Consider the following 55594-nt stretch of genomic DNA (forward strand, 5'->3'; position numbering starts at 1 on the left):
GCACGGCCGCCGCCTTCGAGGCGATGAATGGAGCCCGGAGATTGACCTCCATGGTCTCGTCGAAATCTGCGAGCGACAGCGTGTCGATGGGGGCGGCCCGCCAGATGCCGGCGCTGTTGACCAGGATGTCGAGCCGGCCGAAGGCGGTCACTGCGTCATCGACGGCCTTGTCTATGGCCACCGCATCGCGGTTGTCGGCCTTGATCGCGATGGCGCGGCCGCCCTTGGCCTCGATTTCGGCGACAACCGAGCGGGCCTGCTCCTCGCCATGCACATAAGTTAGCGCGACACTGGCGCCGTCGGCCGCGAGCCGTCGCGCAATCGCCGCACCGATGCCGCGACTGCCGCCGGTGACGAGCGCGGCCTTGCCGCCCAGTTGGTTGGATGACATCGATTTCTCCTTTTGTAACGATCGATACATAAATACCTGTCAGCCTTGCCCGTCGGCGTCAACTTAATTATGTATCGATCAACACAGAAAAGAGCATCATGCCGGAACGAGGCCGCCCCCGCACTTTCGATCGAACCGCAGCCCTGCGCCGCGCGATGGAGGTGTTCTGGGCCCGTGGTTACGAAGGCGCGTCGATGAGCGAGCTGACCGCCGCCATGGGCATCAACTCGCCCAGCCTCTACGCTGCCTTCGGCAGCAAGGAGGCGCTGTTCCTGGAGGCGACGGATTTTTACTCGCACACCGAGGGTGCCGACATCTGGCTGGCGCTGGAGGAAGCTCCGACTGCGCGGCAGGCGATCGAACAATTCCTGAGCCTGACGGCGAGGGCCTATGCGCAGAGCGATCGTCCGCAGGGCTGCCTGATCACGCTGGGCGCACTGCATCAGGATTCGAGCCGCGGCGCCATCTGCGACGACCTGCGCCGTCGTCGCGCCGAAAACCACACCGCACTGCAGAAGCGTCTGGAGCGCGGCGTTGCCGAAGGCGAATTGCCGGCGGATTTCGATGCGAGCGCCGCCGCGACCTTCTTCGCCACGGTCCAGCACGGCATGTCGATCCAGGCGCGCGACGGCGCCTCGCATAATGCCCTGCTGGCGACGGTAGCCGGGGCCATGGCGGCCTGGAGGACGCTGGCCGGCGGCAGCGCGGCGTGACAAACGCCGGCTGGTGTGCTCGAAATCCGCCAGCAAGGCGGGAGGGATGAGAGCGTGAAAAAGGGTTATCGCGAGCTGCTGGACGAGGCGAACGCCGTGATCGAGGTGGTTTCGCCGGAGGAGGCGGCCGGGCTGATCGACGATGAAGACACCATCTTCGTCGATCTGCGCGATCCACGCGAAGTGGAACGCGACGGCAAGATTCCCGGCGCCAAGCATGTCACGCGCGGCATGCTGGAGTTCTGGATCGACCCCGAAAGCCCTTACCACAAGCCCTTCTTCGCCTCGGGCAAGAACTTCGTGTTCTTCTGCGCCGGCGGCTGGCGCTCGGCGCTGGCCACAAAGACGGCGCAGGACATGGGGCTTTCGCCGGTCAAGCACATCCTTGGCGGCTACACCGCCTGGAAGGCCGCCGGACTGCCGGTCGAACCCGGCGAGAAGAAGAAATAATCTCGACCGCCGCTCAGTGCAGCAGCAATGGCTCGCGATTCGCCACGAAGCCAACCGCGCGTTCGACCACGCCCTTGTCGGCGAGAATGCGGCGGTGGCCGAGCCCGTCGGCCCAGTAGAGCCGCACATGGCCGCCGGCGCCGGCATAGCGCCTTGCATGATCGGCCGAGACTTCGCGGTCGTCCTGCGCATGGATGACCAGGGTCGGCACCGGCGCCTGGGCGAGCTGACGGTCGCCGGTGAATTCGTGCAGGGGGCGGCCGGAAAGATGCTCGACCCGGTCCGCCATGGCGGCTTGCGAGCGCGGGCCGACATTGAGCATGCGGCTGAAGTCGGCAAAGATCGCCGGCAGGGAACTTGGCGCCGCGATCAGCACCAGGCGTCCGGCCGCCAGTGGCGGGATGTTCTTGACCGAACCGGCGATGGCGTTGGCGGCGACGGCGCCGCCGAAGGAATGGCCGACCGCTGCCACGAAGGGGCCGAACCACTCGCCGGCAACCCGCACCGCATCCACCGCATTGACCATGTTCAAGCGCCGGCCCTGCGACTGGCCGTGGCCGGGCAGGTCAAGCGAAACGACCCGGTGGCCGGCGGCGCGATAGCCTTCGATCAAGGCGCGCATATATTCGGTGCGCGAGCGCCAGCCATGGACGACGAGCACCGTGCCGGCGGCCGCCCTGCCCGGCTCCGGGCGGAACTCGTGCACCATGACGCAGCCGGTCGCGGTCTTCAGCCGGTGATGACGCGCCTCGGTCATGAACCCGGCCGCACGGTCGACAGCACGGCGCTCGCCATCGCTGAGCGCCTTGACATTCGGGGTGCGGCAGAACAATTCGAACGCCGCGCGTCCGCTAAGCCGCGGCGCGACACGCTCTGCCGCACCGAACACGCCCCGGATGACCTTCAGCCCGAATGATGCCATAGTGAAAATCCATCCATACGTTCAAGCATGAACATAATAGTTCAAAGATGAACAATAAACAAGAGCTGCCTTGGGATAACCCGCGTTTCCGCAACTGGGTCGCGGTGGCGCGCGCCTGCCATGTGCTGGAGCGCACGCTGGCGGTGAAGCTTGCGCCGCTCGATTTGAAACCGGCGCAGCTCGACGTGCTGATGAACCTCTATCGCCACCCCGGCATGTCGCAGCACGATCTTGCCCGCAAGCTGCTCGTCGGCCGTTCCAACATCACCATGCTTTTGCCGCAGCTGGAAGCGCGTGGCCTGCTGCGCCGCGAAGGCGACGAGAAGGACAAGCGCATCCTGCGGCTCGCGCTCACCGAGGCCGGCGAGGCGCTGTTGATGCAGGCGCTGAAAGTGCACATGGCGCTGATAGAGAAGGCGATGAGCCAGTCTACGCCGGAACAATGCGACATGATCGGCGAGCAGATGCGCAAGATCTATGATGTGCTGAAAGAGGCGTGAGGGCTTTTCAGCCCAAACCTACCACATCGTCTTCTTCGCCCGCTCCGGCCATTCCTTGTCGTAGGTTTCGCCGTCGATGTTCCTGCGGCTGGTGATCTCCAGGATCTGTCCGGGCGTCGGCAGCGACTTCGGGTCGACATGCCTTGCTGCGTTCCAGAGCTCGGAGCGGACGATGGCCCGGGCGCATTGGAAATAGACCGAATCGATGTCGATGACGGTCACCGATCGAGCCGCCTTGCCTTCCACCGTGAATGACGCGCACAGCGCTGTATCCGTTGTAACATGAGCGCGGCCATTGATGCGCAGCGTCGTGCCCGAACCAGGTACCAGGAACAGCAGCCCAACACGTGGGTCGCGGATAATGTTTTTAAGCGAATCGGCGCGGTTGTTGCCGCGACGGTCCGGCATCATCAGGGTTTTCGGATCGTGGATGCGCACGAAGCCGGCGAGATCGCCGCGCGGCGAACAGTCCAGTCCCTCCGGGCCACTGGTGGCCAGCGCGACGAACGGCGAGGCTTCGATGAAGGCGGCATATTCGGGAATGACGTGGTCGAGTTCCTTGACCAGCGAGGCCTCGCCTGGAACGCCATAAAGCGCCTCGAGCTGCTCGACCGTGGTGATGACGGACATGTTTTCGCCTCCAAACCTTTGCCGGCGCTACGCCATCTCGATGACGTTTTGACGACAGCGAGGGGAATCAATTTTAGCGGTCCCGGCTCAGGCCCTTTTCCGCAAGCTCCGCGAGATAGGCTTCCCAGCGCGCATCCTTCTCGTGGCCGAGCGTATGCAGGTAATTCCAGGTGAAGATGCCGGTGTCGTGGAAATCGTCGAAGGTGATGCGCACGGCGTAGTTGCCGACCGGCTCTATCTTGAGGATTGCCACATTGCGCTTGCCGGGGACCGTCACCCGCTGATCCGGCGAATGGCCCTGCACCTCGGCCGATGGCGAGGCGACGCGCAGCAGTTCCGCCGGTAATTCGAATGGATGGTGGTCGGGAAAGGTGACGGACAGAAGTTTGCGGTCCTTGGAGACCCTGAGCTCTTTCGGTGCGGTCATGCTGTTCGATCCCGTCTCATCCGCCCTTCCCTACGCCGCTTCGCCAAACGGGAAAAGGCCTGATGAGACCGACCGACATGCGATGTCGGCGCAGAGATGTTACCAAAGATCGAGAGGCGCTATCTTGAATGGCAGGCCGGATCGTATCACATAGCGGTATATAACGAAGCCGTTCACGGCCACAGGAAGCGCTTGAAGCATGGACATGATTGATCCTTTCGGCCGCACGATCAGCTATCTCCGCGTGTCGGTCACCGACCGCTGCGATTTCCGCTGCACCTATTGCATGGCCGAGGACATGGCCTTCCTGCCGAAGAAGGACCTGCTGTCGCTGGAAGAGCTCGACCGGCTGTGCACGGTTTTCATCGAAAAGGGCGTCAGGCGATTGCGCCTGACCGGCGGTGAGCCGCTGGTGCGCAAGAACATCATGCATCTGGTGCGCCAGCTCTCGCGGCATCTCGCCAGCGGCGCGCTGGAAGAGCTGACGCTGACCACCAACGGCTCGCAGCTGTCGCGCTTTGCCGCCGAACTCGCCGATTGCGGCGTCAAGCGCATCAACGTGTCGCTCGATACGCTCGATGCCGACAAGTTCCACAAGATCACCCGCTGGGGCCATCTCGACAAGGTCATGCAAGGCATCGATGCCGCGCAGGCCGCGGGGCTGAAGGTCAAGCTCAACGCGGTGGCATTGAAGGATTTCAACGACGCCGAGCTGCCCGAGATGATGCGCTGGGCGCATGGCCGCGGCATGGACTTGACGGTCATCGAAACCATGCCGATGGGCGAGATCGATGCCGACCGCACCGACCAGTATCTGCCGCTGTCGCTGCTGCGCGCGTCGCTGGAACGCCAGTTCACGCTGACCGACATTCCCTTCAAGACCGGCGGCCCGGCCCGCTATGTCCAGGTCGCCGAGACTGGCGGACGGCTCGGCTTCATCACGCCGATGACGCATAATTTCTGCGAAAGCTGCAACCGCGTCCGGCTGACCTGCACCGGCACCCTCTATATGTGCCTGGGCCAGGAAGATGCCGCCGACCTGCGCGCGCCCTTGCGCGCCTCCGAAGGCAACGAGCTGGTCGCCGATGCAATAGACGAAGCCATCGGCCGCAAGCCCAAGGGCCACGACTTCATCATCGACCGCCGCACCAGCCGCCCATCGGTGTCACGCCATATGAGCGTCACCGGCGGCTGATCTTTTCGTGAAATTCATGCAAGATTGCTTCGGATCATGACTCGAGGCGAGCATGCGGCTGCACTCTTCATTCCTGGCGATTGCGACAATGGCAGCAAGCAGTGCGGTCGCCGCGCCGTTCACTTATGTGAACGAGCGCTTCGGCACCGTCTGCACCTTTCCCGACGAGATCTTCACCGATCGCCAGCCGGAGCCCGATAATGGCGACGGACAGCAATGGCTGAGCGCCGATGGCGCCAGCCTGATCTGCTCCGGCATCCTCAACATAGACAACGATACGCCGAAGGGCTTTGTGGCGGCCGAGAAGGCCAGCGATGAAGCCGGCTACAAGGTGACCTATGGCAAGGCCGGCAGCGATTGGGCGGTGCTGTCGGGCGTTAAGGATGGAAAGATGTTTTACGAGCGACGTCTGTTTGGGAGAGACGGTATCATCCGCACGGTCTGGGTCGACTACCCTCCGGCCCTGAAGTCGAAATACGACCCGCTGGTCGGCGCCATTGCCGGCAGTCTCAAGGGGTCGTGAAAGTTTCGGACCACACCCCAGAAAAAGTCTTGTTCGCGAACCACAGCCGGATTTACGGCCAGTCTGTTCCAACCTACCCTTTCCCTGGAAGCGGATCTTCGCTCACAGGGGGAATACTCCATGCGCAAACTCGTTCTTTCTCTAGCCTTGCTTGGTCTCGCGGCCGTGCCCGCTGCGGCCCAGTCGATCGGCGGCACTTATACGGTCGCCGGCACCAACTTCGACGGCTCTGCCTATGGCGGCGAGGCAACCATCACGCTGACCAGCGGGACGACGTGCGCGATCCATTGGGAAACCGGCGGCTCATCTTCCGACGGCATCTGCATGCGCAACGATGATGCCTTCTCGGCCGGCTATGTCATGGGCAAGGATATCGGCCTCGTCGTCTACAAGATGACGGACGACGGCTCGCTGCATGGTCTGTGGACCATCGCCGGCAAGGAAGGCAATGGCACCGAGGTGCTGACGCCGAAGAAGTAAGTTCTGCCGCCATTGCAGGTGATCTTCTGAGCCACAAACAAGGCTGTGGCCCAGCCCTTTGCTGTTGCTGTTTCACGCCCGGCTGTTACAGGCTTGCTGCCTAAAGCGCGTCGCGTTTGAACGGATTCAGGCGACGCGCTTTAGGTCTTTGTTTCTTATGCGTGTCGTTTCCCCAAAACCGAGGTCACTTTTGGGCGACATGCATTAGCAGAACCGGTAGCCGTCTTGCCCCTGTCACCAAATATTCGCGGCGCGTTGTTCATGATGGTGGCGATGGCCGGCTTCTGCCTCAACGATGCCATCACCAAATACTCGTCACAATCGATGAACATGGCGCAGGTCATGTTGATCCGTGGGGCTTTCGCTTCGCTTTTCGTCGGCTTGCTCGCCTGGCAGCGCGGCGCGCTCGCCCGCCCGGGTTCGATGCTGCAGCCTCTGGTGGCCCTGCGCGTGATCAGCGAGGCCGGTGCCACGGTGAGTTTTCTCGTCGCCCTCGCCCATTTGCCGATCGCCAATGTTTCGGCGGTGCTGCAGGCGCTGCCACTGGCGGTGACGATGGGGGCCGCACTCGTCTTTGGCGAGGCTGTCGGCTGGCGGCGCTGGCTGGCCATCGCCATCGGATTTGCCGGCGTGCTGATTATCGTGCGGCCTGGCTTCGAAGGGTTCAGCATGTACTCGCTGGCAGCGCTGGCCAGTGTCGCCTGTTGTGCGGTGCGCGATCTCGCCACCAAGCGAATTCCCAAGGCCATTCCGACATTGCTGGTGTCGACGGCAACCGCGCTTGCCATGACCATCGTCGGTGCGGCGCTGTTGCCGGCAATGGGCGGCTGGACGCCGATGACGAGGGACAGCACAGCCCTGCTGGCCTTGGCCGCGGTGCTGGTGGTGATCGGCTACCAGTTCATCATCATGGCGATGCGGGCGGGCGACATCTCCTTCATCGCGCCGTTCCGCTATACGGCCCTGATCTGGTCGATCCTGCTTGGCCTGTTCATCTTTGCCGATATCCCCGATCCGCCGATGATCGTCGGCGCCACCATCATCATCGGCTCCGGCCTTTATGCGCTCTATCGCGAGCGTGTGGTCGGCCGGCGAAAGATCGTCGCCGAAAGCACGGGGCCGACCATGGTGCCTGACGGAATCTAGCCAGATCATTGAAGGTTCTTGTGATTTCCGACGGCTGGCGTACAGGCTTCGTGGCATGAAGCGAGACATTGCGGGGATCATCCTGGCCGGTGGCCAGTCGAGACGGATGGGCGGCGGCGACAAGAGCCTGTTGCCGCTTGGCGATGGCTGCCTGCTTGACCAGGTCGTGTCGCGCTTCACCCCGCAAATAGAATCGCTGGCGCTCAGCGCCAATGGCGCCTCTGCGCGATTCCTGCGCTTTGGACTGCCGGTGCTTGCCGACAGCGTGCCCGGCTTTGCCGGGCCGCTCGCCGGAATCCTGACCGGCCTCGAATGGGCCGCGGCCAATACGTCTTGCAAAGCGATCGTCAGTGCTGCCGGCGACACGCCTTTCCTGCCGTTGAACCTTGTCGAGCGCCTGGCAGCGGCCGCCGATCGAAGTCCCAGTTCGATTGCCGTAGCCTGCTCGGCCGGCAAGCGGCACCCGACCTTCGCGCTCTGGCCGCTCGGCTGCCGCGATGCCTTGCGGCACTTTCTGGTCGACGAGGATATCAGGCGGGTTTCGGCTTTCATCGACCGGCACGGTTTTGTCGAGGTGGAATTCCCGGTTCTGCAATCGGCGGGGATCGACCCTTTCTTCAACATCAACGAACCGGACGATCTTGTGTCTGCCGAGCGTCTGTTGCAGAGCATCAAGCCATGAACAGACGCGTCTTCGGCATCACCGGCTGGAAGAATTCCGGCAAGACGACTTTGACCGAAAGGCTGGTCACCGAACTTGTCCGGCGCGGCTGGAAGGTGTCGACGGTGAAACACGCCCATCATGATTTCGACATCGACAAACCGGGTGCCGACAGTTTTCGCCACCGGCAGGCCGGCGCCACCGAAGTCGCGATCGTCTCCGGCGTTCGCTGGGCACTGATGCACGAGTTGCGCGGCGAGGATGAGCCGACATTGGAGACTGTCCTGTCGCGGCTTGCCCCTTGCGACCTGGTGCTGGTCGAGGGCTACAAGCGCGAAGCCCACGACAAGATCGAAACCCGCCGGCTGGATGCGAAGGACCGCACGCCGCTTTCGGCGGAGGATCCCAACATCGTCGCTGTCGCAGCCGATTTTGCGATTGAAGGCGAGCAGCTGCCGGTATTCGATCTCGACGATGCAAAATCGATAGCCGACTTCATCGAGCGCACCACCGGGCTCGTTGCTTGAGCGCTGACGCAACGGCAGAATAGCCTTGCCCATTTTTACGGTTTTGCAGTTGCTTTTTTCTTGGAAAGAGTGGGAGTATCGCGCCAGCGGGCGGTCAAAAGCACCGCCCCACAGAGCCGTTCGGAACGACGGCCGGGACCATAAAGAGAGGACCATCATGCGTATTTCACTGCGTATCGCGCTTGCCGCATCGGCCGCGCTGCTGACGCTCGGCGTCGCCCAGGCCCAGGAAAAGACCCTAAGGATCGGCACCGAAGGCGCCTACCCGCCCTTCAACAACCTTACCGCCGATGGCCAACTCGTAGGCTTCGACATCGACATCGCCAAGGCGCTTTGTGATGAGATGAAGGTAAAGTGCACCTTCGTCGCGCAGGATTGGGACGGCATCATTCCCGCCCTTCAGGCCGGCAAGTTCGACGCCATCGTCGCCTCGATGTCGATCACGCCGGAGCGGATGGAAAAGGTCGATTTTTCGCACAAATACTACAACACGCCGTCGGCGCTCGCCGTGCCGAAGGACAGTACGCTGAAAGGCGTGACCAAGGAAGATCTCGCCGGCAAGACCATCGGCGTCGCCACCACCACGACGCATTTCAACTATGCCTCGAAGACCTACACTGACAGCACCGTGAAGGGCTATCCGAGCAGCCCCGAGGAGCAGGCAGATCTTGCCAATGGCCGTCTCGACGCCATCGAGGACGATATCGTCGTGCTGCAGCAGTTTCTGGATTCGCCTGATGGCGCCTGCTGCAAGATCCTCGGCCAGCCGTCGCCGCAGCCGGTCGAGATCTTCGGGCCTGGCGCCGGCATTGCCGTGCGCAAGGGCGAAACCGACCTGGTCAACAAGCTCAACTCGGCCATCGACGCCATTCGCGCCAATGGAAAATACAAGGAAATCAACGACAAGTACTTCAAGTTCGACGTCTATGGCGCCGAGTCCTGATAAAGGTCAAGACGGCGGGGAATTTCCCCGCCGTCTTTCTATTCGTCTCAGGAATGCCGTGGAGATAAGACCGGCCAATGCCAGCCCAGAGCATATGGACACTTCTCAGTTGGGGACCCGAAGGCTGGCTTGACGATATTGCCTATGGCGCACTGATCACCATTGCGCTTGCGCTTGCCACGCTGCCCATCGGATTGACGATCGGCTTTTTCATTGCCCTCGCCAAGCAGTCCGAAGAACCCTCGCTGCGCCTTGCCGCCAACATCTACACCACGGTCTTTCGCGGCCTGCCGGAGTTGGTGACGCTTTTCCTGTTCTTCTTCGGCATGCCGATCCTGCTGCAGCATCTCGTCAGGTATTTCCGGCCGGACACCACCATCGACGTCAACAGCTTCGTCGCCGGCATGATCGTGCTTGCGCTGATCTTCTCGTCCTATGCCAGCGAGGTTTTTCTTTCCGCCTTCCGCGCCATTCCCAAAGGCCAGTATGAAGGCGGCTATGCCATTGGTCTTTCGAACTGGCTGACCATGCGCAAGGTGATCGTGCCGCAGCTGCTGCGCATCGCGTTCCCCGGCCTGGAGAACTGCTGGCTCAGCCTGCTCAAGGACACATCGCTGGTGTCGGTCGTCGGCCTGGCCGAGACGCTGCGTAACGCTAGCATTGCCGCCCGCGTCACCAAGCATGCTTTCCTGTTCTTCGGTGTCGCCTCGCTGGTCTTTCTTGGCCTGGCCGTCCTGTCGTCCTTCGCCACCAGCGCTATTCTGCGCTCGCTTGGCCGGCAGGAGGCGCAGCGTTGAGCGCCACGGCCGCAATGGTCGAACGTCCGCCGCCACGGGCTCGCGGCTGGCCGCGCAGGCGTATCGCCGGTTACGCGCTGGTCTGCCTGTGGATTTTGTTCGGCATTGGCATCGTCAGCTATCTGGTTCTTGCCTGGAACCCTGAGTTCTTCGCCAAATATGCGCCCGCCTATTTGAGCGGGCTTGGGGTTACGCTCGCGCTGGTTTCCATATCGATGGTGCTCGGCGCGATTCTGTCGGTGCCCGTCGCTTATGGGCGCATGTCCAAGAACCGGATCCTGTCCGGCCTCGCCTATTGCTACGTCTATTTTTTCCGCGGCACGCCGCTGCTGGTCCAGACCTATCTCGTCTATTACGGATTGGGCTCGTTCAGGGTCGAGCTCCAGTCGATCGGCCTCTGGGACTTTTTCAAGGACGCGTTCAATTGCGGCGTCTTTGCGTTTGCGCTCAACACCGCCGCCTACCAGGCCGAAATCCTGCGCGGCGCCATCGAGAGCGTGCCAAGAGGGCAATGGGAAGGGGCGGCATCGCTTGGCCTGCACAAACTGCAAACCTTGCGCAAGATCATCCTGCCGCAAGCCTTGATCGTCGCCTTGCGGCCCTATGGCAACGAACTGATCCTGATGGTCAAGGCTTCCGCCATCGTCGCCATCATCACGGTCTATGATCTGATGGGCAATGCCAAGCTCGCCTTCGCCAACTCGTTCGACATCCAGGCCTATATCTGGGTCGCGCTCGTCTATCTGGTGATGGTCGAGATATTGCGTCATGGCGTCGAATGGATCGAGCGCCGGATCACCGTTCACCTGAAACGCTGACTATTTTCAAATTCAGCTGCACCAGTCGATCCTGCCCTGCGCATCTTGACGAATTGCGCGCAGAGCCTAGACGTCTCGCAGCAAATTCCGTTTCTGAAGGGCAAGCTCATGGCATCTGTTGCATTTCTCGGTCTTGGCGTGATGGGCTATCCGATGGCCGGGCACTTGAAGAACAAGGGCGGCCATGACGTCACCGTCTACAACCGCACCAAGGCCAAGGCCGAGCAATGGGTTGGCCAGCATGGCGGTAGCCTTGCGGCGACGCCAGCACAGGCCGCCGAAGGCAAGGATTTTGTCTTCTCCTGTGTCGGCAATGACGACGATTTGCGTTCGGTGACGACCGGTCCGGAAGGCGCCTTCAAATCGATGAAGAAGGGTTCGGTCTTCATCGACAACACCACGGCCTCGGCCGAGGTCGCTCGCGAGTTGGCGGCGGCGGCGCAAGTCGGTGGTTTTTCGTTTCTCGACGCGCCTGTCTCGGGCGGCCAGGCCGGCGCCGAGAACGGCGTGCTGACCGTCATGGTCGGCGGCGAGCAGGACGCTTTCGACAGAGCGAAGCCTGTCATCGACGCTTTTGCCCGCATGGTCGGCTTGATGGGGTCGGCCGGTGCCGGCCAGCTCACCAAGATGATCAACCAGATCACCATAGCCGGCCTCGTCCAGGGCCTGGCCGAAGGCATCCATTTCGGCAAGAAGGCCGGGCTCGACATCGAGAAGGTGATAGAGGTGATTTCCAAGGGTGCCGCCGGCTCCTGGCAGATGGAGAACCGCCACAAGACGATGAACGCCGGCAAATATGATTTCGGCTTCGCCGTCGACTGGATGCGCAAGGATCTCGGCATCTGCCTGGCCGAGGCCGACCGCAATGGCGCCAGACTGCCGGTCACCGCACTCGTCGACCAGTTCTACAAGGATGTGCAGGCGATGGGCGGCAAGCGCTGGGACACGTCCTCGCTGCTCGCCCGTCTCGAAAAATAGGTTCCGCGGTGCCAGAGCTCTCGCCTCAATCCAGTGCTGCAGAAATCGTCGCCCATCTGCGCGCTATCGGATCGGAGGAGAACCGCCTCGGCATGTTGCGCTACGGCATCAAGATCGACCGTGCACTTGGTATCACGCACGGCATGCAGCGGCAGATCGCCAGGAAGATCAAACGCAACCACGAGCGCGCCTTCGAGCTATGGGACACCGGCATCATGGAGGCGCAGTTCATCGCCTCCGTCACGGCTGACTCGAAACGGTTTTCTGCTGAAGATGCAAGACGATGGGCGGCTAGTTTCGACTCCTGGGACATCGTCGACGGCGTCTCGGATCTCTTTGTCGATACGGACGCCTGGAAAGAACTGATCGCCGAGTTTGCGGCCGATGAGCGGGAGTTCGTTCGGCGCACGGCCTTCGCCATGATGGCCTGGTCCGTCGTCCACCGGAAGAAGGAGCCAGGGGCGACCTTCCTCTCCTTCCTGCCGATCATCGAAACGCATGCGAACGACAGCCGCAATTTCGTGAAGAAGGCCGTGAACTGGGCGCTTCGGTCGATCGGCAAACGATCGATGGACATGCACGGCGCTGCCCTGGCTGTCGCCGAACGGCTGGCGCAGTCGACCGACAGGACGGCGCGCTGGATCGGCAAGGACGCGGTAAGGGAGCTGTCCAATGCCAAGACGCTGGCGCGGATCGCCGCAAGGAAAGGCTGACGGCGCGGAAACCCGCTTTCCGGCATGTCTGGATCTCGCCGACATGTGATGCGGCTGCCGACATGTGATGGCGGGAGCGTTGACGTCGCTGACAGCGGCGTCTTTACTTGAGCTTCAAAGGGACGCGGGCCAATGAGCAATCCTCTGAAATCAACCATAATGCTCGCAGCGGCATTGTTTGTGTCCGCGGCCACAGATGCCTCGGCCGAGACCGCGCACATATTCTGGAAGGATCTGCGTCCGGCTACGCAATCCGCCGCCGAAAACGTCGGGCTGCCGATGATCGCGGCAAAATTGCCCGACCACGGCGAGACGCTGTCCCTCAACCTGCAGGACAAAAGCATTCAGCTAGCCGGCTATGCATTGCCGGTCGATCGCGATGGCGATCTTGTCTATCAGTTCCTGCTGGTGCCCTGGACGGGTGCGTGCAGCCACATGCCGACGCCCCCGCCCAACCAGATTGTCTTGGTCACGCCGGCTCGTCCCTACAAGATGTCCGAGGCGTATCAGCCTGTCGCGGTCACCGGCGCGCTGAAGCCGGACATGGAGAAGAGCCAGCTGTTCATCCTCGACGGCGTCAGCGTCATCCAGTCTGGCTACAGCGTCCGCAAGGCAGATGTGGTCGCTGTCGGCAGCGTGCCGGACACCGTCACCCTGCCGGTCAATTCTCCCTGGAGTTTCCTCAACAAAAAGAAGAACTAAGCAGGACAACCTGCTGCAGCTCAGGCGGCGTTGGCACCCGATTCCTTGTCCAGCACCATGTAGTCGAGCGGGATTTCGGTCGTGTACTTGATCTGCTCCATGGCGAAGGAAGACGACACGTCACGGATTTCGATCTTGGCGATCAGACGCTTGTAGAAGGCGTCGTAGGCGGCGATGTCGGGCACCACGACACGCAGGAGATAGTCGACGTCGCCGCTCATGCGGTAGAACTCGACCACCTCGGGAAACTCCTGGATGACTTCCGAGAAACGCCGCAGCCATTCATGGCTGTGCGAATTGGTGCGGATCGACACGAAGACGGTGACGCGCACATTGACCTTTTCATGGTCGAGAATGGCAACGCGCCGCTTGATGACGCCCTCCTCCTCGAGCTTCTGGATGCGCCGCCAGCAAGGTGTTGTCGACAGCCCGACTTTCTTGGCGACGTCGGCGACCGCGAGTGTCGCGTCCTCCTGCAAAAGGCGGAGGATTTTTCTATCGAGGCGATCCATATCGTGCTCCCAAAGGAATAGAATGCCTATACTCTGCCTTATCCAGGCCTTTCACAAGAAAGGAATTCTGCTGATCGGGCAAAAAGCGAGTGATTTCTTGCTGAAAGGTCAGCCGAGGCGATAGCGGATTTCCGAACGCAGAAAAGGCAGCAAATCCATTTCAAACCATGGATTCTTCTTCAGCCAGCCGGTGTTGCGCCACGAGGGATGCGGCAGCGGCAACACTTTCGGACCGACGGAATTCTCCCAGATGGAGCGCCAATCCATGACCGTTTCCGTCAGGGAGGGCCGGCGCGCCGCACCCATATGCCAGGACTGCGCATAGATGCCGATTGTCAGCACCAGATCGATCCGTGGCATCGAGGCCATCAAGGGCGCGCGCCAGGCCGCCGCGCATTCGCGCCTCGGCGGCAGGTCTCCCCCCTTGGCATCCTGGCCGGGAAAGCAGAAACCCATCGGCACGATGGCGAATTTTTCGATGTCGTAGAATTCGTCGCTCGTCACGCCAAGCCAACTGCGCAAGCGATCGCCGGAGGCGTCGGTGAACGGCATGCCCGACAGATGCACCTTGGTCCCCGGCGCCTGGCTGGCGATCAGGATACGGGCGCTGGACGATGGGCGCAGCACAGGTCGTGGCTCATGCGGCAACGGCTTACCGGCCGGATTTTCCACGCAGATGCGACAGGCGCGGACCTTGGCGACGAGGTTTTCGAGTTCGGCAGTCATTCTCAGGCTGATGCGCTCGGCCGGCTGGAGACGGCCTGATGCCAGCGCAACACATTCGCGCAATCATACGGCACCTTGATGCGTGCCGGCTTCATGAAGTCCACAGCGATCAGGCCGGTGATGTCGGCGATCGAATAGCTGTCACCGGCGATGAACTCCCGGCTGCCCAGTTCTCCATCCAGCAGCCTGAGGAACGCCACGGCCTTCGGCTTGTTGGCCTCGCCCCATTCGGAGACCTGCGGGATTTCCCATTCCTTCATGGCCGGATGGGTGTGCCGGAAGGCCTGCGTGACGCAGCTGAGCAAATTGAATTCCATCCGCCTCTGCCACATCTCGACCTGCGCCTTGCCGAGTGCGCCACGCCCGAACAGGGCCGGTTCGGGATGCAGTTCCTCGAAATAACGGCAGATGGCGACGGATTCCGTGATGACGGTGCCGTCGTCGAGTTCCAGCACCGGCAGGCGCTGCAAGGGATTGCGCGAGCTGACCGCCTGTTGCCTGTGTTCCAGCGCCCCCATGTCGATGGGCACCTGTGGAACTTCGATGCCTTTCTCGGCCAGGAAAACGCGGACCCGCCTTGGGTTGGGCGCTCGGCCACCGTCGAAGAGTTTCATTCCATCCTCCTGTTCGTTCTCGGTTCGGCTTTCAGGACGCGCATCACCAGAAGCGAAAAATCTCGCGGACGGCATCGCCGATCGAGGCCAATGTGCCGTGCTTCTTCTCGACGACTTCGCCGTGACGGCTGTCTCGCCAATTCTGCGGCTGGTCGAACGTTCCCGCCCAGATGCCGGCCTTTCCCGCCCGGGCGACGGCCTCCTCGCTCTCGAAGTCGCCATACGCAACCGCCCAGCCCGCCTCGACCTGCGCGCGGTTGAGATCCTTGCCGCCGGCGGTGCAGTCGCCGAGCAACCGGCCATAACGATCACGTTGCCAGCCGGTACAAGAGACGGGCTTGCCGGCGATCAGGCGAACGAGCGACTGGCGCGCAAGCGTGCCGCAGGAATAGTCAGTACCGTTCTTGCGGCAGGTCTGCGTATATTCCGGAGCATCGATGCCGCGCATGCGGATACGCTCGGTGCCAAGCGTGATCGAATCGCCGTCGTTGATGATTGCCACGCCTTGCGTCTTGCGTGTCTCCACCCGGTCGAGGCGGGCCGCCAGCAGGATCAGCAGTCCGAGGATGATGACGGCAAGCCCGTAATCCACCAGCCGGCGCCACAGGCTTCTGGGGCGCGCAACGTATCTCCGGCGCGGTCTTGGCGACCATGAGCGGCTCATATGGCAAACGGTTGGTTAATCATTCGAACGTAGCTTAACACTTGGAAACCGCTGCTCGCATAAATTGAAGTTTTGATGCCCTTGCAACGCTCGAACACAGCGGACAAGTTCATTGTGGACCGCAGGAAACCTCATCGCAACAGCGATGTGGCGCGCGCGGTGCGCAAGACGCGTGACCGTCTTTCGCAGCAGGCCGGCAATCCCGATTTCGATCGTGAACTGCTGAAGCTCCATGCCCGCGCGATGACCAGCGGCGCCATCGCCATCCCGCTTCTTGTCCTGGCGATCGCGGCGGCCGGCCGGCTGGCCGGAATCGGCAACGAGATCGGGCTCTGGGCGCTGTTCACCCTGACCTGCTACACTATCGTTGCCTTCATGGCGCGGCGCATCGAGCGCACGGAAGCTTCCGAGCTCAACCCTTCGCAAGCAGGACGGGAATTCCTGATCGGCCATTTCCTGTGCGGTCTCGGCTGGGCATGGTTCGTGTGGCTTGGCTGCAGCGTCTGCGAGGTCGATCCGTTCCACATCGTCAAGGCCGTGGTGCTGTTGTTCGCCATGGCGGCGACCGCGGTGATGACCTCGTCTCTGCGTGGGGCGCTGTTGGCGACCTTTGCCGTTCCCGTGGCGCTCTACGCTTATGCCGGCGCCAAGCTATGGATGCCGGTCGAGGCGATCATGGCCGCGCTGCTGGTCGTTTCTCTGCCGTTCTTCGCCTATGTGGCCCGTCATCTCAACCACTCGTCCCTGATGATGTTGTCGTTCCGCTCCGAAAAGGATGCGCTGATCGCTGAACTGGAGACGGCGAAATCGATGTCGGACGAGGCGCGGCGGCGGGCCGAAGACGCCAATCTGGCGAAATCGCGGTTCCTCGCTTCGATGAGCCACGAATTGCGCACGCCGCTCAACGCCATTCTCGGTTTTTCCGAGGTGATGTCGAACGAGGTGCTGGGGCCGATGAGCAATCCCACCTATCGCGACTATGCCCATGACGTGCACGAATCTGGCCAGCATCTGCTCGACCTGATCAACGAGATCCTCGACCTTTCGCGCATCGAGGCCGGCCGCTACCAGCTCAATGAAGAACCGGTGATGCTGCTTGGTATCGTCGAGGACTGCTGTCACATGATGGAGTTGAGGGCGCGCAACAAGGATATCCGGGTCGTCCAGGATTTCGAGCACGAGCTACCGCGCCTTTTCGCTGATGAGCGTGCGGTGCGACAGATCACGCTCAACCTTCTGTCGAATGCGATAAAATTCACCGCTACCGGCGGTGAAATCCGTGTCCGCGTTGGTTGGACGGCGGGCGGCGGACAATACATTTCAATCAAGGACAACGGACCGGGCATACCGGAAGACGAGATCCCGATCGTGCTTTCCGCCTTCGGCCAAGGCTCCATTGCCATCAAGAGCGCCGAGCAAGGCACCGGGCTTGGCCTGCCGATCGTGCAAGGGCTGCTCGCCATGCATGGCGGCGAGTTCGAACTTCATTCCAAGCTGCGCGAAGGGACCGAGGCGATCGCGATCTTCCCGCTCAGCCGGGTGATGGAGGAACTGCCGGCACTGCCGACCGCGGCGGTGGCGGCTCGACGACGGTAATCCGGCAAGACTCTAGCCACGTACCGCAGCTGCCATGCCCGAACTGGTCAGCGCGGCGGCCTTGACCAGCCCCGCAGCAAGGGCGGCCCCTGCCCCTTCGCCATGGCTGATATCCAAATCAAGCAACGGGCGCAGCCCTAGCCGTTGGGCGGCGCGTGCATGCGCGGGTTCCGGCGACAGGCTGGCCAGAAGGCAATGCTCGAGCGCTGTGGGATTGACGCCATGCAGTACCGCTGCGGCTGCCGTCGCCGCCAATCCGTCGAGCAGCACCGGGATCTTCTGCATCCGCGCGGCAAGGATGGCGCCGGCGATCGCCGCGAATTCACGGCCACCGACCCGGCGCAGCGCCTCGAGCGGGTCGCCGAGATGGCCGCCATGAAAAGCCAGCGCCGCATCGACCACGTCGGCTTTGCGTGCCTGCATCGCCGCATCGGCGCCCGACCCCGGGCCGACCCAATCGGCGCCCCCGCCCCCGAACAGTGCCGCGAACAGGGCGGCGGCGACGGTCGAGTTGCCGACGCCGAGATCGCCGAGACACAAAAGGTCGGTGCCGCCGGCGATCGCTTCCATGCCGAAGGCCATGGTGGCGGCACAGCCACGCTCGTCCAGCGCGGCCTCTTCGGTGATGTCGGCGGTCGGGATATGCAGGGCAAGATCGAAAACCTTCAGCCCGAGATCGTAGGCAATGCAGATCTGGTTGACCGCGGCACCTCCCGCGGCGCAAAGTTCGACCGCGTTGGCGGTCGCCGCCACCGGCCGTGGCGATATGGCGTGGCGCGTGACGCCGTGATTGCCGGCAAAGACCGCCATCAGCGGTCTTGTCACCGCGGGCGGAGCCCGCCCGCTGCAGCCGGCGAGCCAAGCGGCGATGTCCTCGATGCGGCCAAGCGAATTGCCTGGTTTGTCGGCCTTGGCAAACAGCGTGCGCACGCGGGTCTCGGCTGCCGTGTCGGCCGCCGGCAGGTTGGCCAACAGGTTGCGAAAATCGTCGAAAGGCAGTGCGCTGGTCATCTTGTTATCGATCATTCCCTGGAGTTGGTGAGCGGCATAGCCGCCTTGCGGGGTTGGCACAACCTCCGGGATGATGGGCCTGCATTTGCCGCAAAGCCGGCCCCGAAGGGCGCAATCGCGAGGGCTTGCATTGGCTTTGCCATTGCACCATGTGGAGGTGGAACAAGGGATTCCGGATGGAAGCCCAAGAGAAAGTCATGACGGCCATCGAATCCCCGTGCATCCTGGTCTGTTCGATCGACATGAAAACCGGCTTCTGTTTCGGTTGCGGTCGCACGCGCGAGGAAATCGGCGCCTGGATCGGGATGACGACGGAAACGCGCCGCAGCGTCATGGCGCAATTGCCGGCCCGGCTGGAGACGGTCGAACGCCGGCCGCGCCGGGAAACTCGCCGCACCCGTATGGCGCGCGAACGCGGCGCGCTATCGTGAGGTGCGGATGAGCCGGTTGTTCTGGATTTTGATGGCCGCGATCGGGGTGGGAGCAGTCCTGCTCATGCTCAATGATTCCGCCGGCAGCACGCTCGGCGTCGAGAACAACGATTTCAGCCGGCTGATCTGGCTCGGTGCCTTTGGCGCCCTTATCGGCGCCGGCCTGCTTCGCTCGGGCCGCCCCCTGGGCGCCATGGCCCGCAATCTCGGCGCCTGGGCGGCGATCGCACTCGCGCTGATCGCCGGCTACCAGTATCGCTATGAGTTGCAGGATGTCGCCAGCCGGGTGACCGCGGGCCTTGTTCCCGGCAGCCCGCTTGCGCTTGGCGTCGAGGACGGCCACGCCACGGTGACGCTCGACAAGGCGGACAACGGCCATTTCGAAGCGCGCATCCTGATCAATGGCAACCCGGTCCGGGCCGTGGTGGATACCGGCGCGACCAGCACCGTGCTGACGTCGCAGGATGCGCAGGCCGCCGGATTCAATCCAGCGGCGCTCAACTACACCATACCGGTTTCGACCGCCAACGGCATGGCGCGCGCCGCGGCCGTGAAAACCGATCAGATTGCGATCGGCGGCATCATGCGCAGGGATATGTCGGTGATGATCGCCGCACCCGGAATGCTCAGCCAGAGCCTGCTCGGCATGAACTTCATCGGTTCATTGTCGGGTTTTGACGTGCGCGGCGACCGCATGATCCTCAGGGATTGATCCCCGAAGCTCAAGCCGCTTCGGCTGCTGCGCCACCGAACTCGACGGCCGCGTAAGCCGTCTTCAGCACGTCCGGGCCGGCCCCGGGTTTTGTCGCGTCCGTGGACAGGATCTGCCGGTAGCGGCGCGCACCGGGCAGGCCATGGAACAGTCCGACCATATGGCGGGTGACATGGCCAAGCCGCCCACCCTGCTCGATATGGCGTGCCGCATAGTCCGCCATCGCATCGATCAGCGCGGCGAAATCGAACGGCTCGGACTGGACGCCGTAGAAAGCGGCATCGACGCCGGCCAGAATGCCGGGCGTGTGGTAGGCGGCGCGGCCAAGCATCGCGCCATCGACATGACCGAGATGCTTCTGCGCCTCTTCAATCGACTGAATTCCACCATTGATGCCAATGAATTCGTTATGTTTTCTGACCTTCAGCCGATAGACCCTGTTGTAGTCGAGCGGCGGGATGTCACGGTTTTCCTTGGGGCTCAGCCCTTCCAGCCACGCCTTGCGTGCATGCACCCACAATGCGTCGGCGCCGGCATCGAAAACCCCATCCGTCAGCGCATCCAGGGCCGGCTCCGGATCCTGCTCGTCGACGCCGATGCGGCATTTAACGGTCACGGGGATCTTCACCGCCGCTTTCATCGCCGCGACGCAGCCGGCGACGAGGTCCGGCACTTTCATCAGGCAGGCACCGAACGTGCCCGACTGGACGCGGTCTGACGGACAGCCGACATTGAGGTTGATCTCGTCATAGCCAAAGGCCTCGCCAATGCGGGCAGCCTCGGCGAGCTTTTCACGATCCGAGCCGCCGAGCTGCAGCGCGACCGGATGTTCCACCGCATCGAAGCCGAGCAGCCGCTCGCGCGCGCCATGGATGACCGCGTCGGCCACCACCATCTCGGTATAAAGCAGCGCATGGCTTGTCAGCTGGCGGTGGAAGAACCGGCAATGCCGGTCCGTCCAGTCCATCATCGGGGCCACAGATAGCCTATGATATTGATTTTGCAGCATTTTTTGTTTAACATCAAATCGTTAGAACGTGCCAAGTGCACACAATTTACGCCAGAATACGACCCTTTTTCGCCACGTTTCGATCTCTCAGTGCACACGGAGCGCACACGAAAAAATGGCCACCTACACAAAGCTCTCGTCCGGGTCCTGGCGTGTCCAAGTCCGTCGCAAAGGTCGCTACGTCAGCGAAACCTTCCTGCGCCGAGACGACGCACGCCGCTGGGCGACGAAACCGAGCGCCAAGTCGATCGCGGTGAGACACCGGCAAAGTCTCGAACAGCGCGCCTGAAAACCTTCGGCGAACTCATCGACCTTCATATCGACGACATGTGCGATATAGGCAAGTCCCCTCGCCGCTCCAAGGCCGCAGCCCTCGCTATGCTCCAAAGACATCTCGGCAAGTGCAACATCGCGGCTCTCGATCGCGAACGGCTCATTCGTTTCGGCCGTGACCGGGCTGCCCAAGGTGCTGGACCGATGACGCTAGGCATCGACATCGGTTTCGTAAAACTCATTCTGGCTCATGCCGTTGCGGTGCACGGGCTGCCCGTCAAGGTCGAACCGGTTGATCTCGCGCGGATCGCCCTGAAGAGGCTTGGCCTCGTTGGCAAAGGCAACCAGCGGGATAGGCGGCCGACAAATTGCAGAGCGCTGAAGGCGAGCATGCACGAGATCTATGGGCCGCGAAGGGTCGGCAGGCGTTCGATGCTGAACGGCGTGAAGAGTGGATGGGACGGCGAACTTAGCCACGGTTGGCGCGAGCAACGGCCAGCACGAAGCCCGAACAGCAGACTTCCGCCGGTGCGCCAGCGCCGCAGTCAAGCTTGCGCAATAAGTTTTCGCGCTCTTCGTCACTACCGGCGACAATCTTCTCTCGGAAGGGCGCAAGACTTGAGTTGGCGAAGCTCGTCAAAGCAGGCGCTGCCCTAGGAGCAAACTTCAAATGCCAGATCGTGTTCCCCTCGAAACCTCCCGCGCCCCACAGATGCGATCATGCACACTGCGCGTTGATAGAAGCTCTATAGCCAAGGTGCGAGCCAGCGGCACTGCTCTGCACAGCAGGAACGGGCGTAAAGCGAGGGAAGCTCCTCGCCTTGGATGAGGTCGGCGAGCTGACAGTCGCCAGTGTCGTCCGAATTGATGTAGGCATCGGCGGCGACGTAGTCGACGGCAGGCATTTAGCACACGCTCGGATCGCAGCCGCGCAGCAAACGTCCAGGCCGCCCGCCTCGCTCGGTTTTCTTCCTAAAAACGGGAGGCACAGGCGGAGCGGCCCTTCATACCAGCGGCTTACTCGATGACGCGGGCGCCACCGACATCTGCGGCTGACGGATCCAGCCCGTAAGCCTTGAGCGCTTCCGCGATCGCGCCATCCTTGCGGTAAGCTTCTAGGGACGTGTCAACGGCCTTCGCAAGATCCTCGTTGCTCTTGTCCAGCAGGAAGGCGGTCTGCGACGGGTTCATGGTCGCATCGATGCGCGGATCTTGTTTCAGCGCATTTACCTTATAATTCTGTCCTTCGTTCTGAATGACAGCGGAGCCGAAGCCGTCGAGCGCCGCCTCAATACGACCGGCATGAAGGTCCTGCGCGAGGTTCAGCGACGACGGATAGGTCTTGGAGCCTTCGTAAAGCTTCTCCATGTCCTGGACCCATAAATATCCTTCAACGGTGCCGACCTTCTTGCCCAGCAGACCATCGACAGTATCAATGCCGTTGGTCGAGGTGACGGACAGTTGGTCGAGATAGACCGGCGTAGACAGAGCGACGACCTTCGCGCGGGCGGCGGTACGATAGAAGCCGCCAAGCGCGATGTCCGCGCGCCGCGACTGAACTGCGGAAACCGCGCCTGGATATGTGAAGATCTCATAAGCGATCTCCAGGCAGTTCTCCTTGGCAAAACGCTTCACGAGATCGCCGTCGATACCCGCGATGCCGCTGTCTTTTTCGAGCGAATACGGAGCGGTGTTGGTAAGCGCGACTGTGAGTTTGCCCGCTGACACGGTTTCGAAAACGTGCTGCGGCTTGCAATCCTGTGCGGACGCGACGCTGGCACCCAAGGCCGTAGCAATGGCCGCGGCCGAGATAATCTTACTCCAATTTTTCACTGTGCTCTCCTCTGACATTGATGGTTTTTGATTGCAGGTCAGCCGAGATGGCTGCCCAGCCTACGTTCGGTGTACGAGACCAGCCACCCGAACGGGACGGTGATGGCGAGATAGAACAGGCCCGCCAAGATCAGGACATCGAGGTAGAGGTAGGTGGCCGCACCCACGCGATAGGCGCGCGCCAGAAGTTCGGGGATGGCGATCGTGTATGTAAGGGCCGTCGCCTGGAAGATGAGAATGGCAAAGCCCATCAGTGCGGGTATTGCGAACAGGATTCCTTGGGGGATCACTACGAAGCGCAGGATGTCCCGGCGGGTCATGCCGAGCGCCCAGCCCGCCTCGATCTCACAATGCGGAACCGCGTTCAGACCGGCGCGAAGGATCTCGCTGGTGTAGGCGCCTGTCGTTAGCGCCAACGCAATCACGCCAGAGGTGAAGGCACTTACGGTCATCCCGGAAGCAGGCAATCCATAGTAGACCATCTGCAGGACGACGAGTGCAGGCGCACCACGCCCGATCTCGACCAATACCACCGCGAAATAGCGGACGAGCCTGTTTCCAGAGGAAGAGGCAAGCGCAAGAACGAGGCCGATAGGCAATCCGAACAGCAGCGCCAGGCCCGCCAACTGAAGACTGACAATAGCTCCTTGGAAAAGCTGGGGCGACCAGTCCAGCCAGTTAGCCAGCATCTCGCTCATTTCGCTTGCCCCCTTGAGCGCAGCCGCCCGTCCACGGCGCGTGCCAACACGACAACGGGTATGGACAGCACGATGTAGAGAAGCGCGGCGAAAATGAACGGCGCGAAGCTGCCGCCGCCGCCTTGAGCCTGCTGCGATGCGTACATCATCACGTCGCGGACACCGATCGTGGAGGCCACGGTCGTGTCTTTGAGCAGGCTAACAAGGAAGGTCGCCATGGGTGGAACCGAGACGCGCAGGACCTGCGGCGCCAGGATATAGCGCAGCGTATCCAGGCGCGACATACCGAGCGCCGTGGACGCCTCCCGCTGGCCCTTCGAGAGGGCCAGGAAGCCACCCCTATAGATTTCAGCGAGATAGGCCGTTGATACCAACCCCATGCCCAGGATGGCAGCCTGATATGAACTGAGAACGATCACTCCGCTGCCCAATCCGAAGAAAATAATGAACAGCCAGACGATCGGCGGGATTCCTCGGACAACGTCGATGTATAGGCGCGCCGGCGCGCTTAGCAGAAGCAACCGGGAACGTCGCATCAGCACCAGCGGCATGGCTGCGATGGCCCCGACTCCGAAAGCGCCGAAGGTCACCAGCAGCGTGGCCGGAACGCCTCTGAGCAGTGAAACCAGCAGGTCGATCATCTGCGATCGACCACGGCACGGAAGAACTGCCGCGTGCGGGGCGACGACGGATTGCGGATCACGGCATCAGGCGGACCCTGCTCGATGATCTCTCCATTAGCCATGACGATTACGCGGTCGGCGACGTCTGCGGCAAAGGCGATCTCGTGCGTGACGATGATCATTGTCATGCCTTCCTGGGCGAGCTCGCGCATCACGGCCAACACCTCAAGCCCGAGTTCGGGATCCAGGGCGCTCGTGGGTTCGTCGAAGAGCATCACCTTGGGGTCAAGAGCCAGGGCGCGTGCGATCGCGATACGCTGCTGCTGGCCACCCGACAGGCGCGCCGGATAGGCTTGCGCCTTGTCCGTAAGGTGTACGCGTTCGAGCAATTGGGCGGTGCGCGCGTCCGCCTGCTCCTTGGTGCGCCCCAGAACCCGCATCTGCGGCAGCGAAATGTTGCGCTGCACGGTCATGTGCGGAAACAGGTTGAAGGACTGGAAAACCATCCCGGTGGAACGTCGGAGCCTCAGCAGCTCTCCGGCGGACAGATTGCGGTCGACCGAAAACCGGATGGCACCCACTTCAAGGGTGCCGGATGACGGCTGTTCGAGCATGTTGATCGCGCGCAGCAGCGTGCTCTTCCCCGCGCCGCTGGGTCCGACGATCGCCACGACCTCGCCGCGCGTGATGTCGAGCGAGACGTTCTTCACGGCGTGATGGCCGCCATAGATCACGTTGATGTTCTTGATGCGTACGATATTTTCTGCCTCGGGCATGGCTTCTTTGTCCTTGCGCTAACGCCGGTGTCCCACTGGTCAAGCCGCCGCAGTATGTGTGCCCGGAACGTTTCTTTCCGGAGTTGGAGCGAGACTTTCGGTGCCTGGGATCGATGCGGGAGAGCCCTTGAGCACCCAGTCTGCGACGATCAGCCCAATCACCGGCGCAAGCTGAATCCCGTAGCCGCCCGCACCGGCCGCGGTGATCAGACCGGGCTCCGACTGATCGACTGGTCCGACATAGGGACGGTGGTCGGCGGTGACAGGGTAGAGGCCTGCCCAGCCCCGGCCGAGCCGGGCGCCCGGCAGATCAGGCAGGCGTTCGATCAGCATCTCGGCCAGCATGACCTTGGACCCTTCCTCGCACTGCTCGTTGTAGTTGTCCGGATCTTCGGGCGACGGCGAACTTACCTTGTGTATCTCGGCGATGAGCTCGCCCGCTTTCTCGTGCCGAAAGTTGAGTCCGGTGCCCTGCCCGTTCACCAGATCCATGACCATCGGCATTGTGTACGGGAGCGGCGCGTCCAAGTGGATTGTCAGCGCCTCGTGGCGCTCGGGGTGGATGTGCAGCGTCTGTCCGAGCATCTCGGCAACGCGTGGCGCCCAGGCGCCTGCCGCATTCACGACGAAGTCGCAGCCGATCGGCCCTTTGCTGGTGTCCAACCGATAGCCACCGGATGTCCGCGCGGCACCAAGCAGCTTGCGGAACTGGAACACCTCGGAGCCGAGCTTCTTCACCTGTTGCGCCAGCAGCGTGCACATTTCGTGGGGATCGAGGAAGCCGTCGTCCGGCCCGAAGATGCCGCCTTCGAGCCCATCTGAACTCAAGTGCGGCACGAGTTGCTGAAGCTCGTTCGCCTGGTAGACCCTGGATCTGAAGCCGGCATCGCGCTGGATCTCCACCGAGCGGGCGAACAGTTCCATCTGCTCGGAGGTGCGCGCCAGACGCAGGTAGCCGATAGGGCTGAAGCCGAGACCGAGGCGCTCTTGCCACCGGCGGACGCGCTGCACCGATTGCATGCGCAGCTGTATCTCGAACGGATCCGTGAGCTGTGTCCCAACGACCCCGACCGAGCGGCCGCTGGATCCTGACGCAATGGATTGTGCGTCGATGACGGTGACGCGAGCGCCCTGTTCCGCGAGCGCGTGCGCAGAACACATACCGAGGGTACCCGCACCGATGACGACGACGTGAGGAGAAGCTGTCATGTGACTTCCATCTGTTGCTGCGTCGTCCCGTGCCGGATGGATCCGGCGCTGGACGCGCTACGTCATTGCTTCGGAGCGATTGCTGCGAGGGCGCCGTCGATTGCGGAAAGGATCTCGCGTGCGTCTTCCTCGGTCATGGAGGTGGAAAGCGCGAAGAGTCCGTAACTCGCCGAAAGCACGCCGCGGTCGAGCAGACCCTTGTGGAACAGGTCGAGTTTCATGCGTACGGACGCACCCGGATAGACTGACCGGTAGTCCGTGATCGGCAACGCCGTGAAATGAACTTTGAAGAGCGAGCCGAGACCGACGCACTGCCCGTTGAGGCCATGGCGAGCAAGCGAGGCCGTGATGCCCTCGCGAAGCAGGCTGCCGATAGCGTCCAGATGCGCGAAGCTAGCCGGGGTCAACGCGCGCATCGCCGCCAGACCGGCTCGCATCGTCACCGGGTTCGCGGTGAAGGTGCCGCCATGCGGCAATGCGGGCTTGCCTTGTGTTGGATCGAACACCGCCATCACGTCGGCGCGGCCGCCGACGGCGCCGACCGGGAATCCTCCGCCGATGATCTTGCCGAGAGCCGTCAGATCGGGCGTGATGCTCCACAGGCCCTGCGCCCCCGAATAGCCAAGGCGGAGCGAGATCACCTCGTCGAAGATCACCAGCGAGCCGGCGGCATGAGCGATCTCGACCATCGCGTCGAGATAATCCTTTCGCGCGGGAATAAGTCCGGCGCGGTTCGGCATCGGGTCGATCAGAACACCCGCTATCGTGTCGCCATGCGCGTCGAAGACGGCACGCAGCGCCTCCGTATCGTTGAACGGCACCGCGATGACATCATCGAGAACTCCCTTCGGCGTGCCTTTCGCGTATGCCGTTGAGGCAGGCATGTCGCCCCAGTTGGCGGGCGAACTGTCCAGGCTGACTTCCGCGAAGTCGTAGGAGCCATGGTAGGCACCTTCGATCTTGACGATCTTCGACCGCTCGGTGAACGCCCGAGCCGCCTTGATCGCCATCATGACGCCTTCCGTGCCGGAGTTGGCGAAGCGAACCTGCTCGACTGACGGGAGGCGCTCCACCAACAGTTCAGCAAGATCAAGTTCGCTCTCGGTGGGCGCTCCGAAAGCCGATCCCCGGGGCATCTGGTCCACCACCGCGGCCGTGACGGCGGGATGGCCGTAGCCATGGATCATGGCCGTGAAATTGTTGATGCAGTCGTAGTAGACGTTTCCATCGACGTCCCAGACGCGGCAGCCCTCGCCGCGCTGGGCATAGATCGGAAACGGGTCGATGAAGACCGTTGTCCGGGTGTTTCCTCCCGGCATGACCTTGCGGGCCCGTTCGAACATCTCGCGGGACTTCGGCATTGAATCTGGATAGTGGCGCATAATCTTGTAAACCGATGAAGGAGACAGTCTTGGATGGCCGCGACGAAGGGCGCGACCTCTTTCGATCACTTGGTCATGATCGTGTGGCTCTGCTCGCGCAGGTACTGTGGCAGGAACCAGGAGCCGAGACCGCCCTTGCCGCTGACCCCGGTGCCCTTCCAGCCGCAGAATGGCTGCGCGCCTGGCCATGCACCCGTCGTTGCGCCGCTCGCACGGTTGGCATAGAGAACCCCCGCTTCGGCGGTGTCGAGGAAGTGACGCAACTCTTTTTGGTCGTTGGTAAAGATGCCGGCCGACAATCCGTAGGCGATGTCGTTGCCCTCTTCGATCGCGGCATCGAGACTATCAAAACCGCGGACGACCACGAAAGGCATGAAGAGTTCGTCGCGGGTCAGCCGGCCCGGACCATCAAGTTCGACGACCGTCGGCAGGACGTAGTTGTTCGCAAATCCCTGGCCCAGGGCGGCGCCCCCAAAATGCACCTTGCCTTTGCCCTCGACTTCCGACAGCGCTGCCTGGAAACGGCCGACTGTGGCGTCGCCATAGACAGGGCCCATAAAGGTCTCGGCCTTACGAGGATCTCCGACCACCAGCTTTCCAGCGAACGCTACCAGTTTCTCGATGAATTCCGCCTTGACCTTCTCGTCGACATACACGACCGAGCATGCGGAGCACTTCTGGCCTTGCAGGCCAAAAGCGGAGCGCGCCACCCCCTGCGCCGCGCGGTCGAGGTCGGCCTTGCTCGTCACGTAGGCGGGGTTCTTGCCACCCATTTCGGCGATGACGGGCTTCATGTGGGGCAGCGTTGCCATATGACGGAAGATGCTCATGCCGGTCTTATGGGAGCCGGTGAATGCAACGCCGTCGATGCCGTTGTCGGTGGCAAGAAGGCGCCCCACCTCTCCATCGCCAAGCACGATGTTGAAAACACCTTCGGGCAAGCCCGCTTTGCGAAGCGTTTCGGCAATCAGCAGTCCGGTCAGCGCGCAACCCGGCGACGGCTTGTAGACCACCGCATTGCCTGTCAACAGCGCACCCGTGACCATGCCGATCGACAAGGCGAGCGGAAAGTTGAAAGGAGCGATGACCGCGAAGACGCCATAGGGCTTCATGACGCTCGTAGCAGTCTCGTTTTCGACCAACACGTTCATGGGCCGGACGAACCCGTTGTTCGCCTTCATCTCCGATGCGTAGTACTCGACCATGTCGAGGCATTCCTCGGCTTCGCCGACTGCCTCGATGCGGGACTTTCCGATCTCGTAGAGCGCCGCCAAACCGAGGTCATATTTCCGCTCCGCAAGTGCCTCTCGCCAGCGAGCGCCGAATGCAAGGCGATCGTCCAGCGTCGAACGGTTCCAGGCCTTCGCGCCGGCCCGGGCTGCCTGGATCGCGCACTTGACGTCTGACGGGATTGAAACCGGGAACTTGCCGAGAGAGATTTTCTTGTCGATAGGGCTCAGGATCTCTTTCCGAGCGCCGGTCGCAAACGGCGTCGACCACTCGCGACCCAGTGTGTTCTTCTCGAAATCCGGGATCATTGCATCGAGGTGAGCGTGAACAGGGGAAAAATCCACCCCGATGTTCGAGTAGGTCACACGCGGGAGTTCAGCCATTTCAAGTTCCTCCGAAAATCGGTATTTATCCCGATAATCAGGATTTGGCTTGCGAGTCAATCGAGGGGCCCATAAAATGGAAATAATACCGAATTTCGGTATTATTCGTGAGGAGGTTTCGGGTTCGGGTTACCTAGCGGAGCCCGACAGCCGAGGGCGTGCGGCCGTTCGGCTATTCTACGGAGCCCCTCGGACTCGAGGCGCGGCGGGATAACGAGAGACCGACCTTGCCCCTCACGTCTGTTTTGAACGATAACCTTCTTGCAGTCGCAATTGTCAGATCGGCGTAGGTGCCCTTGAATACGAAATCGAAGAAGCCGAGCGCCAAGGACAGTCCCCTCGAGCGCTACATCTCGATCATGGAAACGGTCGCGCCGTTCGAGCATGGCTTGACGGCGATCGAGCTCGAAACGACGCTTGGACTGCCCAAAACCACGATCAACAGGCTGCTGCATGCCTTGATCGAAAGCGGGATGATCACCGCCGAGAGCGTTCGCAATCGGACATACCGCCTCGGCGATCGCTTGCTGCAGCTGCTACAGATGTCTCCGGATAGCGGCTGGCTGACGACGCTCGCGCAGCGACCGCTTCAGGATTTGGCCGACCGCACCGGCCAGTCGGCGTTCCTGTCGAAGTTCGACGGTACCGAGGTGCGCTCGGTCACCTGCGTCGCGCCCGACACTCCGGTCCGGACCTATGTCATGCCGGGTATGGCCATGCCTGTAAATGCGACCGCTTCGGCCAAGGCGATCCTTGCGTTTCATCCGCAGGAGACCGTGAACAGGATCCTGGCGACCGAGCTGCGCAGCTATACCGATCGGACTAAAACGAAGATCGCGGAGTTGACCAGGGAATTGGCGGAGGTTCGGCAGCAGGGCTATGCCATGGACCTGGCCGAGCATGTTCCGGGCCTGGGCTCGATCGCATTTCCGATAAGGCCGACGAGCGGTGAGGTGATGTACGCGGTGGGACTTACGGGACCCTACGGTCAGATCATAGAGCAAAACTTCAAGCAGCATTGCTCGGCGCTCGCAGAAGCCGCCCAGCGCATGGCAAAGCTGGCGCAGATGCACGCCTACAACGGATCGGCTTTGGCCGCAAAGAGTGCTGCAGCGGATCAGCGATAGGTCGGTGCTGAGAGGCCGGTCATCGCGCGAAGAGATGTTGCGCTTTGAACCTGTAGTTCGCGATATGTTCTCGACGGAAGTGAATGTCCGGCTCCATCCCTCTGAGAACCACCCAATAGAAACCTTGGAGGCTCGCCCATTGCATTCAGAGTAGCTGCTCGGATGGCAGATAATCTACATCGACCACCAGCGCGATTTCGTCGGCGTGAAGCTGTCGACCTGGCCGAAAGCGATCAATCAGTCGATGCGGATCGACATACAGAACCTGATGGGAACGATCGCCGACACTCTCCATTCGGTGTGAAGGCGATCGGGGCATTGGTACTGACGTTAACAACAAGGGCGGCACGCGCGCCAAAAATTCGATGCCTCGTCAAATTTTGCTAAAGCCGAGCGGGCAGCCAAGGCAGCAATATATAGCTCGTGTCGCATTTTCCGAGACGCCAGCCCCGAAGATCGGGACGGCACTGATTTCAGGCAAACTTGCTGCGGGGTTGTCGTGGTTTTATGGCTCGGCGAAAAACTTACCCTCGGCAAGCATGGTTTCGATGCCGGCCAGCAATTCGCGATTTATGCCGGTGGAAATCCCTTTCGACGCAAGGTGCGCCACCAGCGCGCCGCTGCGAAGATTGCCGGCCGCACCGGGCGCGTAGGGACAGCCGCCTAGCCCGCCGGCAGCGGCATCGAACACCCTGAGCCCGAGGTCCCAGGCGGTATCGACGTTGGCGAGCGCCAGGCCGCCGGTGTCGTGGAAATGCCCGGCCAGCCGCGCAGCCTCTGCTTCTTCGAGGGTTGCCAGCACCATGGCATGCACGCGCTCGGGTGTCGCCCTGCCGATCGTGTCGGCAACGGCGATTTCGGCGCAGCCGAGATCGCGCAGGCGCGCGACGACTCTCGCGGCCGCGCCGGGTTCGATCGGGCCTTCATAGGGACAATCGACGGCACAGGAGACATAGCCCCGCACCGGCAAGGAATGCTCGGCGGCCAGCGCGATCACTGGCACAAAACGAGCCAGCCCTTCCTCGATGGTACAATTGGTGTTTCGTTTCGAAAACGTCTCGGAGGCGCTGGTGAAGACCGCGAGTTCCTGCGCGCCGGCCGAGATCGCGGCCCGCGCACCTTGCTCGTTGGGCACCAGCGCGGACAGCATAAGCCCCGGGCGCCGCACAGCGCGCCGCATGACCTCATCATGATCGGCCATCTGCGGCACCCATTTCGGCGAGACGAAAGCCGTCGCCTCGATGCGGGCGAAGCCGCAATCGGCCAGCATGCCGATCAGGCGCAGCTTCTGCCCGGTCGAGACCAGCCGCTTTTCGTTCTGCAGGCCGTCGCGCGGACCGACTTCGACGATCGTGGCCTGCCGATCCTCACCGGGCGATTCAATGGACGGCGGCATACATGATCTTTTCTTCGGAGGCCTCGTCGATGGTCATCTCCTCGACGATACGGCCCTGGCGCGCCACCAGTATGCGGTCCGACAGATTGAGGATTTCAGGCAGATAGGACGAGATAACGACGACGGCCGCGCCCGCATCGGCAAGCCGCTCGATAATCTGATGGATCTCGGCGATGGCGCCGACATCGACGCCACGCGTCGGCTCGTCGAAGATGATCAGCGACGGCGCCTGGATTAGCGATTTGGCGATGACCACTTTCTGCTGATTGCCGCCGGAAAGCTCGACCACCCGAGCATTGGCGCCGATCGTGCGGACCTTCATCGTCTCGATCCATTCGGCCGATTGCCGGCGCGCTTCGCCAAGGCCGATTACCGAGACCGGATTGGAGCCCTTGGCCAGCTTGCCGAGGAATACGTTCTGGGCGATGTCCATCGTATCGAATAGGCCGTCGAGCTTGCGGTCCTCGGTGATATAGGCGACGCCGCGCCGCACGGCCTGCCGTGGCACGCGGAAGTGCACCACCTCGCCGCGCAGCGTGATGCGGCCACCATGGAAGAAGTCACGCTTCAAAACGCCCGCCGCGATCTTCATCATTTCGGTGCGGCCGGCACCGACCAGGCCGAACAGCCCGGTCACCTGGCCGGCAAAGACCGACAGCGTGGCGCTGCGCACCGCCTTACCCATCGAGACGTTCTCGAGCGCCAGCACCTTTTCGCCCGGGCGGCGCGCGACGCGTTTGGCGGCATCGTCGCCATAGAGCGTATCGGTCAGTTGCCGGCCAACCATCGCCTGGACGATTTTCTCGCGGGTGAGATTGCGCGCATCGTCGGTGACGATCAGCGCGCCGTCGCGCAGCACGCTGATGCGGTCGGCGATCGACAGCGCTTCTTCCAGCGCGTGTGAAATGAAGATGATGGAAGCGCCCTCGCCTTTCAGCCGCTCGACCAGGGCGAAGAAGTGCTGCTTTTCCTCCGGCGTCAGCGTCGCCGTCGGCTCGTCGAAGATGAAGATGCGGGCCTTGTGGTGAACCGCGCGGGCGATCTCGACCATCTGCTTCTTGGCGGCGCCGAGCGTTGACACCAGCGCGGTCGGCTCGACATGGAAGTTCAGCCGCTGCAGATGCTGCTGCGCCTTGATGTTGATGCCGCGCAACCGGTTGAAGAAGCTCTCTTCGCCGAGGAAGATGTTCTGGGCGACATTCATCGACGGGATGAGATTGGTTTCCTGGAACACCATGGCGATGCCGTGCTTCATGGCATCGGCGGGCGAGGAAAAGCCAACCGGTTTGCCGTCAATCAGCATCTCGCCCGACGTCAGCGGATAGAGGCCGGCCAGCACCTTGGTCAACGTCGACTTCCCCGCACCGTTCTCGCCGAGCAGCGCATGGACCTCGCCTTGCCGCAGCGTGAAATCGACGTCGCGCACCGCCGCGTTGCCGGCGAACGCCTTGGTGGCCTTGCGGAACCGGACGATCTCGGTCGCGTGGGGATCAGCCATGCCGGGCTCCACCGGATGTCGTGCCGGGCAGGCGCAGCAGCGTGCCGGAGCCGCGCGATGCGGCGTAGACGCTGCCGCCATGCTCACAGACGGAGGTGACGCCATGCATGCTGCCGTCGGCGCGGCTGTGCCAGCTTTCGCTGGGCCGGCCGCTGTCGTCGCAGCGCGCGACGAGGCCGTAGGAGCGCGATGGCGCCCACGGCTTCAGCACGCCCATCTGCCGGACCGAGCCCTGGCTCAGCGGCTGGTCCGGCCGCGCCGATCCGGCGAGTTCCGGCCCGATCCATTCGCCGGGATCGATCGTCGCCATCATCTCGCGGCGATAATCGTCCTCGCGCAGCACCAGTTCGAGAAGCTGGCGGCGCGGCGCGAACAGCGCCATCCAGAAGCCGCCATCGGAAGCGGGTGACAGGCGCGACGGATAGGCGGGCAGATTTTCCAGGATCGCCACCGGATGCGGTAATTTCGGATCAAGGGCGACGATACGATGGCGCCAGCTTTCGCTGATCGCCAGACGGCCGTTGCCGAGCATGACCGCGCCGTTGGGAAATGCCAATCCGGCTGCAAGCTCACGCTGGGAGCCGCTGTCCGGATCGATGGCGAGCACGACGCCGCTGCTGCCGCCCTCCATCAGATCGCGCTTCCAGTCGCGCGCCGGATGCTTGCGCGAGCCGACACACAGGTAGAGCGAGCCATCCACGGTAAAGACCCCGGCGGTGAGGCAGGACGCCACGCCGCCTGGCAAGCCGATGCGCCTCCAGGTGCCCGGCTGCCCGATTTGCAGGCCCTCACCCTCGATGCCGACGGCAAGGCGGCCATCGGGCGCGGATGCGACAAAGCTGATCGGCGCCGCGAACTCCGCTATTGCGACCGCCGAAGCGCCCGCTCTCCCAAGGTCGATCCGAAAGAGCGTGTTGCCGCTGCTGCACAGCAGTCTCGCTGGCGACGCAACGAGATTGTCGATGGCGGGAAGCGACAGCAGCCGCTCCGCCTCTTCCAGACGGTTGTCCGGTTTGAAGACGCCGTCCATGGCCGGCACGCTGATGCCGGCATCATCAGCCGAAAACAGCCGGCGGACGAACGTGCCTAACCCCGCCATCAGCGCTTCCCCCAGTAATCGTCATGCGCCGTCCATTGCGGATCGGCGCCTTCGATGCGAACGCGGCCGATGCGGTTGTTGGAGACGCCGCCCAGATAGAGCCAGCCCTTGTGCTCGCAGGTCGAGGTGATCGAGGGATGGTTTTCGCCGGCCTCGTCCCACAACGCGTCGATGATCTCGCCGGTTTCCGACACGCGCAGCACGCAGCCGCGATTGATGTTGGGGAACAGCCATTCGTCGGCGGCGATCCGCTTGGCCATGCGGCGGCGAAAACCCGGCTTGCGCATGGCGAGATCGAAGGTTCTGGTGCGCATGCCGAGCAGCGCGATCCAGTAGGTTCCGTCGGAGCCGCGGTTGAGATTGTCGGGATAGCCTGGCAAATTGTCGAGGAAGATTTCACGCTTGCCCTTGTCCGGTCCGTCGAACCAGTAGCGGCTGATGCGGCACGCCCATGTCTCGGCAAAGAGCAGCGACTGGCCGTCGCGGCAAATGGTGACGCCGTTGGGAAAGATCAGGCCGCGCAATATGGTGCGGGTCGAGCCGGTCCTCGGATCGTGGCAGATCAGCCGGCCGTTGCCCCTGCCCTCCAGCGCATCGACCGCCCATTCAGACATTTCGTAGCGGATCGTCGCTTCGCTGAAGAAGATGCGCCCGTCCGGCGCGATGTCGAGATCGTCGGGAAGCCGCAGCCGCGAATCGTCGATCACCGACAGCAGGCTGCGATTGGTTTCGTCGGTGACCTTCGCCACCGTCCCGTCCGGCGAGACGCGGTAGACGCCCATGCCGCCGATGCAGGTGAGCAGGTCGCCGTTCGGCGCGAAGGCCAGCCCCAGCGGATGACCGCCGATACGGGCGAAGACCTCGCTGCGCGCATAGTCGGGCGCGAGGAAACGGACGATCGTACCGTGCCGCGTACCGGTATAGAGATTGTCGTCGCGGTCGAGGACGACGTCCTCGGGACCTTCGACCGCGCCAAGCCCTATGAGCTCCGCCGCGCCAAGCCTGTCATTGACGGCAAGCACGTCGGTTCCGGTCGGCGGCGTCAAATTCGGCAGCTTCAGATAGGTCGGCGAGACATAGACTTTGCTCAACAGCTTGCCGCGGTTCTTCACCCATTTGGCGTCGAACAGCACGGCGGCGATCAGCACCAGACCGAGGATCAGCTGGTTGACCGAGCCGGGCATCGACAGGCGGATGAGGCCGCTGGTCAGGATCAGCACCAGGATGGAGCCGATCACCGCATTGCCGACCGAACCGCGGCCGCCACCCAGCGAAACGCCGCCAAGCACCACGGCGGTCAATACGGAAATCTCCAGCCCTATGCCGGTGTCGGCGCCGGTGCTGCCGAGCCGGGCGGAAAACAGAAAGGCAGCGATCGCGGTCAGCAGGCCCGATGCGACATAGGCGAGGCAAACCGTCAGCTTGACGTTGATGCCGGCATTGTAGGCGGAGCGGCGCGCACCGCCGACGGCGCGCAACCGCCATCCTGGCCTTAGCCTTGACAGGACGATATGCGCGCCAAGGGCGATGACGGCGAAAATGGCGAAGGAGACGGGCAGGCCGTAGAAGGTGCCGAAGCCGATCAGGTCCCAGGTCGGGGAGACCGGCATCGAGCCGACGATCGCGCTGGCAAGCCGGGGAAAGATGATGTCGTAGAGCGCCCGGTAGATGACCAGTGTCACCAGAGTGGTGATGAAGGCGCGCAGCCTGAGATAGCCGATCAGCACCCCGTTGAGCAGCCCGCAGACGAGGCCCGTGGCTAGCGTCGCGATCAATGCCACGCCGACCGGCAGGCCGGCAACGTTCATCGATACCAGGGCGGCAAGCACGCATAGCGCGAACATCGAGCCGACCGAGAGGTCGATGCCGCCCGAGAGGATGACGATGGTGAGCGCCAGTGCGATCAGGCCGAATTCCGACACCTGGCGGGCGAGATCGGTAAGGTTGCCGACCGAGAAATAGCCAGGGATGATCCACGTCATGACGAGGATCGTGACCACCAGCGCCAATGCCGGAATGACGTTGTCGATCCAGCTCTTGGTCAGCAATTCGCCGAACAGGCGGTCCGGCAAAAGCCGGTACCGCAGCCGTGAAAGCGCATCGCTGGTGGCCATAAGTCAGGATTCCCTACTTCAGATCGTCCAGCGTCCAGCAATTGCGCTGGTTGACGTTGGCCTTGGTGATCTGCGTCAGCGGATTGAAATAGAGCGTCTTGGTCTCGCCGGCGGTACCGTCGGAGAGCAGCAGCCTTGCGATCTCCGCATTCAGGATTTCGCCCTGCAGCGGCACGTTGTAGCTGATGTAGAGATTGAACAGGCCCTTCTCGACATTCTCGCAGCCGACCCTGTTGCCGCCGCCGCTTGTGACGAGGAAGACCTGGTCGCCCTTGCCGGCCTGCTGGATCGCAGACGCCGTGCCGGTGTCCTGATTGTCCCAGATGCCGATGGCGCCGCAAAGATCCGGATGCTGTTGCAGCACGGTCTCCATGATCGAGCGCGCCTTTTCCGGATTGTATTCGGTGGCCTGCTGCGAAACGACCTGGATGTCGGGATGCTGGTTCAAGACACGGTAGATGCCGTCGAGTTGGAACACGTCGGATGCCGCCGTCGGCACGCCGGTGTCGATAGCGACCTTGGTCGAAGCACCCTTGCCGGGGCTGCATTTGTCGACCACGGCCTGCGCCGCCTGTTCGCCGATCTCGGTCCAGTCGGCGCCGACATACGAATCGGTCTGGGTGTTCGATTCCAGGTTGATCTGCACAACTTTGATGCCGGCGGCCTGCGCCTGAGCCAGCAACCGGGCGTAGGACTGGATGTCGGGATTGTGCGCGACGATCAGGTCCGGCTTCTCGCTGATCAGCGACTGCAGCGCGCGGGTTCCCGCGTCGGTGCTCCAGGCGGGGTCGCGGATCTCGAAATCATACTTGAGGCGCTTGGCCTGCTGGCGCATCACCGCCGCCCAGCCTTCGGTCAGGTCGAAACCCATCGACAGCGGCAGGAAGACGACCTTCTTGCCTTCCAGCGTCTTGTGGAACGTCGTCGAGCGCGGATTTTCCAGGCCCTTGTCCTGGGCGCTGGCGGTGACGATACCGGCAAGCGCGATGCAGGCCGCGGCCAGCCACTTTGTCGTTTTCAGAAGTCGCATGGTTTCCTCCCATTGCATTTTGGCGTTGAAATTGGTGTCAGAGATCCCCTTGCTGGGACGTCTGCTCGTCGCGTGGGTTGACGAGCGAGTCGATGACGATGGCCAGAAGCAGGACCACGCCCTTGACCAGGTTCTGGATCGTGTAGGCGATGTTCATGATCGTCATGCCGTTGAGCAGGATGCCGACGAAGATCGTGCCCAGAATGACGTTGCGAACCTTGCCGTGGCCGCCATTCAGGCCGATGCCGCCCAACACGACGACCAGAAGGATGTCGTAGATCATCGTCGAATTGAAAAGCCGGGCGTTGATCGCCGACGCCGACGAGGCAAGCACCAGCCCGGCGCCGTAGGCGATCAGCGCGCTGATCGCATATTGCGCGACGATCATCGGCCGGTTGGAAATGCCGGTGATCCTGGCGGCGCCCGGATTGTTGCCCATGGCATAGGTCTGCCAGCCGAACCGCGTGCGGCTGAGCACCAGATGCAGCGCCAGGCAAAGCATGGCAAAGACCACCACCGTCACCGGGACGCCGAGGATGCGGCCCTGCCCGATCAGCGAGAACCATTCGGCGCCTGGCGGCACATTCTGCATCTCCAGCGTGAAGAAGAAGGTTCGGCCAAGGCCGTAGATGACGGAGCCGGCGGCAAGCGTCGCGAAGATCGGCGCGACCTCGCCGAAAGCGATCAGCATCCCGATCAGCACGCCGGCGACCACCGCGAACAGCGCGCCGATCAGCAGCGCGAATTCCAGCGAATAGCCCGAGCGGGCGATCACGAAGGCCCAGGACACCGACACCACCATCGTTGCGATCATCGAGACATCGATGCCCCTGGCGATGACGACCAGCGCCATTCCCAGCGCCAGGATGCCGAGAATCGAGACGCTTCTGATCAGGGCTAGGATGTTGCCGGGGCTGAAGAAGGACGGCAGCAGCAACGAGAACAGCACGAAGGCCAGCACCGCCAGCACCAGCACGATGCCTTCCTGGCTTTTGAGCAGGCTGGAAAGCCGAGCCTGATTTCCGCGTGCGGCTGCCTCGCTCACCGCTCAGGCCTCCTCTTTGCCCAGTCTGAGCAGGATTTCCCTGGCGCGATCGACGCGCACATCGTGATCCGCCGCAAGTTCCTTTGCCACCGCATCGATATTCGCGCCGCTCGCGCCCGCCACGATGGCTATGTTGCGGGCATGCAGCGCCATGTGTCCACGCTGGATGCCTTCGGTTGCCAGCGCCCTGAGCGCCGCCATGTTCTGCGCCAGCCCGACCGCGACGGTGACCTCGGCAAGCTCTTGCGCCGTGGTCACGCCGAGGAGTTTCAGCGCTGCGCGCGCGGCCGGGTGCGTCTTGGTGGCGCCGCCGACCATGCCCAGCGCCATCGGCATTTCCAGCGTCCCCACGAGGTTTCCGGCGGCGTCGATCTCCCAGCGGCTCAACGACGTATAACGGCCGCCGCGCGCCGCCCAGGCGTGGGCGCCGGCCTCGATCGCCCGCCAGTCGTTGCCGGTCGCGACGACGACTGGATCGATGCCGTTCATGATGCCCTTATTGTGCGTGGCCGCGCGGTAAGGATCGACGATCGCCAGCGAACAGGCCTCGACGATGCCGGCAACGATACGCTCGCCGGTGAACTCCTTCGTCGCCAGTGCCTTCGGCGTCAGCCGCACCCGCGCCCGCGCCAGCCTGAGGTCGGCCAGGTTGGAGAGGATGCGCAGCCGGACGGTGCCACCCGAAATGCGCTCGATCATCGGTGCGACTGCCTCGGCCATGGTATTGACCGTGTTGGCGCCCATCGCGTCGCGCACGTCGACGAGCAGATGCAGCACCACCATCGGTCCGACTTGCGTCTCCTCGAACACCTGCACTTCAATCTCGCGGCAGCCGCCGCCGAGGCCGATCAGCACCCGGTCCTTCTCGTTGGCGGCGGCGATGATCTGGTCGCGGGCGGACAGCAGCCTGGCGCGTGCGCCGTGCGGATCGGACAGACCGAGTATCTGCACCTGTGCCCGCATGATCGGTGCGGTGCTCGATGTCTCGAAGCCGCCGCAACCGCGGGCGATGCGCGCCATGTAGGAGGCGGCGGCGACCACCGACGGCTCTTCCACCGCCATCGGGATGAGGTAATCGCGACCGTTGATGGTGAAGTTGGTGGCGACGCCGAGCGGAATCTCGAAGGTGCCGACCACATTCTCGATCATGCCGTTGGCGAGATCGAGCGGCAGGACGCCGCCGCGCAAGGCATCGCGATCCGCCTGCCCAAGACGAGCGGCGTCGCCGACCGTCGCCAGGCGATCGGCCGGCGACAGGTCGCGGAATTTCTCGATGCGGGAATTCAGCCGCGGCTCGACACCGCTGTCCTGGACAGCCACCATCACGATCGCCTCCCTGCGAATGCTTGTCGTTGAGGCAGCTATCGTTTAACTGATACCATCTATCAAGGTACAGCTACAGGAAACAGCGACAAACTGTACCAGTCCATATCAGGGCACGCAGCCCATCGGAGGATGTTCTGGGATGACGCGCGCCGAGGCCGTGGCGGCAGAGATCAGAAGGCGCATCGAGACCGGCTCGATTACCGTCGGCGCCAAGCTTCCGTCGATACGCAAGGCCGCCGAGCAATTCGACGTTTCCAAGAACACCATCGTCGATGCCTATGACCGGCTGGTATCCGCGGGCATCGCGTTTTCGCGGCCCGGCGCCGGCTTCATGGTCGCCGAGCGTCGCCGGCAGACGCCGAGCGAGCGTCCCCGCCATGTCGCGGAAGCGGTCGACATCGCCTCGCTGCTCAATGCGCAGTTGGAGGAGAGCTTTTCGATCCGCGTCGGTGACGGGCGGCCGCCCGCCTCATGGATGGAGGAATCGGAAGTGCGCCGCCATCTCGGGCTGCTCGGCCGGCACCAGAGGTCCAGCAGTGACGGCTATGGTTCGGCGATGGGCCTGCCGGCGCTGCGCGAGCGCCTCGCCTTCGACCTCATGGAGCGCGAGGTGCAGGCGAGCCCGGACCAGATCCTGCTGACATTCGGCGCCAACCACGCACTGGACCTGATCATACGCCGCTTCCTCGTCGCCGGCGATACCGTGCTGGTCGACGACCCCGGCTACTACCCGCTTTTCGCCAAGCTGAAGCTGGCGCAGATCCGCATGATCGGCGTGAAGCGGACGCCGACCGGTCCGGACCTCGACGATCTCGCCGGCAAGGCCGAGCGCGAGCGTCCGAAGCTGTTCTTCACACAATCGCTTGCGCACAATCCAACCGGCAGCTCGACCAACCTGCCGACGGCTCACTCGATCCTGACGATCGCCGCGCGCTGCGACATGCTGGTGGTCGAGGACGACCCGTTCGTCGACCTGCCGACGGTCCGTGGCGTTGGCCTTGCGCCTCTCGACCAGTTGCGGAACGTCATCTGCGTGCGCACCTTTGCCAAGACGTTGTCGGCCAGCCTGCGCTGCGGCTATATCGCCGCGCGCCCCGACCTTATCGCTTCCCTTGCCGAGTTGAAGATGCTGACGACAGTCAACAGCTCAGGACACATTGAGCGGTTGATCCATGGATTGATCAGTGAAGGTCACTATCGGCGCCACCTCAAGCGTTTGGCGCAGCGTGTGCAGCAGGCCACCGAGACGGTCGTTCCCCGCCTTCAGAAGATGGGTCTTAAGCTCTTTGCCGAGCCGACAGGTGGATACTACGTCTATCTGGAGCTTCCCGAGTATGTCGATGACATCGCCCTCGCCCGGGAAGGCGCTCGCCAGGGGATTTTTATCGCACCTGGTACCGTGTTTTCGCCGGAGCGCCAACCTGCCAAGGCAGGCATCCGCGTCAACATCGCCTGGGCCTCGGATCCTCATTTTTTTGACTTCATGCTGGCAGAGCTTAGGCATCGGCGGACTTGAACAGGACAAAGCCCCGCCTTGCGGCGGGCTTAGTGCTTGACGGATCACTCCGCGGCGCGTCGTGACCAGATGAGCGAGAAGTCGCCCCCGGTGTCGGTCTCGACCAAGCTCGCGTAGATCGGAGCGGGGAAGCTGGGATCGTCGAGCTTGACGAAGTGGTAGTCGCGGCTCTCGCGCGAGGTCTTCTTCCAGGGCCGTCCCGAACTCGGGGCGCCAGCGAAAATGCGGAAGTCGGGTCTCTTTTCATTGTCGCCATCGACCGGAGAGAACGTCACAGTCTTGACGTTGAGGTTGAGGGTCTTGACCGAACCGGAGAAGCCGTTCGCGGTGCGCGAGAATGTGCCGACCGTAGCCATCGTGGTGGTTCCTTCTGTTTTTCTCGGGCCGCACCCATCTCTCGATGGTGGTCGTGAGGCCGGAGACGATCGGTCTGCATCCCGAAGGGGCTGAAACGAAGTAACGGCGGCGCGAGGCTTTCTTGGGCCGCCGAGGAATGGACGCGCAGCGACCAGGGGAAGAGAACGCAGCGACGTCGTTACGGGAAGACGATCGAGCCGAAGCGAAGGCGGTCTTCAGTCAGACCCAATCCATTCGAGGACGCCGTGGGCGTAGCTTGGACAGAATACGCGGAAGGAATGCCACAGTGGCTAAGATCAGTCCCGGCCACTGTCGCTTGCTCCGCTGCGCTTCTCTATTTCGGTCAAGGACGCTTCCTCCCGCCCGTGGGCGGTGTTGGTCCCACTTCACCCGGTGAAGAAGGGACGTCCGATTTCTCTAATCTTTGGGCTGAATCGTCATCAGCGGTCGATGGGAGAGAATGGACGCCGCCAGATTAGGCGCGGCACGCACGGGGTCGTAGAAGTCCATGCGCCATAATAGTAATTTCCTCATTCTGGGGAGTAGTTGTTTGGCTCGATCAGCCGCAGGTAAACTCAGAGCGACAGGATGCGAAACCGGCAGTTGCCGTGTAAGGTCAGGCCTTAACTTGGGGGAGAACTGAATGCGAACGGCTGTTACCTTGGCGTTCCTGGCCTTTATCAGGGTGTCGTCAGAGCAATAGAAGCCTGCCTGGCCGGGGACGTGATCAGTCTCGAACGCGGTCGTATTCGTCTTGCGCGCGCTCGAGTTCCGGCCCGTAGGTCATCGACCATTCGTAAAGCGCCTCGAACGGTTGCCGAAGGGAGTGGCCGAGCGAAGTGATCGTGTATTCGACACCGACCGGCGTCGTCGTCGTCAGCACTTCACGGCGAATGAGACCGTTACGTTCCAGACGCTTCAGCGCATCGGCGAGCGCCTTGTGCGTGATGCCGTCCAGGCGCCGCATGATCTCGTTGAATCTCGACGGCCTAGTGCACAGAACGGTCAGAATCAGGACCGACCACTTGTTGGCGATCTGCTCAAGTGCCGGCCGCGCCTTTTGCACATCTATCAACGCCTCGACGGACACGGGCTTAGGACGACGGGGTGGGCTGACCTTGACGGGCAAGTCTTCAGTCACGGCGGACATAGGTATACTCCTCGATATCTGCTCTAGTTGTAGTGCGTAATTGACCGTAGGTATAGAGCATATATCTTGAGCCATCACTTTTTGATGGAGTTCACATGAGCAGATTGGCAAACAAGATCGCACTGGTTGTCGGCGGTGCCGGCGGTATCGGCGGGGCAGTTTCACAAAGGTTCGCCAGTGAGGGAGCGCAGGTCTATGCGACCAGCCGCAAGGGTGCGGACGGCGCCTTGGAAGCGGCGGGCACCGGCAGCATCCGGACGGTCCTGGCGGATGCAAGCAACAGAGCGGATCTTGAACGTGTATTCGAGCAGATCAGATCGGAACGCGGGCGTATCGACGTGCTCATTGTGAATGCCGGCCTTTCCGAATACGCCCCGCTTGAAGATATTTCGGAGGATCATTTCGACAGGACATTCGGTCTGAATGTGCGCTCTCTGGTTTTCGCAGCACAAGGTGCCGTCAACCTCATGCAGCCAGGCGGAACGATCGTGTTGATCGGCTCTATCGCAGGCGACATCGGCACCAAAGGATATGGCGTCTACGGCGCCACCAAGGCCGCTGTCCGCTCGTTCACCCGCACCTGGGCCAACGAACTTGCTCCCAAAGGCATTCGTGTCAACGTCGTCAGCCCCGGCCCGACCGATACGGCGATGATGGCCGGGGCCTCGCAACAGATTCGAGACGCGCTTTCCAGCATGATCCCTCTCGGGCGCATGGGCCGGCCTGACGAGGTGGCCGCCGCGGTTGTTTTCCTCGCCAGCGACGAGAGCAGTTTCACAACCGGCGCAGAACTGGCCGTCGATGGCGGCATGGCCCAGGTGTGACGTGCGCCTTCGACCACTGAAACCTGGACGGCCGCCGTTGCGCTCATGCCGGTCGGTGTCTCGCAGTGACAGGCATGCATGTCGTTTTCTCGAAACCGGAGCAGCTTTCGAGCGACATGTTATCAATCCTCCAGAAGATAGCCCTTGCGATGGGAAAGCGGCTCGGTGCCGGCTACCTTGGCGATGACTTGGTTGGCCGCCACCAGCTTCTTCAGTCTGCGGGTGACGACCACGCCGTCAGTACGCGCATGGACGGTGATACGGGCATCGCCGCCAATCGCAGCGGGCGCGACGATGTCGGCGATCGGCTGTCCGGACGTGACCCGCTCGCCAAGTTCGACGCGGTAGACGATGACGCCGAACGCCGGCGTGCGCACCACGTCGCAGGCGTCGAAGCCTGTGACGTCGCAGAGCGGCGGCGCGGCGGGTGCTTGACCGGCGATATAGCCGCGGCGGCGCAGCACATTCAGCAGCGCCGACGCATCTGTCGCGGCCATCTCGTCGCCGATGTCGACGAAGCCGCGCAATTCGACCGTCGCTGCCATGCAGCCGACCGGTATCAGCTTGTCGGGATACGCCGCCGCGAGCTTCAACCACGGCTCGACGCTTGCTTCGGCAAAGGTCGAGCCGCCGGAGGCGCCCTGCGAAAACACGGCACGGCAGCCGAGTTCGCCCGAGATGTCCGACAGTTCCGCCGCGATCTCCGGCCGCACGAAAAGATGCATCAGCCCTTCGTCGTCGCAATGAAGATCGAGAACGAGATCAGAATCGAAGGCTTCGCGCGCCAGCACCGTATAGAGGGAATCAACCTGTTGCCTGACACAGCGTTCGTCGAGGATTGCGCGGATCGTCTCGCGGATCAGCGCCTTGTTGGCGTCGGCATCCCTTCCCAACAGGTTTCCGAGCCGGGCGATCAATTCGGGGGCAAGGTCAGGCCAGTTGCGGTTGAAGTTGCGGCCGCTGGCAAGGTCGTAACGGCCGAGATGGTCGCCATTGACGAACTGCGCCAGGCCGAGCGGGTTGGCGTAAGGCACGACGACGATCTGGCTCCGGATTTCGCCGCGCGCATCGGCGGCGTCCAACTGCTCGACCAGATGATGTGATACCAGAAGGCCGGGCGCCTCGTCGGCGTGAAGTGCCGCGTGGATGTAGGCCTTGGGACGGGCGGCGGCGGCACCGTAGCGTATGATGCGCACACTGTGGCGGCTGCCCGGCGTGCCGTTGGAGAGAGGAATATCGAGGATTTCACGAGACATTGACGGCTCCGGCGAGCGCCCGTTCCGACAACGGGAAGTGGCAATTGAAGACATGGCGGGGGTCTTCGCGGTCGGTTGTCCGGGACGGGAATGCGCTTTTGCAGATGTCCTGCGCATAGCGGCAGCGGGTGTGGAACTCGCAGCCGGGAGGGCGCGTCATCAGGCTCGGCACTTCGCCGCTGAGCTCGATCCGGTCGAGCGCGGCGTCGGGATCGGGTTCCGGATTGGCCGACAGCAGCGCCTCCGTATAGGGGTGGCAAGGCTGCTCGAATATACGGTCGGTCGAGCCGACCTCGATGAAGCGGCCGAGATACATGATCGCCATGCGGTCGGTCATGTGGCGCACGACATTGAGATTGTGCGTGATGATGAGGATGGCGATGCCCAACTCCTGCTGCAAACGCCCAAGTAGGTTGAGAACTTCGCCCTGGACGGACACGTCCAGCCCCGCCGTCGGTTCGTCGGCGATAATAAGATCGGGCGCCAGCGCCAGCGCCCGCGCCACGCCCACCCGGCGCGCCTGGCCGCCGGAAAGCTGGTGGGGATATCGCCGCCCGAAATCCGCGGGCAGCCCAACCATCTTTAGCAGGCGCTCCACCTCGGCCGCTGGATCGCGGATGGTGATGCCGTGGATACGGAACGGCTCGATCAGCAGAGAGCGGACAGTGAGCCGCGGCGACAGCGATCCGACCGGATCCTGAAACATCATCGCCATGCGCCGAAGATGCAGCTTGCGATCCGCCGGGGCAAGACCGTTCAGCACCTGGCCGTCGAAACGTATGGAGCCGCTCGTCGGTGGACGCAGCCCCATGATGGCACGGGCAATGGTGGACTTGCCCGAACCGCTCTCGCCGACGAGACCGAGTGTCTCGCCCCTGCGGATCTCGAAAGACACTCCGCAGACGGCATCGACGAACGGGTTCTTCACGCCACTGGTGAACGCCTTCAGCTGGCTCATGGTGCGAAAGCGCACGCGAAGGTCCTCGACCGAAAGCAGCGGGCTCATGCCGGAACCGCCAGTGTGTCGTCGAGAAGATGGCAGCGCGCGCTGTGCGCTGCGCCGATTGCGCGGGGGGCGGGATTTTCATCCGCGCACCGGGCGAAGGCATGCGGGCAGCGCCGGCGGAAGATGCAGCCCGCCTGGGTACCGAGCAGGCTCGGCACCTCGCCCGGTATCGTCGGCAACTGACGGGTGCGCTTCCTGATCCGTCCCGGATCGCATTCGAGCAACGCGCGCGTATAGGGATGCCCCGGCCGGCGGAAGATATCGCGCACGGTGCCGTATTCGACCACCTCGCCCGCATACATGACCGCCACCCGGTCGCAGAATTCGGCGACAGCGCCGAGATGGTGCGAAACGAACAGGATCGAGCAGCCGATTTCCTTCTGCAGCTCTTTCAGCAGATGGATGATCTGCACCTCCAGCGTGGCATCGAGAGCAGTCGTCGGCTCATCCGCGATGAGCAGCGCCGGCTTCACCAGCAGGGCCATGGCGATGCAGATGCGCTGGCGCATGCCGCCCGAAAATTCATGCGAATAGCCGCCGATACGACTTTCGGGGTCCGGGATACCGACCCGGCGAAGCATGTCCACCGCACGCTGGCGCTTGATGCCGCGCGAACCGCCCTCGCGATGCTGGACATCGACCATCTGGCTCTCGATGCTGCGCACCGGGTTCAACGCCGTCATCGGATCCTGGAAGATCATCGACATGCGGTTGCCAAGCAGGCCGCGCCGCTCTGCCGGTGCCATGCCGAGCACGTCGCGTCCCTCGAACAGGATCGCCCCGTTCACCACCTCTGCATTCTCAGCCAGCAGCCCCATCACTGTGTAGGCGAGCGTGGATTTGCCCGAGCCGCTCTCGCCGACAATGCCGACCACCTCGCCCGCCGGCACGTCGATATGGACATCGCGCAGCGCATGTGCGCGGCCGCGCGGCGTGCCGAAATCGAGAGAGAGGCCGCGGATCGCCAGCAGTGGACTGCGGCTTGCGAGATGTCCTGCTTGGCTGCCACGGTTCATAGGTCTCTCCGAAGCTTGGGGTCGAAGATGTCGCGCAACGCCTCGCCGAGGAAGGTGAAGCCCAGAGTGGTTATGACGATAGGGATGCCACCGGCGACCACCAACCACACCGTTTTGTGGATATAACCGTAGCCGTCGCTGAGGATCGTTCCCCAGTCCGGTGTCGGCGGGCGCACACCCATGCCGAGGAAGCTCAGGCCTGCTTCCAGCGTGATGACCAGCGGCACATCCATGCTGACCAGGATCAGTAGCGGACCGATGACGTTGGGCAGCACGTGCACGGCGAGGATGCGCACGAGGCCGGCACCCATAGCGCGTTCTGCGGTGATGAATTCGCTTTCGCGCAGCGCGTGGGCCTGCGTGCGCACGACGCGCGCATAGATCGGCACCGACGTGACCGCGACGACGAAGATGACGCTGGCAAGGCTCGGTCCGAGCAGCGTCACCACCGCCAGCGCGAAGATGATGACCGGAAAGGAGCGGATGGTGTCGAAAACCAGCAGCAAAAGATTGTCCAGCCAGCGCGGGCCGAAGGCGGCGATGAGGCCGAGCACCAGCCCTAAGCTGAGCGAGGCGCTGAGCGAGACGAAGGCGACGAGCAGCGCAATCCTTCCGCCCATGACGACGCGCGAGAAAACGTCGCGGCCCAAGTGGTCGGTGCCGAGGAGAAAATCCAGGGACGGCGGCGCCAGCCGGGGACCGACCATGATCTTGATCGGATCGTAAGGTACGATCCAGGTGGCGAAGACCGCACTCGCCACCATCAGCACGACCAGCACGGCGCCCATCAGGCCGAGCGGCGACTTACGCAGTTGCAGCAGGAACATAGCGATCGCGCCCGGCGCACGGCTTTTATCCACCGTCTCGCGAATGACTTGAACTTCGGACACGTTACAAATTCTCGCGGATTCTTGGATCGAGCGCCGCGTTGATCAGGTCGGCGAGCGTCGTGGAGATGACGAATAAAACGGTGGTGACGAGGACCGTGCCCATGACGATCGGATAGTTGCGCGAATCCACCGACTTGACGATCAGTGCGCCGATACCCGGACGGGCGAACACCACCTCGACGAAAACGGCCGCCGAGAGCAGATGCGCCATGCCGACGCCGATGATCGTCACCGTCGGCAGGATGGCCAGCGGCAGCGCGTAGCGCGCGACGATGCGTCGCTCCGAAAGACCGAAGGAGCGCGCCATGCGGATGTGGTTCTCGCCGAGGATCTCCAGCATGGAGGCGCGCACGATGCGCGAGATGTAGCCGACCCAGCCGATGCCGATGACGAAGGCCGGCAGGATGAGGTGAACGAGCCCACCGCGGAAGCCAGAGCCGGCGCCGATGGCGGGCAGCCAGCGCAGGCCGACCGAAAAGATCAGCAGCGCATAGATCGCCATGACGAAGGACGGAATGGCAATCGTGCCGACCGCGAACACGCCCACGAGCTTGTCGATCACGGAGTTGCGGTGCATCGCCGAATAGCAACCGAGCGGCACGCCGACGAAAACGGCCCAGGCGATCGATACTAGGATCAGCTCGATCGTATAGGGCAATTGCTCGAAGACGATGGCGCTGACCGGGCGCTGTGTGAAAACGTCGGTGCCGAGATTGCCGTGCAGCAACCCCCCGAAGAAGGAGACGATCTGCACGGGCAGCGGCTTGTCGAGGCCCATCTGCTCATGCAACTGGGCTTTCAGCTCAGGCGTCGCACGCGGCCCGAGCAGGACGGCTGCGGGATCGCCCGGAACGGCCTGGATCATCAGAAACAGCAGCGTCACTGCGACCACGATGATCGCGGCCGCCAGGGCGGTACGCTTGGCAAGGTATAGCCACATATCCTGATCCAGCCCTTCCCGGCGATCGCCGCGCTATGCCGATTTCGGCTCGAAACCGAGATAGAGCGGCCGCCCGTCGGGGCGCGTGTCGGCCTCGAGCTCGGTCGTCCGATACATGATGGGCGATCCCTCATGGGTGAGGAAGCGGTAGGAGCCGGAATCCTCCATGATGTCCTGCATCTCATAATACATCTTGGCCCGTTCCTGCGGGTCTTCGACGGTCACCGCCTTGGCGTTGAGTTCGTCGAAGCGTTCGCTGCGGAAGCGCTCCCAGTTCCAGACCCCCACCTGGTCTCGCACGAAGAAGGTGGTGGCGTAGTAGGGATCCGGCACCATCGAGAAGCGCTGCACGATCAGCTGCATGTCCTTCCAGCGCTCGCCTTCCGATTCCATGCCTATGGTCCAGAAAGAGCCGGAATCCTGAACATTGACCTCGACCGTGATGCCGATCTGCGACAACTGCGCCTGGACCATTTCCGCGATCGTTGAAAAGGTGGTCACGTTGAGCGCATCAATGGTGAGGCTGAGTTCGGTGATGCCGGCCTTGGCGAGATACTCCTTGGCTTTTTCGAGATCGCCTTCCGGCGGTACCAGTGCCTTTTCCCGATGCCCGACCAGACCCGGAGCAATGAGGCCGGTGGCGACCTGCGCCTGGCCCGAATAGGCCGCATCCATGATCTGCGGCACGTTGATCGCCCATTGGATTGCCTTGCGGACATTGACATCCTTCAGCTTCGGGTGATCCGAATTCATGCCGATATAGACGTAATAGAGCGAGGGTTTCTCCTCGATCTTGGTGTTCTCGGGCGGGCTGCCCTTCAACGTGGCCAGCGAATCGAGGCTGAAATCAGTGAAGTCGATGTCGCCGGCCTGATAGGCGCGCTCAGCGGTCTTGATGTCGCTCATCGGCAGGATATGGATTTCGTCGAAGCCCGGCTTCGGACCCTTCCATTCGGGATTGCGGGTCAACAGGACGAGTTGGTTCGGCTTCCAGTCCGACAGCATGTACGGACCTGAAAAGCAGGGCGGCTTCATGCCGAAATCGCCGCCGTCGGCAACTGCCTTCGTCACCGCTTTTTTCGAGACGATGTGGCCGCAACCATAGGGCAGCGTGATGTTCCAGAGCGGCACGAACGGGGTCTTGAGCACGATGACGCCAGTATGGTCGTCCTCGATGTCGACGCGGTCGAGCGGACCCCAGTCACCCTTGACCGGAGAGTTGTGCTGGATAACGCGCTCAAACGAGAACTTTACGTCCTCAGTTGTCATTTCGCCGAAGTCGCCAGTGAAGTTGATGCCCTTCTTCAGGCGGAAGCGGATGTGCGTCGGATCGATCTGCTCGACGGATTCGGCAGCTTCCAGCTCCCAGCCCCACTCCGAACCCGGCTTGTATCGGGTGAGCTTGGTGTAGATGCAGTTCATGACATCGACATTGTAGGCGTTCTGGTAGAAGCCGGGATCGAGCTTGTCGATGTCCGAATAGGCGCGGGCCTTGAGCACCTTGCCTTCGGCTGCCCATACGGCCTGCGACAGAGGCAGGCCGGAGGCGATGATCCCCGCGCCGAGACCGGCGCCGGCCTGCAGGAAATGCCTGCGGTTCAATGTTATTTCAGTCACGCTCTTTTCAGTCACAGTTGCGTTCCCCTTTCAACCCGAGCGGGCTTCCGGACGACTGCCGGTTCGCTCTTTTTTGGTGCCGCGCCGCCCGACGGGCCACGAGTTCGGACGGTGCATTCTTCAGTTCAGCCGGCTAACCGGTCAATTTCGCTGCCGACGCAGATGTAAGCGATACTAGCGTCAGTTCGCGAATGTCACAGCAGGCGACGCTCTATTGCCTCGGCCCATTTGTGCTCATGGACGAGAGCCTCGCCTTCCCACGCCTGCAAGTTCGCCTCGATGTGGAAATGCGAAGACGTTGCGGTCATGGTGGTCTCGGTCACCGAGTGCATGCGCCAGTCGGCGCGTGAGAATTCGAACTCCCATTTGGCCTCGGCCTTGACCGATCCGAAATCGTCGCTGCGGAAGGAATAGCGTTCGTGGCCGAGCGAGGTGATGGTGAGGTCGTTGTCGACCATGCGATAGGTGCCGGCGCCCTCGCCGATCTCAACGACGGTCGAAGCGTCTGCCAGATTTTCCGTTATCGTCCAACCCTTTTGCGGCTTTGAGATCGTCTCCACCCCGTAAGGGCGGCGCCCCTTCGGGTTCGGCAAAAGGCGCCGGTTCCGGATCTCTGGCGCCTCCGACGCGAACCGGAAGTTCAAGTCGGCAATCCGCCGGGTGGACGGTAAGCGTGACCGGCTCGGGCGAAGGCCATGCGACCGGGAAATAGTTGGTCGAGATGGACAGCCGAATGCGATGGCCGACCCGGAAGCGCTGCGCCACATGCTTGAGCGGCACCGAAGCGCGATAGCGCGTGCCCGTTTCGAGTGGTTCAGGGTTTTCATGCCCGTCGCGATGCGTCAGGTTGAGAAGGCCGTAGCTGACGCGCGTTACCGCGCCGCCGGGCGAGACATCGCAAAGCCGTACTGCCACCATGGCGACCGGCCTGTCGCTTTCGAAGGCAAGGTCGAATATGGCGTCGCCGGCGATCTCGAGATTCTGCGCCAGCACCTCGGTTTCGTAGACAAGGCTGCCGGCGTCGTCGCCGCGCTGGTCCGCCGGCTGGTCGCCGGGCGTGGCGTAGGAGCACCATTTGCCGCCGCGCAGGCCGACCCACAAGGGCGAACGGATCGCTTGCCTTCCAGACGCATGATCTGCCTGGCGTGCGGACAGGCGCCCATTGCCGGAAAGGAAGAAAGACTGCCGCTCGACATTCGGCGACGGCCATGCCGGCTCCGTCACCCAGCGTCCGGCCCGCAATTCATAGGAGGTTTGCGGCGGGGCGCTGTCCTGCACGAACAGGCGCAGCATCGGTTCGCCCATAATGCCGGTGTCGCGGCCCTTCAGCCAGTGATCCCACCAGCGGACGCATTCCTGGAGGAAGCCGATGGCGGGACCGGGCTTGCCGATATGCGGATAGGTGTGCGCCCACGGCCCGACCAGCCCCTTGCGCGGACCCTGCAGCTTTTCCATGAGGCGGAAGACGGAGCGGCAATAGCCGTCGGCCCAACCGCTGACGGCATAGACCGGACAGGCGATCGCGTCGAAATCCTCGCAGACCGAGCCGTGCCTCCAGAATTCGTCGCGGTGCTGGTGCTCCAGCCAGTTCTTCAGCCACAACCCGCTTTCCTTCAGCCGGCTGTGCCATAAAGCACGCCAGTTGTCCGGCTTGTTGCGGGGATCCGGCGGCAGCGTGTTGCGGCCGAACATGATCGCGGCCCAGGAGAGATTGTCGATAAGCAGCGTGCCGCCCATGTGGTGGACGTCGTCGGCGTAGCGGTCGTCGGTCGAGGCGCAACTGATCACCGCCTTCAGCGCCGGCGGACGCATGGCGGCGATCTGCAGCCCGTTGAAACCGCCCCAGGAGATGCCGATCATGCCAACCTTGCCGTCGCACCAGGGCTGGGTCGCCAGCCATTCGATGACCGAGCAGCCGTCGTCCAGCTCCTGCTGGAGATATTCGTCGAGCATCAGCCCTTCGGAATCGCCGGTTCCGCGCAGGTCGACGCGCACCACTGCGTAGCCGTGGCCAGCTACGTAGGGATGCATGACGACATCGCGCGCGGCGGTCAGATCGTTCTTGCGATAGGGGATATATTCCAGGATTGCCGGCACCGGCTTTTGTTCAGCACCCTCGGGAAGCCACATGCGCGCCGCAAGCCGGCAACCGTCCGGCATCGGGATCTCGAAATGGTCGACCGAGCGGATCGGATGGGGGAAGTTGGACACTGTGCGCAAGGTGAGGCCCTCTGTTTGGCGGGCGCCACCTTGGGCAAATCGGCAGTGTCGCACAATTTCGCGACCCTTCGCGACTTGACACTGTTCTGGCGTCAGTATGCATTAGATCCATGCAGACCGAACCGCTTCCCCAGAACCTCGCCTTCCTGTGCAGCTATTATCCGTCGATCGCCGCCGTGTGTCGGCGCCTGCAGATCAACCGCCAGCAGTTCAACAAATATCTGAGCGGCCAGACCTGGCCGTCACGCCGCAACATGCGCAAGATCTGCGATTTCTTCGGCGTGACCGAAGGCGAGCTTTTGATGGACCAGCAGCGCTTTGCCGAGATCGTCGGCCTGCGCCGCCGCCCGCTCGGCGTCCACGCGCCGTCGGACCTGCTGGTGCACATGGAGCAGCTCTATCAGCGGTCCGGCGATCTCGGGCGCTATGTCGGCTACTATTTCCGCTATTTCTACTCGTTCGGCTATGCCGGCAAGATCATCAAATGCCTCGTCGTGATCTATGAAAAGGACGGCCGCTATTTCTGGAAATGCATGGAAAGGCTCGTCCATTTCGGCAAATATGGCGTGAAGACCTCGAAATATTCGGCCGCGCTGCTGCTGCTCGGCGATCGCATATTCGCGCTCGAATCCGAAATCCTGCTCAAAACCAGCATCACCCAGGTGATCCTCTATCCGAGCTACCAGACGAGCGTCGCCTATCTGGTCGGCATCCAGACGGGCATGCCCCTTTTACGGGGGCGGAGACCCGCAGCCTCGGTCGTGCTTCTGGAATATCTCGGCCGCTCCGTCGACCAGCGCAAGGCGCTGCGGGCCTGCGGCCTATTCGACGAAACCGACCCCGCCATCGATGCTGGCATCCGCGCCATGATCACCAACCGGATACCGGCGGGCACATTCGTGCTTGAAACCGAGGAGGTGTAGCCGGCTCCCCGGTTATATTGCCCGCTCCACGCCGCACCAGCCGGCGGCGAACAGCGCGATCGTCTTCGTCACCCGGCGCAGCGACGACAGGCTGACGCGCTCGTCAATGCCATGAATATTCTCCGAAACCGGTCCATAGACCAGCGCCGGTATATTCGCATGGACGGCGAAGAGCGCCGCGTCGAGATAACAGGTCATGACGTAGGAACGCATCTCACCGCCATGCGCCAGACCGTGTGCTTCCTGCAGAACCTGTCCGGCGGAGCAGTGCGGCCGCATGCGGTAGCCGGTCTGCATGACGCCGATCCACTCGACCTTCGGATTTGCCTTGGCGAGCCGCGGATCCGCACTTGCCGTATCGGCGACGAAGGCTTCGAACGCGGCGGCGCGCTGCCTGGGATCGTCGCCAGGATAGAAGCCGATCCGGCCCTCGAAGGAGCAGGCGAAAGGGACCGAGGCCAGCCACTCGCCGCCGGAGATGGTGCCGATGTTGAGCGATGCGGGATTGGCGATCTCCTCGAAACCGGGATGGCGCGCGCGTTCGTCGTTCCACTTGGCCGCAAGACGCTGCAGGTGGCCGATCAGGCCGAGCCCGGCATCGATGGCGCTGACGCCGGACTCTGCTTCCCTCGGATGTGCGGGCACGCCATGGACGGTGATGCGGAATTTGATGACGCCGGAATTGGCCGAAACCAGCTGTTCGTCGGTAGGTTCCGGAATCAGCACCGCATCGGCGGTGCAGCCACGGGCGATTGCGGCGGCCGCGCCGTTGCCCGTCACCTCCTCGTCGAGCACCGACTGCACCTGCACCGGCGCGGTCAGGCGGTAGCCGGCCTTCTCGATCGCGTCGAGAGCGAAGATGTTGGCGATGAGCCCGGCCTTCATGTCGCCGGCGCCGCGGCCGTAGAGCCAATCGCCGTCGCGGGTGGCGGAAAACGGCGGATAGCGCCAATGTGACGGGTCCGCCGTCGGCACGACGTCGACATGGGCGTTCAGGGCCAGCGAGCGGCCGACTTGCGAAGCCGGCGTCTTCCTGCCGACCACGTTGAACGCGCCGGCATAGTCGATCGTCGCCGGCGAGAAGGCCGGATGATTGGCCATCGCCCGCATATCGATGCCGAACCGTTCCACCGCATAGCCGCGTTCGGCGAGCGCTGAGGCGACGATCTCCTGCGCGGCGCCTTCCTGCCCGCGCAGCGAAGGCGCGCGGACGAGCCGCTGTAACAGTTCGACCTGGCTTTCAAAATTGTCATCGACCGCGCGGGCGATGTGATCTGGATCGGGGAATGAGGATTTCATGACTAGCCTTCCTGACTGAACCGGCGGGGAGAAGTCGCGCGTCTCTCTTGCCCAGCCGGCACTGTCAATGGCCGTTCTGGCCGGCAGCATAGGTGCAACAGGAACCGTTGCCCGAGATAAGCGGGCCGGCGAGCCGGACGCCGCGTTGCCGGACGCATTTGCTCTCCATGCCGCGCCCTCCCAGCTATGCCGGACAGAGGGCCTTGCGCAGGGCCTCGACGAACTGCTTCAGCGGCGGGGTTGGGCCGACGTTGTATTTCCAGTTGGTCAGTCCGATGGTCAGCGAATCCTCGTAGCTCTGGCCGCGAAGATAGGTGACCAGCTTGTCGAGATCGATGATGCCGTCGCCCCAGGCAAGATGGCTGCCGCCGGCATCCGAGTCGGTGAAATGCACATGTGCGACGCGGCCGGCGACATGGGTGAAATTATCTTCGGGCCGTTCATGCGTCATCACCGCGCCGGCCACGTCATAGACGGAACGCTATACGCGTTCATGTGGCAACAACTCGAACGAGAGGCGAGCTAAGCTGAAGGCCTCATGAAGTAAAGTTACGCATCAGGTTTCAGAGAAACGTTGACACCCTGACGGTTTAATTCAAAACCTCGACCTAAAGGGAGATATTCAATGGCTCGCCATCCGTCGCAAGAAAATCGCATATCACAACCTAATGATGACACGGTCATCCCAGGCGTCAAGCGCAATGCACAAGATGTCATTGGGCTCATTGTCGACCAGCAGTCACAGTT

At 62.7% G+C, this 55594-nt stretch carries 59 protein-coding genes and 2 pseudogenes (2 of these 61 only partly in view); 24 read left to right on the top strand and 37 right to left on the bottom strand.

All coding sequences use genetic code 11. The annotated features are described in order from the left end of the window. Positions 1 to 391, bottom strand: the 5' portion of a protein-coding gene (locus NP503_RS23425; protein WP_127270861.1) for a 3-oxoacyl-ACP reductase family protein. The gene continues 356 nt to the left of window position 1, outside the view; the window shows 391 of its 747 coding nt (coding positions 1-391); it begins with the start codon at positions 389 to 391; its stop codon lies beyond the left edge, outside the window. Between the two features lie 98 nt (positions 392 to 489). On the opposite strand from NP503_RS23425, the gene NP503_RS23430 reads away from it, so the two are divergent. Both NP503_RS23430 and NP503_RS23435 read left to right on the top strand, forming a co-directional pair. Beyond that, positions 490 to 1104: a TetR/AcrR family transcriptional regulator gene (locus NP503_RS23430; protein ID WP_127270858.1), complete on the top strand. Its 615-nt coding sequence runs from the start codon at positions 490 to 492 to the stop codon at positions 1102 to 1104. A 54-nt stretch (positions 1105 to 1158) separates the two neighbouring features. Further along, on the top strand, positions 1159 to 1554 hold the full coding sequence (locus NP503_RS23435) for a rhodanese-like domain-containing protein (RefSeq protein ID WP_127270856.1): 396 nt from the start codon (positions 1159 to 1161) through the stop codon (positions 1552 to 1554). A 13-nt stretch (positions 1555 to 1567) separates the two neighbouring features. On the opposite strand, the gene NP503_RS23440 is transcribed toward NP503_RS23435, so the two are convergent. Further along, the gene (locus NP503_RS23440) at positions 1568 to 2476 is read right to left on the bottom strand and encodes an alpha/beta hydrolase (protein ID WP_127270854.1); all 909 of its coding nucleotides are present in this window, start codon (positions 2474 to 2476) and stop codon (positions 1568 to 1570) included. Between the two features lie 47 nt (positions 2477 to 2523). Between NP503_RS23440 and NP503_RS23445 the strand changes: the two genes are divergently transcribed. Next, positions 2524 to 2976 carry a MarR family winged helix-turn-helix transcriptional regulator gene (locus NP503_RS23445; RefSeq protein ID WP_023813960.1) on the top strand — a complete coding sequence of 151 codons (453 nt, stop codon included), beginning with the start codon at positions 2524 to 2526 and terminating at the stop codon, positions 2974 to 2976. Positions 2977 to 2994: 18 nt separating this feature from the next. Here NP503_RS23445 and NP503_RS23450 read toward each other — a convergent pair whose 3' ends face one another. Both NP503_RS23450 and NP503_RS23455 read right to left on the bottom strand, forming a co-directional pair. Then, positions 2995 to 3606, bottom strand: a complete 612-nt coding sequence (locus NP503_RS23450; RefSeq protein WP_127270852.1) for a pyridoxamine 5'-phosphate oxidase family protein — start codon at positions 3604 to 3606, stop codon at positions 2995 to 2997. 73 nt (positions 3607 to 3679) lie between these two features. Continuing rightward, positions 3680 to 4033 carry a gamma-butyrobetaine hydroxylase-like domain-containing protein gene (locus tag NP503_RS23455; protein ID WP_013531698.1) on the bottom strand — a complete coding sequence of 118 codons (354 nt, stop codon included), beginning with the start codon at positions 4031 to 4033 and terminating at the stop codon, positions 3680 to 3682. A gap of 199 nt (positions 4034 to 4232) precedes the next feature. Here NP503_RS23455 and moaA point away from each other — a divergent pair, with 199 nt between their 5' ends. The 12 genes from moaA to NP503_RS23515 all read left to right on the top strand — a co-directional run bounded on the left by moaA (position 4233) and on the right by NP503_RS23515 (position 13516). Next, entirely contained in the window at positions 4233 to 5228 is a 996-nt protein-coding gene (moaA, locus tag NP503_RS23460; protein WP_127270849.1) for a GTP 3',8-cyclase MoaA, read from the top strand. 88 nt (positions 5229 to 5316) lie between these two features. After that, a complete protein-coding gene (locus NP503_RS23465) occupies positions 5317 to 5751 on the top strand; it encodes a hypothetical protein (protein WP_236383069.1) in 435 nt (144 codons plus the stop codon). Positions 5752 to 5871: 120 nt separating this feature from the next. Next, complete coding sequence (locus NP503_RS23470; protein WP_127269771.1) at positions 5872 to 6231, top strand: hypothetical protein; 360 nt, start codon at positions 5872 to 5874, stop codon at positions 6229 to 6231. 225 nt (positions 6232 to 6456) lie between these two features. Continuing rightward, positions 6457 to 7377 (top strand): DMT family transporter, encoded by a 921-nt coding sequence (locus tag NP503_RS23475; RefSeq protein WP_127269772.1) that lies wholly within the window; start codon positions 6457 to 6459, stop codon positions 7375 to 7377. Between the two features lie 55 nt (positions 7378 to 7432). Further along, positions 7433 to 8059 (top strand): molybdenum cofactor guanylyltransferase MobA, encoded by a 627-nt coding sequence (gene mobA / locus NP503_RS23480; protein WP_127269774.1) that lies wholly within the window; start codon positions 7433 to 7435, stop codon positions 8057 to 8059. After that, positions 8056 to 8565, top strand: a complete 510-nt coding sequence (mobB, locus tag NP503_RS23485) for a molybdopterin-guanine dinucleotide biosynthesis protein B (RefSeq protein WP_127269775.1) — start codon at positions 8056 to 8058, stop codon at positions 8563 to 8565. The genes mobA and mobB overlap by 4 nt, the downstream gene beginning before the upstream one ends. Before the next feature lie 157 nt (positions 8566 to 8722). After that, a complete protein-coding gene (locus tag NP503_RS23490) occupies positions 8723 to 9508 on the top strand; it encodes an ABC transporter substrate-binding protein (RefSeq protein ID WP_027036615.1) in 786 nt (261 codons plus the stop codon). A 77-nt stretch (positions 9509 to 9585) separates the two neighbouring features. After that, a complete protein-coding gene (locus tag NP503_RS23495; RefSeq protein WP_127270845.1) occupies positions 9586 to 10305 on the top strand; it encodes an ABC transporter permease in 720 nt (239 codons plus the stop codon). Beyond that, entirely contained in the window at positions 10302 to 11123 is an 822-nt protein-coding gene (locus NP503_RS23500; RefSeq protein ID WP_127270843.1) for an ABC transporter permease, read from the top strand. Before NP503_RS23495 ends, NP503_RS23500 begins: the two co-directional genes overlap by 4 nt. Before the next feature lie 108 nt (positions 11124 to 11231). Beyond that, positions 11232 to 12101, top strand: a complete 870-nt coding sequence (locus NP503_RS23505) for an NAD(P)-dependent oxidoreductase (protein WP_127270841.1) — start codon at positions 11232 to 11234, stop codon at positions 12099 to 12101. A gap of 8 nt (positions 12102 to 12109) precedes the next feature. Continuing rightward, positions 12110 to 12814 carry a DNA alkylation repair protein gene (locus NP503_RS23510; protein ID WP_127270838.1) on the top strand — a complete coding sequence of 235 codons (705 nt, stop codon included), beginning with the start codon at positions 12110 to 12112 and terminating at the stop codon, positions 12812 to 12814. A gap of 132 nt (positions 12815 to 12946) precedes the next feature. After that, on the top strand, positions 12947 to 13516 hold the full coding sequence (locus NP503_RS23515; protein WP_127270836.1) for a DUF3299 domain-containing protein: 570 nt from the start codon (positions 12947 to 12949) through the stop codon (positions 13514 to 13516). A gap of 20 nt (positions 13517 to 13536) precedes the next feature. On the opposite strand, the gene NP503_RS23520 is transcribed toward NP503_RS23515, so the two are convergent. From NP503_RS23520 to NP503_RS23535, 4 genes are all read right to left on the bottom strand, one after another. Continuing rightward, positions 13537 to 14028 (bottom strand): Lrp/AsnC family transcriptional regulator, encoded by a 492-nt coding sequence (locus NP503_RS23520; RefSeq protein ID WP_006205209.1) that lies wholly within the window; start codon positions 14026 to 14028, stop codon positions 13537 to 13539. Between the two features lie 108 nt (positions 14029 to 14136). Continuing rightward, positions 14137 to 14817 carry a uracil-DNA glycosylase family protein gene (locus tag NP503_RS23525; protein ID WP_127270833.1) on the bottom strand — a complete coding sequence of 227 codons (681 nt, stop codon included), beginning with the start codon at positions 14815 to 14817 and terminating at the stop codon, positions 14137 to 14139. Further along, positions 14757 to 15368 carry a glutathione S-transferase gene (locus tag NP503_RS23530; protein WP_127270831.1) on the bottom strand — a complete coding sequence of 204 codons (612 nt, stop codon included), beginning with the start codon at positions 15366 to 15368 and terminating at the stop codon, positions 14757 to 14759. The genes NP503_RS23525 and NP503_RS23530 overlap by 61 nt, the downstream gene beginning before the upstream one ends. Before the next feature lie 43 nt (positions 15369 to 15411). Next, on the bottom strand, positions 15412 to 16032 hold the full coding sequence (locus NP503_RS23535; protein ID WP_127270829.1) for a thermonuclease family protein: 621 nt from the start codon (positions 16030 to 16032) through the stop codon (positions 15412 to 15414). Positions 16033 to 16107: 75 nt separating this feature from the next. Here NP503_RS23535 and NP503_RS23540 point away from each other — a divergent pair, with 75 nt between their 5' ends. Continuing rightward, entirely contained in the window at positions 16108 to 17628 is a 1521-nt protein-coding gene (locus NP503_RS23540) for a HAMP domain-containing sensor histidine kinase (protein WP_127270826.1), read from the top strand. 12 nt (positions 17629 to 17640) lie between these two features. Here NP503_RS23540 and NP503_RS23545 read toward each other — a convergent pair whose 3' ends face one another. After that, entirely contained in the window at positions 17641 to 18639 is a 999-nt protein-coding gene (locus NP503_RS23545) for a nicotinate-nucleotide--dimethylbenzimidazole phosphoribosyltransferase (RefSeq protein ID WP_127270824.1), read from the bottom strand. A gap of 197 nt (positions 18640 to 18836) precedes the next feature. On the opposite strand from NP503_RS23545, the gene NP503_RS23550 reads away from it, so the two are divergent. Together NP503_RS23550 and NP503_RS23555 are read left to right on the top strand one after the other, a co-directional pair. Further along, complete coding sequence (locus NP503_RS23550; RefSeq protein ID WP_164748880.1) at positions 18837 to 19070, top strand: DUF1289 domain-containing protein; 234 nt, start codon at positions 18837 to 18839, stop codon at positions 19068 to 19070. A 7-nt stretch (positions 19071 to 19077) separates the two neighbouring features. After that, positions 19078 to 19782 carry a TIGR02281 family clan AA aspartic protease gene (locus NP503_RS23555; RefSeq protein WP_127270820.1) on the top strand — a complete coding sequence of 235 codons (705 nt, stop codon included), beginning with the start codon at positions 19078 to 19080 and terminating at the stop codon, positions 19780 to 19782. A gap of 10 nt (positions 19783 to 19792) precedes the next feature. Here the strand turns inward: NP503_RS23555 and dusA are convergent, their stop codons facing one another. After that, a complete protein-coding gene (gene dusA / locus NP503_RS23560) occupies positions 19793 to 20791 on the bottom strand; it encodes a tRNA dihydrouridine(20/20a) synthase DusA (RefSeq protein WP_127270818.1) in 999 nt (332 codons plus the stop codon). A gap of 632 nt (positions 20792 to 21423) precedes the next feature. On the opposite strand from dusA, the pseudogene NP503_RS23565 reads away from it, so the two are divergent. Beyond that, a pseudogene (locus tag NP503_RS23565) lies at positions 21424 to 21537 on the top strand (conjugal transfer protein TraD); the annotation flags it as partial. 77 nt (positions 21538 to 21614) lie between these two features. Here the strand turns inward: NP503_RS23565 and NP503_RS33425 are convergent. The 8 genes and pseudogenes from NP503_RS33425 to NP503_RS23600 all read right to left on the bottom strand — a co-directional run. Next, positions 21615 to 21810, bottom strand: a pseudogene (locus NP503_RS33425) (DUF932 domain-containing protein); the annotation flags it as partial. Positions 21811 to 22081: 271 nt separating this feature from the next. Continuing rightward, a complete protein-coding gene (locus NP503_RS23570) occupies positions 22082 to 22897 on the bottom strand; it encodes an ABC transporter substrate-binding protein (RefSeq protein WP_164748881.1) in 816 nt (271 codons plus the stop codon). Positions 22898 to 22935: 38 nt separating this feature from the next. After that, positions 22936 to 23595 carry an amino acid ABC transporter permease gene (locus tag NP503_RS23575; RefSeq protein WP_127270814.1) on the bottom strand — a complete coding sequence of 220 codons (660 nt, stop codon included), beginning with the start codon at positions 23593 to 23595 and terminating at the stop codon, positions 22936 to 22938. Then, positions 23592 to 24236, bottom strand: coding sequence for an amino acid ABC transporter permease (locus NP503_RS23580; protein WP_127270812.1), 645 nt, complete (start codon positions 24234 to 24236; stop codon positions 23592 to 23594). Before NP503_RS23580 ends, NP503_RS23575 begins: the two co-directional genes overlap by 4 nt. Beyond that, positions 24233 to 24994: an amino acid ABC transporter ATP-binding protein gene (locus NP503_RS23585; RefSeq protein WP_127270696.1), complete on the bottom strand. Its 762-nt coding sequence runs from the start codon at positions 24992 to 24994 to the stop codon at positions 24233 to 24235. The genes NP503_RS23580 and NP503_RS23585 overlap by 4 nt, the downstream gene beginning before the upstream one ends. A gap of 39 nt (positions 24995 to 25033) precedes the next feature. After that, a complete protein-coding gene (locus NP503_RS23590) occupies positions 25034 to 26203 on the bottom strand; it encodes an FAD-binding oxidoreductase (RefSeq protein WP_127270694.1) in 1170 nt (389 codons plus the stop codon). Positions 26204 to 26265: 62 nt separating this feature from the next. Next, positions 26266 to 27546: an aspartate aminotransferase family protein gene (locus NP503_RS23595; protein WP_236383064.1), complete on the bottom strand. Its 1281-nt coding sequence runs from the start codon at positions 27544 to 27546 to the stop codon at positions 26266 to 26268. Between the two features lie 104 nt (positions 27547 to 27650). After that, positions 27651 to 29198, bottom strand: coding sequence for an aldehyde dehydrogenase family protein (locus NP503_RS23600; protein WP_127270807.1), 1548 nt, complete (start codon positions 29196 to 29198; stop codon positions 27651 to 27653). Positions 29199 to 29488: 290 nt separating this feature from the next. Here NP503_RS23600 and NP503_RS23605 point away from each other — a divergent pair, with 290 nt between their 5' ends. Then, positions 29489 to 30325 carry an IclR family transcriptional regulator gene (locus NP503_RS23605; protein ID WP_127327917.1) on the top strand — a complete coding sequence of 279 codons (837 nt, stop codon included), beginning with the start codon at positions 29489 to 29491 and terminating at the stop codon, positions 30323 to 30325. A gap of 505 nt (positions 30326 to 30830) precedes the next feature. Here the strand turns inward: NP503_RS23605 and NP503_RS23610 are convergent. The 7 genes from NP503_RS23610 to NP503_RS23640 are packed head-to-tail and all read right to left on the bottom strand — an operon-like array spanning position 30831 to position 39830. Continuing rightward, positions 30831 to 31721: a hydroxymethylglutaryl-CoA lyase gene (locus tag NP503_RS23610; RefSeq protein WP_127270803.1), complete on the bottom strand. Its 891-nt coding sequence runs from the start codon at positions 31719 to 31721 to the stop codon at positions 30831 to 30833. Then, a complete protein-coding gene (locus tag NP503_RS23615; protein WP_127270801.1) occupies positions 31705 to 33219 on the bottom strand; it encodes a sugar ABC transporter ATP-binding protein in 1515 nt (504 codons plus the stop codon). Before NP503_RS23615 ends, NP503_RS23610 begins: the two co-directional genes overlap by 17 nt. Continuing rightward, complete coding sequence (locus NP503_RS23620; protein ID WP_127301983.1) at positions 33212 to 34318, bottom strand: strictosidine synthase; 1107 nt, start codon at positions 34316 to 34318, stop codon at positions 33212 to 33214. The genes NP503_RS23615 and NP503_RS23620 overlap by 8 nt, the downstream gene beginning before the upstream one ends. Continuing rightward, complete coding sequence (locus NP503_RS23625; protein ID WP_127301982.1) at positions 34318 to 36432, bottom strand: SMP-30/gluconolactonase/LRE family protein; 2115 nt, start codon at positions 36430 to 36432, stop codon at positions 34318 to 34320. Before NP503_RS23625 ends, NP503_RS23620 begins: the two co-directional genes overlap by 1 nt. A 13-nt stretch (positions 36433 to 36445) precedes the next feature. Next, positions 36446 to 37462: a sugar ABC transporter substrate-binding protein gene (locus NP503_RS23630; protein WP_164749005.1), complete on the bottom strand. Its 1017-nt coding sequence runs from the start codon at positions 37460 to 37462 to the stop codon at positions 36446 to 36448. Between the two features lie 37 nt (positions 37463 to 37499). Next, complete coding sequence (locus NP503_RS23635; protein ID WP_127270346.1) at positions 37500 to 38507, bottom strand: ABC transporter permease; 1008 nt, start codon at positions 38505 to 38507, stop codon at positions 37500 to 37502. A gap of 3 nt (positions 38508 to 38510) precedes the next feature. After that, entirely contained in the window at positions 38511 to 39830 is a 1320-nt protein-coding gene (locus NP503_RS23640; protein ID WP_127270358.1) for a hydroxymethylglutaryl-CoA reductase, degradative, read from the bottom strand. Between the two features lie 142 nt (positions 39831 to 39972). Here NP503_RS23640 and NP503_RS23645 point away from each other — a divergent pair, with 142 nt between their 5' ends. Then, on the top strand, positions 39973 to 41349 hold the full coding sequence (locus NP503_RS23645; RefSeq protein WP_127268216.1) for a PLP-dependent aminotransferase family protein: 1377 nt from the start codon (positions 39973 to 39975) through the stop codon (positions 41347 to 41349). Between the two features lie 44 nt (positions 41350 to 41393). Here NP503_RS23645 and NP503_RS23650 read toward each other — a convergent pair whose 3' ends face one another. Together NP503_RS23650 and NP503_RS23655 are read right to left on the bottom strand one after the other, a co-directional pair. Continuing rightward, the gene (locus NP503_RS23650; RefSeq protein WP_127268215.1) at positions 41394 to 41705 is read right to left on the bottom strand and encodes a DUF736 domain-containing protein; all 312 of its coding nucleotides are present in this window, start codon (positions 41703 to 41705) and stop codon (positions 41394 to 41396) included. Positions 41706 to 42433: 728 nt separating this feature from the next. Then, a complete protein-coding gene (locus tag NP503_RS23655; protein WP_127268214.1) occupies positions 42434 to 42856 on the bottom strand; it encodes a helix-turn-helix domain-containing protein in 423 nt (140 codons plus the stop codon). A gap of 95 nt (positions 42857 to 42951) precedes the next feature. Between NP503_RS23655 and NP503_RS23660 the strand changes: the two genes are divergently transcribed. Further along, on the top strand, positions 42952 to 43680 hold the full coding sequence (locus tag NP503_RS23660; RefSeq protein ID WP_127268213.1) for an SDR family NAD(P)-dependent oxidoreductase: 729 nt from the start codon (positions 42952 to 42954) through the stop codon (positions 43678 to 43680). A 122-nt stretch (positions 43681 to 43802) separates the two neighbouring features. On the opposite strand, the gene NP503_RS23665 is transcribed toward NP503_RS23660, so the two are convergent. From NP503_RS23665 to NP503_RS23700, 8 genes are all read right to left on the bottom strand, one after another. Continuing rightward, the gene (locus tag NP503_RS23665) at positions 43803 to 44936 is read right to left on the bottom strand and encodes a succinylglutamate desuccinylase/aspartoacylase family protein (RefSeq protein ID WP_164749006.1); all 1134 of its coding nucleotides are present in this window, start codon (positions 44934 to 44936) and stop codon (positions 43803 to 43805) included. Continuing rightward, positions 44926 to 45942: an ABC transporter ATP-binding protein gene (locus NP503_RS23670; protein ID WP_127268211.1), complete on the bottom strand. Its 1017-nt coding sequence runs from the start codon at positions 45940 to 45942 to the stop codon at positions 44926 to 44928. The genes NP503_RS23665 and NP503_RS23670 overlap by 11 nt, the downstream gene beginning before the upstream one ends. Next, positions 45939 to 46958, bottom strand: coding sequence for an ABC transporter ATP-binding protein (locus tag NP503_RS23675; RefSeq protein ID WP_127268210.1), 1020 nt, complete (start codon positions 46956 to 46958; stop codon positions 45939 to 45941). The genes NP503_RS23670 and NP503_RS23675 overlap by 4 nt, the downstream gene beginning before the upstream one ends. Further along, positions 46955 to 47848, bottom strand: a complete 894-nt coding sequence (locus NP503_RS23680) for an ABC transporter permease (RefSeq protein WP_236383062.1) — start codon at positions 47846 to 47848, stop codon at positions 46955 to 46957. The genes NP503_RS23675 and NP503_RS23680 overlap by 4 nt, the downstream gene beginning before the upstream one ends. Before the next feature lies 1 nt (position 47849). Next, complete coding sequence (locus NP503_RS23685) at positions 47850 to 48788, bottom strand: ABC transporter permease (RefSeq protein WP_127270347.1); 939 nt, start codon at positions 48786 to 48788, stop codon at positions 47850 to 47852. 33 nt (positions 48789 to 48821) lie between these two features. Continuing rightward, on the bottom strand, positions 48822 to 50405 hold the full coding sequence (locus NP503_RS23690) for an ABC transporter substrate-binding protein (protein ID WP_127270348.1): 1584 nt from the start codon (positions 50403 to 50405) through the stop codon (positions 48822 to 48824). 194 nt (positions 50406 to 50599) lie between these two features. Next, positions 50600 to 50863, bottom strand: a complete 264-nt coding sequence (locus NP503_RS23695) for a hypothetical protein (RefSeq protein WP_127276278.1) — start codon at positions 50861 to 50863, stop codon at positions 50600 to 50602. 28 nt (positions 50864 to 50891) lie between these two features. Further along, entirely contained in the window at positions 50892 to 52616 is a 1725-nt protein-coding gene (locus NP503_RS23700) for a CocE/NonD family hydrolase (RefSeq protein ID WP_236383073.1), read from the bottom strand. Positions 52617 to 52735: 119 nt separating this feature from the next. Here NP503_RS23700 and NP503_RS23705 point away from each other — a divergent pair, with 119 nt between their 5' ends. Beyond that, the gene (locus NP503_RS23705; RefSeq protein ID WP_127267312.1) at positions 52736 to 53548 is read left to right on the top strand and encodes a helix-turn-helix transcriptional regulator; all 813 of its coding nucleotides are present in this window, start codon (positions 52736 to 52738) and stop codon (positions 53546 to 53548) included. A gap of 12 nt (positions 53549 to 53560) precedes the next feature. Here NP503_RS23705 and NP503_RS23710 read toward each other — a convergent pair whose 3' ends face one another. Continuing rightward, positions 53561 to 54847 (bottom strand): ArgE/DapE family deacylase, encoded by a 1287-nt coding sequence (locus NP503_RS23710; RefSeq protein WP_127267311.1) that lies wholly within the window; start codon positions 54845 to 54847, stop codon positions 53561 to 53563. Between the two features lie 184 nt (positions 54848 to 55031). Continuing rightward, complete coding sequence (locus NP503_RS23715) at positions 55032 to 55298, bottom strand: hypothetical protein (protein ID WP_236383061.1); 267 nt, start codon at positions 55296 to 55298, stop codon at positions 55032 to 55034. Positions 55299 to 55472: 174 nt separating this feature from the next. On the opposite strand from NP503_RS23715, the gene NP503_RS23720 reads away from it, so the two are divergent. Then, a protein-coding gene (locus NP503_RS23720; RefSeq protein ID WP_256754998.1) for a MurR/RpiR family transcriptional regulator crosses the window boundary here: on the top strand, positions 55473 to 55594 show its start. 823 nt of this gene lie beyond the right edge of the window; the window shows 122 of its 945 coding nt (coding positions 1-122); the start codon lies at positions 55473 to 55475; its stop codon lies off the right edge, out of view.

Source organism: Mesorhizobium sp. SEMIA396, assembly GCF_024518615.1.
In the GTDB taxonomy this organism is placed as follows: Bacteria; Pseudomonadota; Alphaproteobacteria; order Rhizobiales; family Rhizobiaceae; genus Mesorhizobium.

What these genes read in the sequence shown, in the direction of transcription:
- NP503_RS23430 (WP_127270858.1), top strand. Translation starts at nt 490, where the DNA reads ATGCCGGAACGAGGCCGCCCCCGCACTTTCGATCGAACCGCAGCCCTG.
- NP503_RS23440 (WP_127270854.1), bottom strand. Translation starts at nt 2,476, where the DNA reads ATGGCATCATTCGGGCTGAAGGTCATCCGGGGCGTGTTCGGTGCGGCA.
- NP503_RS23445 (WP_023813960.1), top strand. Translation starts at nt 2,524, where the DNA reads ATGAACAATAAACAAGAGCTGCCTTGGGATAACCCGCGTTTCCGCAAC.
- NP503_RS23450 (WP_127270852.1), bottom strand. Translation starts at nt 3,606, where the DNA reads ATGTCCGTCATCACCACGGTCGAGCAGCTCGAGGCGCTTTATGGCGTT.
- NP503_RS23455 (WP_013531698.1), bottom strand. Translation starts at nt 4,033, where the DNA reads ATGACCGCACCGAAAGAGCTCAGGGTCTCCAAGGACCGCAAACTTCTG.
- moaA (WP_127270849.1), top strand. Translation starts at nt 4,233, where the DNA reads ATGGACATGATTGATCCTTTCGGCCGCACGATCAGCTATCTCCGCGTG.
- NP503_RS23465 (WP_236383069.1), top strand. Translation starts at nt 5,317, where the DNA reads ATGGCAGCAAGCAGTGCGGTCGCCGCGCCGTTCACTTATGTGAACGAG.
- NP503_RS23470 (WP_127269771.1), top strand. Translation starts at nt 5,872, where the DNA reads ATGCGCAAACTCGTTCTTTCTCTAGCCTTGCTTGGTCTCGCGGCCGTG.
- mobA (WP_127269774.1), top strand. Translation starts at nt 7,433, where the DNA reads ATGAAGCGAGACATTGCGGGGATCATCCTGGCCGGTGGCCAGTCGAGA.
- mobB (WP_127269775.1), top strand. Translation starts at nt 8,056, where the DNA reads ATGAACAGACGCGTCTTCGGCATCACCGGCTGGAAGAATTCCGGCAAG.
- NP503_RS23490 (WP_027036615.1), top strand. Translation starts at nt 8,723, where the DNA reads ATGCGTATTTCACTGCGTATCGCGCTTGCCGCATCGGCCGCGCTGCTG.
- NP503_RS23495 (WP_127270845.1), top strand. Translation starts at nt 9,586, where the DNA reads ATGCCAGCCCAGAGCATATGGACACTTCTCAGTTGGGGACCCGAAGGC.
- NP503_RS23505 (WP_127270841.1), top strand. Translation starts at nt 11,232, where the DNA reads ATGGCATCTGTTGCATTTCTCGGTCTTGGCGTGATGGGCTATCCGATG.
- NP503_RS23515 (WP_127270836.1), top strand. Translation starts at nt 12,947, where the DNA reads ATGAGCAATCCTCTGAAATCAACCATAATGCTCGCAGCGGCATTGTTT.
- NP503_RS23520 (WP_006205209.1), bottom strand. Translation starts at nt 14,028, where the DNA reads ATGGATCGCCTCGATAGAAAAATCCTCCGCCTTTTGCAGGAGGACGCG.
- NP503_RS23530 (WP_127270831.1), bottom strand. Translation starts at nt 15,368, where the DNA reads ATGAAACTCTTCGACGGTGGCCGAGCGCCCAACCCAAGGCGGGTCCGC.
- NP503_RS23535 (WP_127270829.1), bottom strand. Translation starts at nt 16,032, where the DNA reads ATGAGCCGCTCATGGTCGCCAAGACCGCGCCGGAGATACGTTGCGCGC.
- NP503_RS23540 (WP_127270826.1), top strand. Translation starts at nt 16,108, where the DNA reads ATGCCCTTGCAACGCTCGAACACAGCGGACAAGTTCATTGTGGACCGC.
- NP503_RS23545 (WP_127270824.1), bottom strand. Translation starts at nt 18,639, where the DNA reads ATGACCAGCGCACTGCCTTTCGACGATTTTCGCAACCTGTTGGCCAAC.
- NP503_RS23550 (WP_164748880.1), top strand. Translation starts at nt 18,837, where the DNA reads ATGACGGCCATCGAATCCCCGTGCATCCTGGTCTGTTCGATCGACATG.
- NP503_RS23555 (WP_127270820.1), top strand. Translation starts at nt 19,078, where the DNA reads ATGAGCCGGTTGTTCTGGATTTTGATGGCCGCGATCGGGGTGGGAGCA.
- dusA (WP_127270818.1), bottom strand. Translation starts at nt 20,791, where the DNA reads ATGCTGCAAAATCAATATCATAGGCTATCTGTGGCCCCGATGATGGAC.
- NP503_RS23575 (WP_127270814.1), bottom strand. Translation starts at nt 23,595, where the DNA reads ATGAGCGAGATGCTGGCTAACTGGCTGGACTGGTCGCCCCAGCTTTTC.
- NP503_RS23580 (WP_127270812.1), bottom strand. Translation starts at nt 24,236, where the DNA reads ATGATCGACCTGCTGGTTTCACTGCTCAGAGGCGTTCCGGCCACGCTG.
- NP503_RS23585 (WP_127270696.1), bottom strand. Translation starts at nt 24,994, where the DNA reads ATGCCCGAGGCAGAAAATATCGTACGCATCAAGAACATCAACGTGATC.
- NP503_RS23590 (WP_127270694.1), bottom strand. Translation starts at nt 26,203, where the DNA reads ATGACAGCTTCTCCTCACGTCGTCGTCATCGGTGCGGGTACCCTCGGT.
- NP503_RS23595 (WP_236383064.1), bottom strand. Translation starts at nt 27,546, where the DNA reads ATGTTCGAACGGGCCCGCAAGGTCATGCCGGGAGGAAACACCCGGACA.
- NP503_RS23600 (WP_127270807.1), bottom strand. Translation starts at nt 29,198, where the DNA reads ATGGCTGAACTCCCGCGTGTGACCTACTCGAACATCGGGGTGGATTTT.
- NP503_RS23610 (WP_127270803.1), bottom strand. Translation starts at nt 31,721, where the DNA reads ATGCCGCCGTCCATTGAATCGCCCGGTGAGGATCGGCAGGCCACGATC.
- NP503_RS23615 (WP_127270801.1), bottom strand. Translation starts at nt 33,219, where the DNA reads ATGGCTGATCCCCACGCGACCGAGATCGTCCGGTTCCGCAAGGCCACC.
- NP503_RS23620 (WP_127301983.1), bottom strand. Translation starts at nt 34,318, where the DNA reads ATGGCGGGGTTAGGCACGTTCGTCCGCCGGCTGTTTTCGGCTGATGAT.
- NP503_RS23625 (WP_127301982.1), bottom strand. Translation starts at nt 36,432, where the DNA reads ATGGCCACCAGCGATGCGCTTTCACGGCTGCGGTACCGGCTTTTGCCG.
- NP503_RS23630 (WP_164749005.1), bottom strand. Translation starts at nt 37,462, where the DNA reads ATGCGACTTCTGAAAACGACAAAGTGGCTGGCCGCGGCCTGCATCGCG.
- NP503_RS23640 (WP_127270358.1), bottom strand. Translation starts at nt 39,830, where the DNA reads ATGGTGGCTGTCCAGGACAGCGGTGTCGAGCCGCGGCTGAATTCCCGC.
- NP503_RS23645 (WP_127268216.1), top strand. Translation starts at nt 39,973, where the DNA reads ATGACGCGCGCCGAGGCCGTGGCGGCAGAGATCAGAAGGCGCATCGAG.
- NP503_RS23650 (WP_127268215.1), bottom strand. Translation starts at nt 41,705, where the DNA reads ATGGCTACGGTCGGCACATTCTCGCGCACCGCGAACGGCTTCTCCGGT.
- NP503_RS23655 (WP_127268214.1), bottom strand. Translation starts at nt 42,856, where the DNA reads ATGTCCGCCGTGACTGAAGACTTGCCCGTCAAGGTCAGCCCACCCCGT.
- NP503_RS23660 (WP_127268213.1), top strand. Translation starts at nt 42,952, where the DNA reads ATGAGCAGATTGGCAAACAAGATCGCACTGGTTGTCGGCGGTGCCGGC.
- NP503_RS23665 (WP_164749006.1), bottom strand. Translation starts at nt 44,936, where the DNA reads ATGTCTCGTGAAATCCTCGATATTCCTCTCTCCAACGGCACGCCGGGC.
- NP503_RS23670 (WP_127268211.1), bottom strand. Translation starts at nt 45,942, where the DNA reads ATGAGCCCGCTGCTTTCGGTCGAGGACCTTCGCGTGCGCTTTCGCACC.
- NP503_RS23675 (WP_127268210.1), bottom strand. Translation starts at nt 46,958, where the DNA reads ATGAACCGTGGCAGCCAAGCAGGACATCTCGCAAGCCGCAGTCCACTG.
- NP503_RS23685 (WP_127270347.1), bottom strand. Translation starts at nt 48,788, where the DNA reads ATGTGGCTATACCTTGCCAAGCGTACCGCCCTGGCGGCCGCGATCATC.
- NP503_RS23695 (WP_127276278.1), bottom strand. Translation starts at nt 50,863, where the DNA reads ATGGTCGACAACGACCTCACCATCACCTCGCTCGGCCACGAACGCTAT.
- NP503_RS23705 (WP_127267312.1), top strand. Translation starts at nt 52,736, where the DNA reads ATGCAGACCGAACCGCTTCCCCAGAACCTCGCCTTCCTGTGCAGCTAT.
- NP503_RS23710 (WP_127267311.1), bottom strand. Translation starts at nt 54,847, where the DNA reads ATGAAATCCTCATTCCCCGATCCAGATCACATCGCCCGCGCGGTCGAT.
- NP503_RS23715 (WP_236383061.1), bottom strand. Translation starts at nt 55,298, where the DNA reads ATGACGCATGAACGGCCCGAAGATAATTTCACCCATGTCGCCGGCCGC.